We start from the raw sequence: 57671 nt of genomic DNA on the forward strand, positions 1-57671 counted from the left end.
TGTCCCAGGGAACTATTCTCTTAGTGGGTCTCTTCGTAGCCTTATCAATTGTCATTCCAACATTTCAAGCAGGCGATTTAGTTCAACTTTTAGGCATTAGTGGAGTAGCAATTGGTTTTGCTTTCCGCGATATCTTACAAAACTTTTTGGCTGGTATCTTAATACTTTTAACAGAACCATTTCAAATTGATGACCAAATTGTTTTCAAAGACTTTGAGGGAACAGTCGAAAATATTCAGACACGCGCCACAACTATCCGCACTTACGATGGTCGCCGTATAGTTATTCCCAATGCGGAACTGTTCACAAATTCCATCACTGTCAATACCGCCTTTGATAACCGTCGCTTGGAGTATGATGTTGGCATTGGTTACGGTGACAACATCGAACGGGCAAAGGAATTGATGCTCGAAGCAATGTACAGTGTGGATGCAGTCTTGAAAAATCCATCTCCTGACGTACTGGTTATGGAACTTGATGAAAGTACGGTTAATATTCGTGTTCGGTGGTGGATTTCTCCACCCCGTCGGGCAGATAGTCTTGATTCACGGGATAAAGTTCTGACTGCTATCAAAAATAAGCTCACAGCCAATGGAATAGACTTACCCTTCCCCACCACACAAATACTATTCCACGACCAAACAGAGGAAACAGATGGCGATCGCACTCGTCAACGTGAAGGATGGCCTGCAGGAAAGGGTCAAGTGCCAAAACCGCGCAGAATTAGCGATGCTTTAAAACTGCTAGCTCAAATGCAATTGCAAAATGATGGCACTCAAGCAGATGGCAATGGTGGTGCGGGAAAATTTGATAAGCTACATTAACACTACTTCTGAGTGAAAAAAGACTAGCGATCGCAATATTCCCGTGAAGTACTGCCTTAACGCCACGTTTTGGTGGCGCTTGTATTAATTTTACTTATCACTTTAGCAAAAATGCCGTTATCATCAAAAAACTTTTTCTGAATTGCAGCCCAACCGCCATAGTCATTAGTTGTTGCCAAACTTTTTAGCCGAGGGTATTGATTAACAACCTCTTTTTTTTGTGCTGCGTTCGACTCTATCGAGCGATAACCAGTTTGGGTAAATACCTTCTGAGCTTCCGCAGTATACAAATACTTGATGAATGCTTCTGCTACTTCACGAGTACCGTGCTTGTCTACATTTTTATCAACAATAGCAACTGGGTTATCAATTGAGAAATTGACATCAGGAATAAAGTACGAAGGTTTCTCACCTTTAAGAGCTTTCAAAATTACTTCATTTTCATAAGTAATTAGAGCATCCCCTTCACCTCCCTTGAAAAAGGCGTCCGTTGCATTACGAGCGCTTTCTGGCAAATTTGGAGCATTTTTATAAACATTGCTAACAAAGTCTAATGTCTTAGACTCATCTTTTCCGGCTTTAATCGCTGCATTCCAAAGTGCTAAAAAGTTCCAACGTGCGCTACCCGATGTTATGGGATTGGGTGTTATCACACTAATTCCCTTGTTTGCTAAGTCTGTCCATGTTTTGATGCCTTTCGGATTACCCTGACGAGTGACAATTGCGACAACCGACTTGCTAACAATACCGCCGTTCGGAAACTCTTTTTCCCAACCTGGTTGGATTAATCCTGCTCGTTCAATCTTCTGAATATCGGGAGCAAGTGATAGATGAACCACATCAGCTTCCAATCCTCCCTCAATCGTTGCAAGAGCTTGAGCACTAGAAGCACCATAACTCTGCTGAAAGGTAATATTTTGATTCCGCTCTTTTTTCCACTTTTCAACAAATCGGGGAATAATCTTATCATGTGCGGCTTGGGTAACAGAGAAGGAAACAAGGTTAAGTTTAATATTCTTCTGTTGAGCAATAAGATTGTTACTGTTTCCAGAATGAATCTCTCCTGAAGAATTGCCAATACTTGCAGTGGAAGCAGCAACTACTACGCTCAAGGTAGTTCCTACTAAAACAAGACTCAAAAAGGCTCCAAGAGAATGTCTGTTTAACCAACCTCTTCCTGCTTTACGGCTCCATTGTCCGATAGCTTGTAAAGCTTTAACAACATACCTCTGAAATTGCCCTATCCATTCAGTCCTTAGTTTTTTTGTCTGTTGCCACTTGCTCATCAAATTGCCCCTACATAACCCGGTATTTGTATTTAAATACCGTATTTTTGTGGTATTATAAGTCGATAAGTCAGTTTTTTTAACCAAAAGTTAATTTTTCTTCAATATAAACAAATGCTATGTCTGCTGGAAAGACGCTCAATTGGACAAATCATCTTTACGATTACCTTCTATCTGTCTCACTCCGGGAACCAGAGATCCTCTTTAAAACTTGAAGAATATTTTCCCCCCTTTTTAAGGGGGGCTAGGGGGGATCGTAATTCAACAGTAGGGTTTACAAACATTCTCTAAAGCAATAGGACTTATTCCACCTCAACACTATTTCGAGGCTTTCGGACGTTATCGCTCACCTCCTTAAAAAGAGAAGCTATGCGTAAGCCCTAAGTCAATGTGAATTTTATCTACTCAACCTACTGATTGATAGAAGTTAGTTGAGGATTGGGAAGATCTAACAGGTAAGAAATGACTTCGCTGCGCCAATCATCGTATACTGATTCTATCCCTTTGATATTAGCCCCATTAAAGTTTTCCGCATCCAGCCAGCGCTGTTTGATGTAAGCAGCACGTCGTTGCTGAATTTCTTCGTCCAGTTCTAACAATTTTGCTGCAAGTTCAGCCCGTTCGTTAGGTGAAGCTTGTTCAAACTTTTTGCGCCACCAATTGGCGATTGTGACGCGGTGAATTGCTTCATCATCGGTGAATCGTTCGCTACTTTGTTTAGCCAAAACAGCATCTCCAATTTTTGATGTTAGTTTATTGAACCAAACTTGGGGCAAAATATGATGTTCGTAGTGCAGCTCCCAAGCAATAAATCCAAGCCAGTTGCGATAGGGGACATCTTCTAAAAATTCCCAGTGACGTTCGGCTTCTTTGCGGATATCATCAATAGGATCGCGTCCGGTTAAAGCAATGACTCGTTGTCGAAAAGCGATCGCGTGCGTACCATCATCGCCAATTTGTCTGCTCAAAATCAAATGCAAGTCAGGGTCTGAAATCAACGAAATTGCTTTGCTAGCAGCTTGCACAATAGACAAGTCATGTCCACCTGTAGCAGCCCAATACTGGTAAAAATTGTCTTTTTCCTCTTCTGTTAGTGGGGGACGACTGGCCTGTTCGCGAGTTAAGGGAACGTGAGGTGCATACTTGCCGATGAGTTTATTTAGAGTTTCGTTCTCAAATTCTACATTCCAAGCTCGAGTTAAAGTTGCAGTCATATAAATGCCTTTTAAGTATTGAATACTAAAGATGTTTCATCGTTAATACTGACGAGTTTTGGGAGCTGTGTCTCAGGGAGATTAAAGAAATAAGCAAGTACTTCTCGCCGCCAAGCATCATAAATTAAATCCGAACCTTCAACTTCAATACCAAGGGCGCGACGGGTAATTTGACCGTGTTCTTTAAGGTAAGTATTTCGTCGTCGTTGACCTTCTTCATCAACTGCCAATACCTGTTCTACTAGCTCGGCTTTTTCTGCAGGCGAAGCTTTGTCAAATTTACGCTGCCACCATTCCACCACTCCCACACGATGGAATGCTTCGTCTGGGATAATTCTCTCTGTTGCAAAGTTTGCTGATGCTGGATCGTACAACCGTGACAAGCGACGATTTAATATGGCAGTGACAACAATATGATGTTCGTAATGTAACTCAAAGGCTAAAAAACCCAACCAATTACGAATCGGTAAGTCCCCCATAAAATCCCAGTGCTTTTGCACTTGCTTTTGAATATCTTCAATGGGGTCATGACCAAATAATGCCTCTACACGCCTGCGGGTATTTTCAGCGTGTGCGCCATCATCGCCCAATTGACGGCTTAAAAATAACTGCAATTCAGGATCGGGTATTTGGTTAACGATCTTCGCACAAACTTGAACAATAAATAGGTCGTGGGCTGCACCACCAATCCGAAATTGGTAAAAATTTTCCAGTTCTTCTTTTGTCTGAATGGGTTTTGCTTCGTGCAACCGCTTTTTAGGAATCTGGGGAGCGTGTTTATCAATTAATCTATCGATAGTTTCTGTTTCAAATTCAACTGTCCAAGGCCGACGAGTTAAGGTTGCTGTCATAGGTTACTCCGCGAGTTGTGAGTTGTATAGCTTAATTTGTGTTTTTTTTGTTAATGCTTCTTTCTCTGGTATTTCCCAGACATCTTGTCTTCCCTGTTGTTGCTCTACAAGTAACTGAAGCTGGATTGGGAATTTTGGCTGATGCCTAAATGACCAAGGTTCCCCATCTGACAATTCTCTTTCTATCTCATGAAACATAGGTGTACCATTGTTAGAAGTTAACTGTAACTGTTGGACACTATTTTTTAGTGCAGTTTATTGAAAAACCATTAACTGAGTCCCAAGCATGAACTGCATATACCAAAGCAAATGAAAATCTTCTTCCCTCCAAGTTCTACGCCTCGCTCTCTCTTCCAAGCCAGTAATTTGAGTTTTAATAACCCACTGTTTTATCTACAACATTGCGTAAAGGTTGATCGCTACGATAGCGTGCTAAATTATCAAGAAATAATGCTACAATACGCTGACGCAATTGTGGAGTTAGTGCCGAACAATGAGGAGTAATAAATACATTGGATAAAGACCAAAAAGGGCTTTCTGGTGGTAATGGTTCTGTTTCAAAGGTGTCTAATCCAGCACCTGCAATCCAACCTTCTCCCAGAGCAGTGAGCAATGCTGATTCATCTACAATTGCACCCCGAGCAATATTAATTAAATAAGCACTCGGACGCATTAACCGTAATGCTTCTGCATCTATTAATCCTTTGGTTTTTGGAGTAAGAGGTGTCGCAACAACTACATAATCTGCCTGTGGAAGAAGCGATCGCCACTCATTGACACCAACTATTTTGTCAAAATTTGGTAATGGTTCGGGATGTCGGCGGCTACCCCAAATTCTCATTCCAAAAGCTTTGGCACGCAGGGCAATTTCTTGACCAATATTTCCCGTACCAATAATTAACAGAGTTTTGTTGTACAATTCTTCCAGTTCCAACCACTTATACCAGTAGTGGTTCATCTGTAACTCTTGCAATTTTTGAACTTTTTTTGCGTAAAAAAGCATGAAGTTCAGCACAAATTCTGCCATAGGAATGGCATGAACTCCCGAACCATTTGTAAGAACTATATCATGTTTTAAAAAAGTAGGCGTGAGGATATGATTCACGCCAGAACTTGGTGTATGCTGCCAGCGAATTCCAGGCGCTGCTGCCAGTACTTTATGGAGGGTCGTATTTTTCAACTGAAACCCATTGAGATAAACTTCAGCTTCCCGTGGATCGCCTTCAAAGTTACCATCACTGTCTATATGCACATATGTAATGTCTGAGGGTAACAGTGGCTCGATATCAGCAGCTAGTTCTATGGGTAGAACGATCTTCACAACACATCCCCTTGCGATCGCATTACACAACAAAATCTGTAAAATTAGACAGGTTCGGTATAAAAAACGGTTTTGTTGTTTTCTCCTCCTGCCTGCACCAATTCCTATTTTTTGCTTTCTAACCGTAAATGAAAAAGTAAATAGTCATGCTAAAAGCAACGATTATGACAACTCTCCGAATCATTTGGGGGTCTAGTTGACGTGCGTAATGAGCGCTGACATAACCTCCCAACGAACCGCCTACAGCCATTAAAATTGCTTGCTGCCAAGCAATGACACCTGCAAAAATAAATGGGACAATCGCAATGCCGTTTACACAACTCCCCAAAAACGTTTTAAAGGCATTCATAGTATGAATACTTTTGATACCTAAAAACGATAAGGTAGCTAGCATTAAAATCCCCAACCCCGCACCGAAGAAACCCCCATAGATAGCGATCGCTAGTTGAGCCAACACTAAATTTCGTAAAGGTACGGATTCAGGAGATGACTTCTGGCTTTGAATCTGAAGCCATTTCCTGAAAAAATCACCAAAAGTAAATACTAGTGTTGCTAACAGTAATAAATAAGGGATCAGTTTTTTAAAAAAATCAGCCGAAGTATACAACAAAGCTAAGGAGCCGATAACACCGCCAACCAGGCTTATGCCACATAAGAGCAAAAAAACTTGCCGTTTGATTCCTAAATCTTTCCGGTAAGCTCCAGCACTTGCTAAAGCAGCTACCCATATAGCAGCATTATTTGTAGCATTTGCTACAACTGGCGGTACACCCGTAAAAATGAGGGCTGGAAAGGTAATAAAGCTACCACCACCCGCTACAGCATTTAATCCGCCTGCAATGAAAGCAGTGCTAAAAAGAAGTAAAGTATGAGGAAGAGTTAAGAGTTGGGGAGCGATGGTACTTAGCATTGTTAAGTGACGCATCCGCAGCTATGCGGGATAAAAAACGAATGTTCGCAGTTCGATACTTTCCCGTGGTGGAGCATCTGGTGGGCTTGTCGGATCGTTAAAGGCTGTATGACCTGCAAAACGTGCGCGTCCATCTTCTGCAGAGTCGAAACACTTAATGAAGAGTGCCTCATTTCTGTGCATTTGTGGGAAGTAGAACCACTGATGTCTCGGATTGTGTAAGAGCGCATAAGTTTCACCAACGCGATCGCGATAAACAAGGTCAGTAGCCACAAGATCTGTTGTTGCAATACTTTGCGCGTCACATACTGCTAATGGTGACTCTTGGATTGGAGAAGCGATCGCCCGCCAAACATTGATGATGGCGAAGCGTTGTTGCAATAGCTCGTCAATATTATCAATCCCTCTTGCTGCTAATTCCAAGCGTGCGCGAGTATAGCCGGATTTGGCAGTAAAATCGTTGTGTACGCGTTTGGCAGGTTCTTTAATATTATTCTCTCCTGGCTTCATCCTTTGGACGTTACGAAGAGTATGGTCGAAGATCGCTACCCGTGTTGCACCCGTTACTTCTTTCAATAATTGCTCTGCTTCTGGGTAGTAAACGTGGCGTACCTCATCTTCGTCATAAAAGTTCCGCACGCTAGTATTATGCTCTTTCAAGCCAAAGCCTTCTCGATCCAGAGTTATGTTCTCTGAGATGGAACGAGCATTGTAAATTGGAAATTTGTGTGTCTGATAAGTTCCATTATGCCTGGGAATCCCTGATGGCGGTTCGTAAGTGTAATTGACAGGTCTTTCTGCCATAGGGACTAAGTAATTGAGGTTTGCCTCTACAAAGGGCAAGCCTTTGGAAATCGGTCTGTCTAAAACTTGATTGCTTGAACTCATAGTTTGCCTCCTATCTTTGTTGAATCACACTGCAACTAATTGCTTGCTTGCAACTGCCGGTTCGGGTTTGACCCAAATTGTGTCTACTCCTCCACTTAACAGCCGATACTGCTGGTTTGGGTCTTGCTGGGGATAATCCATCCGTTTGTGCATTCCTCTAGTTTCTTGACGTTGCAAACCACTGTTGTACATCCAACGAGCCGTGGCGACCATTGCTGCAGCTTCTCGCATGCGGATGACTTTGTTATCGGTAGGAGTTTGGCTGTTGCGGAGATATTGCCAGAGGTCATTAAGTTTGTCTAGAGATGCACTTAAGCCTGAGTCAGTACGGAATAAATTGCGATCGTAAGGAAAAACTTCGGCTTGAACGGCTGAAATCGCTTCATCCGGAGATAAAGTATGGTTGCCCTCACTTTGCAATCCAACTTCACCCACGCCTCGTACTTTGCGCTGCGTTGCTTTCTCTCCCAAACTCAAAGCATAGGTAGCTGCTGACTGACCGGACCAGTACCCAGATGACATTGCCCAAGCTGCATTGTGGCTACCTCCACCCGTAAATCCACCACATATTAGCTCTCTCGTTGCAGCATCTCCCGCAGCGTAAAGCCCGCTGACTGAAGTGGCGCAGGTGTCATCTACAATCCGAATTCCTCCCGTACCGCGTACAGTTCCTTCTAAGCGTAAAGTGATGGGGAAGCGTTGGGTAAAGGGGTCAATTCCAGCGCGATCGAAGACAACAAAAAAGTTAGGCTGAGACGCCCGCATCCATGCTTTGGTTTCTTCATCGACACCTTGGTCGAGGCGGGCATAAACTGGCTGAGTCAGCAAAGTTTTGGCAATGACAGAGCGACCGCGCTTGGAGCCTGCACCTTCTATGACCGTGCCATCTTCGTAGGTAAAGGATGCCCAGTCATAGTAACGAGTTTTGGTGACAGAGGAAAAGCTAGGAGAAATAGCATAAGCATTAGAAAATTCCATACCAGAGAAATCTGCACCAACCTCTGCTGCCATTAACAGACCATCTCCAGTCAGCACATTACAACCGAGAGCCTTACTTAAGAAAGCACAACCTCCTGTCGCAATAACAACTGCCCCTGCTCGGATTTTCCAACGTTCTCCAGATTGGCGGTTAATACCCGATGCGCCTGCAACAGTATTTTCTGCATCTACAAGCAGCTCTAAAGCTGGACTGTTGTCTAAAATTTTCACTCCTGCTTGCTTAATCTTTTTCCGCATGAAGCGCATGTAATCCGGACCTTGCAAAGAGCGACGGATGGCCATTCCGTTATTATCAACTCGAAAGGGATAACCCCAATCTGCCAGTGAATTAATATTGTCGTAAGTTCGATCTAAAACGCGAGTCATCCAATGGCGGTTGGCAAGAAATCCTCCCATTGCTTCCCGACTTGCCATTGCTGATTCGCGTTGTTCGACCTCTGGTGGAATGTACCACACACCATTTCCTGATGCTGCGGCTGCACCACTTGTACCGCAGTAACCCTTATCTACCAAAACGACTTTTGCACCACTGGTTGCTGCACTCCAAGCTGCCCAAGTACCTGCAGGACCACCACCAATCACCAAGACATCCGTCTCTAAATTTTGAGCGGAGTTAGTAGTAGATAGCTGTTTGTGGGCTAATTGATTTACGCTCACGAGCTTCACCCCTTAATTTTCAAAATTTGTTTTTACCAGCCATTAAGACAAAAAACATGAATCTATAGCTATCAAACTCTACATAAGCTTTTGGACAAAGGCAAAGACAATGATTTGTCTGTAGAATGCTGGTTTTACAAAAATGCACTTTATCGATAAACTAACCGTATTTTAATTTTATAGCTTCTCATGAAGTATAGGGAAATTCAAGCTCCTTAACAATAAGATATATATTTAGCTTTTGTAAAGCTAATAATTAGTTTATCAAAGTTTTTTACTCAGGAGGTTGAACCAACCTCCTGAGTAAGCAGTGACCGATTGTTTTGCCAACAAAGACGTTCTCATTCTTTTAGGTAGCGATCGCTTGTGGGTTAGCGATGGCTGCTTGCTGCCAGCAGAGGTGAAGCTTTTCCCCACTCTCCAAAAAACACCAACTGCTTCAAAGGCTTGCGGATGCGAGGTGCTAGTTCTCGTTCGCGTAGCTCATTGGAAAGGCTTTGGGGATCGCCAGGATAACCGACTGCAAGTGCTGTAGTAGGCTCATAGCCTTCAGGAATCTTATATTGTTTTCTAGCGCTCTCCACATTGAATCCTGCTATCTGATGGACCGATAAACCAAAAGCGGTGGCTTGAATCACTAAATTTTCTAATGCAAGTCCGACATCATGTAGCGCATGACGATTTACTCTTCCATCATCAAAATACAGTTTAGCAACGGCGAGTATTAACACGGGAGCATTTTTTGCCCAACCTTGATTCAATTCAGCTAAAGTACTGAGTAAACGCTTGTGCTCCGTTGGGTCATCTTTGGTAGCAACGATAAAACTCCAGGGCTGATGGTTGTAGGAAGAAGGTGCCCAACGAGCTGCTTCTAACAGGGTAAGTAGTTTTTCCTGCTCAACAGGACGGTCGGCAAATGCTCTGGGGCTCCAGCGACGGCGAATCAAGTCATGAATGGGATATTCTGTTGCTGCGAGTTTGTGTGTCATATGAATATCTCTTTGTTGTGCTCGGTTTAGGTTTAAGCTGTTCAAAAGGTTCGGTGGGGAGTAGAAAATAATCAATTTCTTATTCCCGATACCTAAATTACTGAATTTGCAAACTAGTTTTTTTGTTTAAAGTTCAAAATTAAGGTATCAATTTCTATGAAAAACAGGCAAAATACTTAAATCTGAAACCATGTCAGGTTTTAATAGATGTAGCCAATTTTGTGTCGATCGCCTGACTCCAATCTGGCTCCTGTTTGATAAGTCCCAAACGAGCCAGTAGTTTTGACTGATTTACAAGGTCGGTGCGATACTCTTGATTGGGCGGCTGCAACAGTATGTTACGACGCGACAGTGTTAAAGCAGCGGCTTCCGGCGCAAGTTTATTTTCTCTAACTAAGATCTCTACTGCTTTCTGACGGTTTTGTTTGACCCAGTTTACTGCTTGTTGATAGGCTTTAAGAAACCGTCGCACAGTCTCTGGATTCTGTTCTATATACTCTGTGCGTCCAAACAGCGCCACATAGTTCAAAACATATTGAGTCCCGTCTGCGATCGCAATTGCCTCTTTCGCGACTTGTACGCTGGCATAAAAGGGGTCCCAGGTTGCCCAAACATCGATCGCTCCCGATAGCAATGCTGCACGACCTACATCATTTTCTAACTGAACCCACTTTACGTCAGTATCTTTTAGTCCAATGCTTTCTAGTACTCGCACTACCAATAAATGGCTTCGTCCGGTAGGCGTCCCTATTTTCTTATCCTTCAAATCCTTAATACTTTTGATAGGCGAGTTAGGTCGAACTAGTAAGGCATGGGTTTTCGGGCTGCGCTCAACGAGGGCAATAACACGAATAGGTAAGCCTGCTGCGATGGCGGGGATTGGCGTACCACCTAAACCCAGATCTAAAGCTCCGGCTGCTAATGCTTCGGTAACTGGCTTCAGCGACAGCATTCGGCGGTATTCAAAACTAGTTGGCTGTCCCGCAAATGCCTTCTCCAATAGTTTTTGCTCTCGCATTGCAAACACTGTCACATAAGGTGGCTGAAAGCCGAGACGCAATTTTGACGCATTCTTGCTCGTGTTGGTTGAGCCTGGATTTGCTTGAGCTAAATCTACTGCATAAGATGTTGCTTCGCGTGTGGAAGCGAGGGACTTATAAGCGAATGAAGCAACTGTTGAAAGGCTCAGACTTAGTACGTGACGGCGTTTAATAGAAGTCATGCGCGATCGTTCTCCTTATAGATGTGTATCAACAGCTATGCTGCTTGCTGCTGTGACTAACTGCAACCGAAATAAAACTTTTTGGGCAAGCAATGTAAAGCTCAGATAGCTTCCCTGGCATCAGGTCAAAATTATAGAAGAGCGAGAAACACATCTTTCAAATCATTCATACCAACACAACTGTCTGCGATTTTCGCTCTTACTAGGACTCTCAGAAGTTGTAAGTTAGACTAAATCTAATAATATACGGTTAATTGATTAAAATTTAGTAATATTAATATTGGCACGGTTACAGGTAAAAAGCAAGATACTCTCCTACTCGCTGTATTTTAATGCAAAAGATTGGCAAAAGACAAATTTATTTTTTAATATTCATCCTCTGGATTGTACTCCACAATATCAGGTTGTAAATGCGGTTGTGCGGCAATAAATGCGGGATGAGTCATACATATTTCATAAATTCGGCGAATATGAGGATATGGCTCTAAAGGGTATTTAAATCGCTCGGCATTATAAACCTGAGGTACGAGAAATACATCCGCGATTGTTGGAGTATCACCATAACAAAAATTGCTGCAAAATCTACTGTTATCTAGAATATTTTCAAGTGCGTTTAGACCTTCCCCCAGCCAGTGATGATACCAATTCATTTTTTCAGCTTGATTTAAACCTATCGGTTCAGTCAAGTATTTACGAACTCTCATGATGTTTAAGGGATGGATATCGCAAGCTATCAAAAGGGCAATTTGTCTTGTATAAGCTCGTGCAAAAATGTCTGATGGTAAAAGTGCAGGTTGCGGATAACATTCTTCTAGATATTCAACAATTGCTAATGACTGGGTAATAACAGCTTCACCATCAATAAGGGTAGGAACCAATTTTTGAGGATTAATTTTTTGGTATTTTATTGTAAACTCTGGTTTACCTTTTCTTAATTCAGAAACACTTTTATACAAATAAGGAATTTTCTTTAACTCTAGTGCAATCCTGACTCTATATGAAGCTGTTGAACGATAGTAGCTATAAAGTTCTAACACGTAGATTCCAATGTATTTAGTAAGGTCAATAGTTTTTATGGTAATCTCAAGAGCCTTCCGTCAATAGCGGCTAATCCTGTAAAAATGAGTGACATACCTGCAAAAGTATTCCAATCCAACCTTTCTCCAAGGACAAATACACCAAGTAAGAGCGCACTGATTGGAATCAAAAACGTTACCAACGAGGCGTTAGTTGCACCTGCAACAGCAAGTATACGGAAATAAATTAAGTTAGCGATCGCAGCAAAGCTAACACGACCTAATACTACCGTAAACGGTTGGAGTTCCACAAGAACAATTTTAATAAAAAAGTAAGAACCGCCCCATAATAAAGACAGAATGAAGAGGAGCATCCATTCTTTAGCTCTTATAGTTGGGTTCTTGACAAATTGGGTTTTCATCTTACCTAACAGTTACGTTATCAACCTCTTGTCCTAAATCCAACTCCAACCTATAAGGTTCAGTAGCACGTTTAAACAACACCATTTTCCCTGACTCGTCTTTTTCAAATTCACGTGGCAAAACCATTCATCGTTATTCTTCTTGTGAAAAATTAAAATGATAATGCTAAAATTTAACTACCCTGCCAAACAATTTCCTTGACAGAAACTTGTTTTGGCAAGAGCTTGATTTTGTAGAAAGCATCAGCTACTTGCTGTTGTCCAGCGATAACTTCTTTTGTCATCGGTAGTACTCCATATTTGCGCCGCCTTTCAGCGATCTCCAAGACAGCAGCATCAATACCCAATTCTGGCGAGAGAAATTTCGCGACATCTGTGGGATTCTTTTGCGCCCAGTCACTGATTTTTTTCACTTGAGCCAGAACTGTTTTTAACGCTGATGGTTGCTTCTGGACAAAAGATTTGGCTGCAAGATAATAACCGCGATTCGATACAAGTCCCGTTCCATCAGTCAGAGTGCGTGCGCCTGTCGCAGCGACAGCAGCAGCTAAATACGGGTCCCAAATAGCCCACGCATCCACATTGTTACCTTCAAATGCTGCACGAGCATCGGGAGGTGTGAGAAAAGCTGGCTTAATATCGCTGTACTTTAATCCTGCTTTTTCTAAAGCTTTTACCACTAGATAGTTAGTATTTGAGCCTTTTGCAAAAGCCACTCTTTTGCCTTTAAGATCCGCTACAGTTTTGATGGGTGAATTTTTCGGTACGATGATAGCCTCTGCTTTTGGGCTCCAAGGATCGTAAGCAACATAAACCAAGGGAGTACCAGCTGCTTGGGCAAATATAGGCGGTGATTCACCTGTGTACCCAAAATCAATACTTCCAGCATTGATTGCCTCTAACATTGGCGGACCTGCTGGAAATTCTGTCCATGTCACTTTAGAACCAGCAGGCAAAGCTTTCTCTAAGTCTTTTTTTGTCTTCAAAGCGTTAAGAACAGTTGCTGCTTTTTGGTAGCCAATGCGAATCACAACGCTTTGATTTGCCCGATTCTGTGCTAGCGTTAGCCCAGAGTGACTTGTATTGCTGAAAGAAAAAACAGAGACAGCCGGACTCAAGATTAGTCCTACTGTAAAGAATAGAGCCAATATACGAATTCTAGATAGTCTCTGTAATAAGCTACTGAAAATTCCCCGAAATCTGACTGATAAGAGTTTTTTCGACATATATTGTGCTTTTACGCTTAATCTTAAAATTTATAATACGGTAAATAATGTAGGTTATCGTATTTATAGTATTGAAATTCTGACTTTGCTTGCAAATAACATAACGCAGGTTCTACAAACCTCACCCTCCCAACCTTTTTCTCCTAACATCAAACTTATGTAACCCTAAGAGGACGTTTTGAAAGTAGTGGCTGAGGTATCCAAAACTTTAGCTCCCCCCTAGCCCCCCTTAAAAAGGGGGGAAATTTTTCTTCAAGTCCCCCTTATTAAAGAGGATCTTGATACAACGATAGACTTTACAAACATCTGCTAAACCATTAGTTAAGCATTTTGGAGCCCAATGTTACCAGCACAGGACCAGATTTGGGCGATCGCAGTTATGAGGTTAGTTAGAGCATAAGTTTGCTACGGAGCAGCAGGGGAAGCAAGAATTGATTGGTATTTCCTGCAGGCTTAATTTTGAATGAATTTTTATAATACTATGCCTTCATTGTAAAATACTTTTAATCGATAGATTTATTGTAGTTTACCGAAGTACAGCGTGCTTGTCACTCTGCAAAGCCACATTTTGCAAGAAATTGGAATCACCCCTTATGCCAAAAGATTGGTTGGAATGGCACGATCTCTATAATACGGAACCAAAATTACAACAGCGTCTGGAAATCGTGCGGGAATACATATCCTACAGCTTGGATGCATCTCCAGCAGGAAGAATCCGCGTAGTGAGTGTTTGTGCTGGTGATGGACGGGATTTATTAGGAACCCTAGCAAATCACCCCCGCGCTCAAGAGGTTTATGCAAGACTCGTTGAACTCAACCCGAATCTAGTTGAACGTGGAAAAGCAACTATAGAATCATTAGGTTTAGCAAAGCAAATTGAATTTATCAATGGTGATGCAACTATCTCCGCTAACTATGTAGGAGCAGTACCAGCAGACATCGTTATTGTGTGTGGTGTCTTCGGCAATTTAGCCGATGAAGCCGAGCTCAAACGGTTGCTAGACAATTTGAGGTTTCTAAGCAAACAAGGTGCTTTTGCTATCTGGACTCGGGGACACTCTAACGGAATTCCCTACTCCGAGAATGTGCGGAAATTTTTGCAAGCGTTTGAATTTGAAGAAGTGAAGTTCAAACTTACCGCTACGGGAGACATGGGTGTAGGTATTAACCGTTACATTGGTGAAAATTTACCCGCACCTAAAGAGCAACAGTTATTTGTATTTTCTGGCATTCCCAATAAAGCGAGGTAATACGATATAGTGCAACGCGATCGCTTTACTGCGTGCTTCGGTAACAGTAAAGCGATCGCGCTTCCGAAAAATACAGCTATCTGCTAGCTAAAGCAAGATTGGCTTCAAAGACACTCAGGGGATCGGTCAATAGTGCTTCAGAAACATTAATACTCTTGGGCAGCAAACCAAAACGATAGAAAACATCAGCTGCGTATTGTTGTTCGGCAATAAACTCTTGCGAAGGTGGGACAAGACCCCAAGGTCTTTTTCTTAGAGACTGTTCCCAGCCTCGGGCATCAATGCCGTTGTTAATTTCTTTGGCTAGTAGTTCGGCTGCTTCAGTAAAATGAGTGGCAATCCAGCGATCGACTCGTTCTAGTGCTCGGATAAAAGCTGACAAGACATCTGGGTGTTGCTCGGCAAAAGTGCGATGGGTAAAGTAAACAGAGCGATTGCTAAATAGCTCAGAACTGTAAAGCAGTACTCTCACTTGATGGGTTTTCTGAACTTGTGCCAAATGTAGATCTGATGTTATCCAAGCATCTATTTCACCATTGAGAAAGGCTTGGAGTGAATCAGCCGTGTGGGGGATGGTTTTGACATTTTGATAGGTAAGCCCTACTTTATCTAGAGCGATCGCTAGTAAATGTTGTTGGTAAGACCCTTCACTTAAACTGACAGTCTTGTCTTTCAAATCGCTCACACTTTGAATGGGCGAATTTTCCAGGACAACAATTGCTCCCTGAACTGGGCGAGGTTGAGATGTAGCCAAATAAACGATTGGTACTCCCTGAGCCTGTGCCAAAATTGGTGGAGTTGTACCTGTTGCACCAATATCAATTTCTGCTGTTTTTAAGAGCTTTACTGTTTGATGCCCACCTGTTTCTGGGAGCCACTGTGCTGATACTCCCGTTGGCTCAAGCAAATCTTTTAATAACTCAGGTTTTCTGCTGAGTGTAAATACTGAGAGGTTATTGACATGGACACCGATGCGAATTGAATGAGTCATAATGTTCCTCCTTGTTTTCACAATAAACCGAGTGAATTAGCTGAAATAATGCCGATTGCAGAGTAAAAAAGCACGTTATTGCTCGTTTATATCTTGGTGACATCAACTACAAAGTTTTCTATAGTGGGCTTTTTGGGAATAATGCCCAGCTTAAAAAACCAGTCACTGACACGATTCATCTTTTCTATTTCTGCTGCACCGACGGGTGTTGGTATTCCCTCTACCCTTTCACTCATAAACTTTTGTACGCTCTCAGAAAGCTTAAATTCCTTACCATAGACTTGCATTGCCTGGGCTGCATTTGATAACACCCATTTACTTTCTTGTACCAGGACATCATAAACAGCTTTCACTATATCCGGATGCTTCTCCAAGAATGCATTGTGAACAATATAAATGCCATCATTCTCCGAATCAATCTCTCCCGCTGTAGCTAAAATCCTAGCACTATCTTTAACTGCTGCATTAGCAAAAAAAGTTCCCCACACCGCCCACGCACTTGCTTTTCCTGAAGCAAAGACAGGAGCAGCATCTGCCGGACCAAGATAAATTCGCTGCACTTGGTCTATAGAAACTCCTGCTTTTTCCAAACCTTTTGCTAGCAGATACTCGCCAGTACCTCCACGATTTACAATCACCTTTTTACCGACTAGATCTTTTACCGTCGCAATCGAAGAGTTTTTCGGGACCAAAATCCCCGATCCATCTTTACCACTGACTTGGTACCCAAAAATCTTGAACGGTGAATTTCCTGCCATAGCCGAGATAGCAGCTGTAGTACTACCACCTGTAAAGTCAATACTACCAGCATTCAAACCTTCAACAGCAGGTGCAAAAGCTGGAAATGGACCTAACCACTGTACCCCAAATTTTTTAGCTTCTAAGTATTGATTCAGAGTGCCTTTGACCTTAGCCAAGTAATAAGGTCCGGGTCCCCTAATAATGCCTATTCGAGCTTTCGTACCTTGAATGCTGGTATCTGCCACATTTGAAAGAGCAGAGCTATTCGCTACGGAAGACTGGGAAGTGGAATTGCTGGTTGTGGTAGTATCGCGATTACAGGCAACTGTTATGGCAGATGTTAGGAAAAATAATGTTGTGGGTAAACTACGACGTTTGATGCGGTAGTTAAGGAATTCAGTCTCGAATATATTTCGATCTTTCATTATACTGTAAAATTGAAGGCGAATTTCTCAAATCAACCCAGTTCTTTGGCAGATTCAGCAATGTCTTTAGCAGAGGAAATAGCCCCTACAGTTTCTCTGATACTGCTCCAGGTAGGAACATGAACATTGATAGGAGTTTGGTTATCGCCCGGTCGAGAAATTGGCAGGAGTGGCAACAATAAATCGGCAACTCGATAAGCTTCTTCAATCAGAGGAATACCCGAGATGATGAAAGTTTCAATACCAATATCGGCGTATTCTTGGAGGCGAGCAGCAACAGTCTTAGGATCGCCCACTACGGCAGTACCGGGACCGGGACGCACCAAACCCAAACCCGCCCAGAGGTTGGGGTAAATTTCTAAGTCTTTAACGTTCTGAGGAATCTGACCGCTATGAAACTTTAACATTCGTTGTTGCCCGACTGAGTCACCGCTATTCAGCATTTTTTGTATATTCATCACTGATTCTCGATCCATATGCTGAAGTAACCAGTCAGCAGCCTTCCAAGCTTCCTCCTCAGTTTCTCGAACAATTACATAGAGGCGAATTCCAAATCGCAAAGTGCGACCGTATTTCGCTGCGAGCGATCGCATTGTTGCGACTCGTTCAGCAATTTGGGGTGGAGTTTCACCCCAAGTTAAGTAAGTATCTATATGTTTGGCTGCAACTTCCAAGGCTGCATCAGACGAACCACCAAACCATAAGGGAGGATAGGGCGATTGTACTGTAGGTATTCCTATCTTAGCTTGCTTGACGTTAATATACTTTCCTTCAAAGTCTACAGTTTCCCCAGCCATTAGCCTGCGCCAAACTGTAAGGTATTCATCACAGTGGCTGTAGCGCTCATCGTGGGAAAGATGCAAGCCATAAGCAGCCATTGTATTGGATGTACCGTTGATAATATTGATTAATAACCGACCCTTAGAAAACTGGTCGAAAGTCGCCGCCATCTTAGCAAACAAAGTAGGCGATAACAAACCAGGATGTACGGCAACCAGAAAGCGCATCCGTTCCGTAAACGGAATCAGTGAGGAACCTAATACCCAGGTATCGTGTACGCCCGTTGCTAGGAGTGCGCCAGAGTAACCCAGGTGGTCAATTCCCCGCGCTAACTGCTGCATATATGCATAATCAATTTTGCGTGCTCCCTTTTTATTCCAAGGATATGGACCATCTGGTGCAGTTAAATACCAAAGAACTTCCATAATTTTTACCTTCCAATATGATAAGTTTTAGTTCAAAAGCACTTAAGGAAGCGGTTTGCTTTTTGTGATTGGGGCTTCTATTCTGAATTTTCAAGCACGTTTTTCGTTAACGACAAACTCATACCAAGTTGCGTTCGTACATCTTACTTTCTCCCGTGTCTCCTTTGTCCCATCAACACGTAATATCTTTGAACGCAACTCCGTATCATCAGAATTTTCTTTACAGAAGCCTCAAACTTAATAATTAGGCAAAAACAGGTTCCGGGAGATTCAAGGCTAATTTCTCAGCTTCGAGCAAGGGCTCTCGAACAATCCAAGCATCAAGATCGAAATCTGCTGGGATAAATCCCCACTTCAAAAGAAAGTCTTTATGTAACTTAAGTCCGGCAATCCATTCCTCTGATAAACTTGGTTGCAAGCGTTGATGCAACCTGGCTCCATAGGCTTTCCGAACTGCTTCTTCACCGCCCCCTGTTTCCTGTGAGACAATTCTAACCACCTCTTGAGCATGAGTTTCCGCCCATTTTGAGGTTTGCAAAAGACACACTAAGTACTGAACCACCAAATCTGGATGCTGTTCTACAAGATCCGCATTAACTGCGATCGTTCTGGGAGTACCGTTGTTCACGCGCACCAGAGGATCGGGATGATCTCCTAAATTGAAGACAACTTGAAAACCATGTTCGACAGTTAAATCCACACCAGGAGCACCTTTAGCATAGATAGCATCTACCTCACCTCGCAGTAAGGCTGTAACTTCTGCAGAATAAAAATTACTCCGCTCTACGTTAGTACTTCCCAGTTCTCGTAAGTCTGTTTGCTGGGCGTTGATATCTACAAATTGAACATCAGTTTCATTTAAATCAGCTAGCGACAGAGTGCTCAAGAAACCCCGCAAAGCCATTGCTCTGGAGAAGTCTATTTGACTTTCAATCCGATGTGGTAATCCCAACCTCCGCCCCCGCAAATCTGCTGGCTGAGCTATTTCTGAATTTGGTAGAGTGAGGATTGCTTGGTATTCATCTACCCAGGTTAAGCCAATAACGCGGGTATCCTTCCCAGTAGCCCGAGCCCAAATCGCCGGAATATTACCGCCCTCGCGAAACAACCCTTTGAGTTTGTGATCGTAATGAGACTCGCGAACAGAACGCTCTTCAGCAGCCCGTAAGGACTTGAAGGAAATACCATTTTTAGCAAAAGTCCGATCTAACCATCCTAAATCCAAAGCCACCCCGGAAATAGTAGGAACCGGACACCGGGTGTACCATAATTCACTAATTGCCAATTTTTCAGTTTTGCTGCTAGTTGACATAGGTTTAAGCTAAGCAAATAAGGAAAAGTTTTTACTGGATTTCATCTTGCTCTCGGGCACGAGCAAGTGTTTCGTAATTGTGCGTGCCCCAAGTGATAGGGCGGCTTTCTGCCTTACCCAACGTAGCGAGCGGGTTTTCTGGTGCTTTCAATGAATTGAGCACGACAGGAGGAAAGACACTGCACTGGGTTAATTTAATAATACGGTAATTTTATCAATTTATCGTATAATATATTTTTAGAGCTACGATCTAGAGTGTCAATGTTGTTTTGAGGAGTTCGGAGTTGTGCTTTAGCGAAGACAGCGCAACTCCGAACTTAAATGAGCAGCCCTCAATTTAAACTTGACAGAGTAGATTGCTACCTTTGATATCTTCCTTGCACTCGATCGCAACACAAAGGAAGTGAACGAGTGCGAACACCGTCCTATGGGTAAAACTTTGGATAATTCACATGAGCTACAACCATATTGAAGTCAAACAAGTAGCTGGTTTCATCGGTGCCGAGATCGGCGGGGTGGATCTTTCGCGTCCCCTGCATGATGATGCAGTTAAAGAAATTCGTCAAGCATTGTTAAAGTGGAAAGTCGTGTTCTTTCGCGGTCAGAACATCGATCGCGCCGCACAAATTGCGTTCACGGCTCGTTTCGGCGAAGTAACTTACGCACATCCACATGAGGATGAGCCGATTGAAGGCTTTGAACAAATACTACCCATTGACCGCAGCCGCTATGAGCGACGCAACGGTTTGCGCCGTTCCAGTTACGAGAACCGCTGGCACACGGATGTGACAGCAGTTGTTAACCCGCCTGCTGCGTCAATTTTGCGTGCAGTTGACGTTCCTAGCTTTGGTGGTGATACACAGTGGACTAATCTAGTTGCGGCTTATGAGGGTTTATCAGCACCTCTGCGGGCGCTAGCAGACACATTGAAGGCAGAACATCGCTTCAATGCACGTTTGCGACTATCCAGCAACAGCAAACTTGTTCAGCGCATTGCAGCCAATCCCCAGGTTTCCATTCACCCGGTGGTGCGAGTTCATCCGGAGACAGGGGAACGCGCACTGTTCGTGAACCCTGGCTTCACCTCGCACATTCTTGACGTGTCACCACAGGAGAGCGATCTCCTGCTCGAGTTATTCTTTAACCAGATTACTAAGCCCGCTTACACTACCCGCTTCCGTTGGAATAACGGTGATATTGCATTCTGGGACAACCGCGCCACCGCGCATTTAGCTCCCCAAGATATAGACCATATAGAAGTTGAGCGGGTACTCCATCGCACCACAATCACTGGTGATATTCCAGTTGGTCCCGATGGTTTCCGCTCGCAGGTGGTTGAAGGTGAGCCCTTCACTAGTGAATTACCAACTGTTTTGAAGAAGAATAACAAGAAGGTAGAAGCAACAGTGCATTCTTGATACCCTCGCTTGGAAGACCCCACGGGGGATTCCTAGAATTACTTTAGTAGGAGCTGAGAATTATGGTACAAACTTCTCTCGTCCGCAATGGTAGCTTGACAAAGCCACCAACCTTTACCTCTGTGGAAGCAGAGCGTCGCCATCGCCAAGAACGTTTAGCTGCTGCTTTGCGAATCTTTGCCCGCTTCGATTTTGCTCTCGGGCTAGCAGGACACATCACAGCTCGCGACCCCGAACTCACTGACCATTTTTGGGTAAACCCCTTTGGGATTCATTTCAGCCGGGTTCGTGTCTCCGACTTGATCTTGGTAAATCCTCAAGGTGAAGTTGTTCGAGGTAATGGCGCACTCAATCAAGCAGCTTTTGCTATTCACTCACAAATCCACGAAGCCCGCCCAGATATTATCGCTGCGGCTCATGCTCATTCCTTCTATGGCAAAACGTGGTCATCGCTGGGTCGATTGCTCGACCCCATTACCCAAGATTCTGCTGCCTTTTACCAAGATCATGCCTTATTTGATGATTTCAAAGGTATTGTGCTAGAGACAAGTGAAGGAAAACGCATTGCTCAAGCACTAGGCGATCGCAAAGCTGCGATTCTCCGCAATCATGGATTGTTAACCGTAGGACGCAGTGTAGACGAAGCTGCTTGGTGGTTCATCCGTCTAGAAGATGCAGCTAAATCTCAATTGCTAGCAGAAGCTGTCGGTAAACCCATTCTCATTGACCGCGACCTCGCCTTAGAGATTCAAAAACGTAACGGAACTCATGAAGCAGGTTGGCGCGGATTCCAGTATTTATGGGATGAAATTACTCATGACCAACCCGATTTATTGGATTGATGGAAATTGATGATTAATAGAATGAGCGAACGGGTGGATTGAGAAAGCTTTGCCAAGATTTAATTTTAACTCAACCATCTGTTGCATTCTTTTTTCAATTTGGTATAAAAACTTTGTTTAACCATCTGTACGCACAATTTGAACGATGACCCTTAGCCACTGCCCCGGTTCGATTGTCGGTTGGGATCGCTTTGCAGCCCCGACAGACTATCCCCTGAGCCCCCTCTCTCAAGCATTGCAGCAGCCTGTATTACTGGGGTTATTTCTGCCAATTCAGGCAGGTGGTTGGAGTGCTTCTAAATTACCACGCACGACTGACTGGAGCTTTGAATATAATAAGGCTCTAGTATTACACGCTGAGGCTTTGGGCTTTGACTTGGTATTTGCACTTTCACAGTGGCTACCCAAAGGTGGCTATGGTGGTGTGTTCAACGGCCAAGCTCTGGACTCTTTTATGACGACAGCAGCCCTAACAAGTTTGACACAGAAGATCCTGCTGATATCAACCATTCACGTGTTGTACGGACCAATCCATCCATTGCATTTAGCTAAGTATGGTGCAACGCTCGATCATATATCAGGGGGTCGCTGGGGCATCAATGTGGTGACCGGACACCGTGCTATCGAACATGAGATGTTTGGTTGGGATCGTATCGAGCACGATCGCCGCTATGAACTGGCAGCTGAGTTCATCGAAGTGCTGCAACGCTTGTGGGGTGACGACGAGAATTTCTCATTTGAGGGGAAGTCTTCGTGGAAACTTAACGGTGCTTTCGTTACACCGAAACCGAAATACGGTCGTCCAGTGCTTGTTAACGCTACAGGTTCAGACGCAGGCATATCCTTCGCTGCACGTTATTCTGACATTGTGTTTATCACTAGCCCAGGAGGTTCGGACTTCGCCAGTGCTATTGAGGCTCTACCCGCACACACACAAAGAGTCAAGCAAGCAGCACGCGATATTGGACGCGAAGTTTTAACGCTCCTCAATCCTATGGTAATCAGTCGGGAAACTGAACGCGAAACCTGGGCCTATCACGATGCTATAGTCGCCCACGCTGACTCAGATGCACCTTTAGGTTTTAGCAGATTTGACAGCGACGCCCATGCTTGGAAGGGTCGCCGGGGTATAGACGCACCGAAACGTCGGGCTATTGGTGGGAACATTGAGGTGATCGGTACGCCCGAGCAGGTGGTCGAGCAGTTCGTACAGTTGAAAAAAGCTGGAGTAAACGGCTTGCAATTGAGCTTTTTTGACTTTAAGGAAGACCTAGAATTTTTTGGCGATCGCATCCTACCCCTGATGAAACAAGCGGGTATCCGGTTATAGATTATACTCAATCTTTGTTTCTAACCCCTTCTAGCCTAGCAATTGGAAATTGTCTGAACTTTTGAACGAAGGATATAACCAATGAGCACAGATAGTCGTTTTTTCCTTGACCTCCCCTACAGCCAGATGAAGCACTATTTATTAAGTGTTTTGACTCCGCAGAGGATGGAAGGGCAAAGTTTGCTGCTCATACCGGATTTAACGCTCCCACAAGCCCTCTGGATACCCCACCACGTCAGAGTATTGAATTGCGAACAATAGTTTTTTATGAATAATTGAGCGAGCCAAAACTACCCTCAAATGTTTGATAAAATCACGTTCCAACTCAACTAGACGACCTCACCCAACGCATAGATACTCATGTAATTTGGGATAAGTTAGTCTTAAAAGAACAACAAATGCAAATCCTGCTTTAACAGGGTAACTCATGTACGCCAACGCTTGAAAGTTTATTCTGAGTGGGGCTTTGCTAGTAATAGTGGACGTGGTTTGGGTATCAGCGCCCTTCTGACGAAAACAACGTTGTAGTGCTAGGCTACAACGTTAGAGCATAAATAACATTCGCTGATTTATTAAGTTTAAGTGTGACAATTTCAAAAAAAATCAACAAGTAAAGACTTGAAGCACCAATCCAGCAGAAAACTAAGCAATTGTGAAGATGTTATGTTTAATTTGACACATTTATTTAGAACATGATTTAACTCTACAGAAGGATGAATTTTGACTAGAGCTATTATAGATTGTTGGTACTAATTTTTGTCACGAGAATAATACGTCTGTTCTATGAAAACTAGAAAAGAGCACCATCATCTTTGGCTATCGGACCTATGAATCGGGCGAGTGCTCCATCAATTGCAGGTAAGTAGTTCTACTCACCAGTCGTCCTAATTTTTCTAGGTTTTTACCTAACCCTCGGCTTAGCCCAAAAGGTCAAACTGCCTTCTAAGGCATAATCATCATGGATTGATTCATAACTCTAAAGTTGAAACGAAAACAGCCTCATTGTTTACAGTGCGACACTTTATAAGGAGTCTTCATGAAGCCGTTGGTTACTGTTGAGCGCCTCTGTCTCCTTGCTCACATTTTGTCACTGGTGTTTGGATTGGCAGGACTGCTGTTTGTATTGCCCAATCCTGCTTTGATTGCGACCTTACCGCCCATTGGTCAAATAGTGTTTGGCTGGAGCATGGTGGTCGGTGGCGTTGTCTACATTCTGTTGGGAGCCGCCACTGTTGCGATTTATGCTTGCCGAGTACTGGGCTGGCGAAATTGGCTGGGGTTTATGCTGCCAAGCGTGCTTTTGTCACTATGTAGTGAACTGCTGGGAACCAGCACAGGCTTTCCGTTTGGTCATTATCACTATTTGAGCGGTTTAGGTTACAAAATTGCCGGATTGGTACCATTCACTGTTCCGTTGTCCTGGTTTTATTTGGGGATGTCTGCCTATCTACTGGCGAGAGTTGGGCTGGAGGCTATGGGGGTTAATGGTTGGGTCAAGCAGTTGGGGGCGATCGCCCTGGGTGCCATTCTCCTTACCGCTTGGGACTTGGTCTTAGACCCTGCCATGAGCCAGACCCCTTACCCCTTCTGGGAATTTCTTGAGCTGGGACAGTTCTTTGGTATGCCCTACCGCAACTTGCTCGGCTGGTTAGGAACCGGAGCGCTTTTCATGTCCGTAGCAACGCTTTTCTGGCGTGACACTTTGACTAGACTGAGCCGTACTCAACTGTGGGTTCCGCTCTCGATCTACCTGGTTAACTTTGCCTTCGGAGCCATCATCACAATTAGTCAACTCGACAGCCAGTTCTGGATTCCCACAATAATGAGTGTTTTGTTGGGTGTGGTTCCCGCTGTTGCGCTATGGTGGGCTGCCGAGCCTACTGTTCCCCTATCCTCCTCACCCACTGTTGGTGTCCGAGCGGAGGTTTAGCGAAGAGATGCTGGTCTTATCTCTACAAGATTAAACCAGCATGACAGTTTACGGTAACTAGCAAACGCCATCTGATTGAGGAGCCATCCAAGCCTGAGATGTTTTGCTGTCCTCAACACCTACTGTTCCTGACAAGCATTGGTTCAAGCTCTCTTAGTACAGAGACGGATAGTGGATCGTAGCCTAGCTGTTGAGTCATCCGTTCTCTGGCTAAAATTCGGTACTCCCAAAAATGCTCTCCCGCAATACATAGCGCCAAATACATATTAAGAACTTGGGGCTTTCTCAGCAGAAGCGTCCATAGTTGTCGCCAAAACTGCCCTCGAATGTCAGGTCGTCGTAAGCCCTGATGCCAGACTAACTGGGCAATAAGCCGCAACTCCTTACCCAAGGGTAGTTGCATGGTTTGTGTTCGCCTTGCCGGAGGAACAATATTGAGGCACTGCTGAAAACATCGCCTCAGATAGTTCGCGGGTTCGTACAATGTCCAGAAGCCTTCAACATACTCTCTAGCAATTTCGGCAATGGGGCGGCTGGGAACAAAATTCATGAGGGTATTCTGGTCTCCCGTAGCCGTGACGCCGACGCCCTCAATTAAACGCTGTTCTGTTTGGAGTCGGTTCCAGAGGGCAGTGTTGGGCAAGGCTTGAAGGATACCTAGCATCGGTTGAGGAATACTAGTTTGTTCAACAAAGGCTTGAATCCGTTCACCCGCACCGGAGCGTTCTCCATCAAAGCCGAGGATAAACCCTGCATAAATTAGCAGTCCCGCAACGTTGATCTTGCGGCAGGCTTCTACTAGCGGGTTACGTGTATTTTGCATTTTGCGCGTCACAACGAGACTGTCTTGGTCGGGAGTTTCAATGCCGAGAAAGACAGCATAGAATCCTGCTTCTACCATCAGCTCTAGCAGTTCATCATCTTCTGCTAAATTCACAGAGGCTTCGGTCATGAAGGTGAAAGGATAGTTGTGTTGTTTCATCCAAGGAATCAATTCTCGTAAGAGGCGTTTGACATTGCGCTGATTCCCAATAAAGTTGTCATCGACAATGAAGAGTGACCCCCGCCAGCCTAAGTCATAGAGGGTTTGCAACTCTGCTAAGGTTTGAAGAGGTTCTTTAGTGCGCGGTTTGCGACCGTAGAGGGAAATGATGTCACAAAATTCGCAATTGAAGGGACAACCGCGAGAAAACTGAATCGCCATCATAAAGTAGGCATCGCGCTCAAGCAGGTCAAAGCGGGGTATGGGGCTAGTCGTGACATCTGGTTTCTGGGTGGAGCGGAAGATTCCTTGGGCATGCCCAAGAGAGATCGCTTCGAGGAACTGCGGAACCGTTATCTCTCCTTCATCCAGGATCAGGTAATGCGCCCCAGAGTCAAGAGCATCTTGCGGCACAGACGTGGGGTAAGGTCCACCTACTGCCACCTTCTTGCCTAACCGCACTGCTTTTTGAATTAGGGCGTGGAAATCCGGTTTCTGCACCAGCATAGCAGAGAGAATAACCAGGTCACACCACTCCCAATCTGCCTCTGTCTCTAGGCTGACATTGCGGTCATAAAATCTGATTTCCCAATCTTCTCTTAGGAGTGCTGCAACAGTAATAATTCCCAAGGGCGGAATGGCTGCTTTGAGTCCTGCCATTTCCATCGCGCGATCGTAAGACCAAAAGGACTGGGGAAATTGGGGGTAGAGCAACAGTGTTTTCATACGCTCCTTCTTTTTAAGATTCTAAGTGCAGTTTTGGTCGATTGTGGTACAAGCGGATGCGTAAAACTTTTTACAAAAGTCGGATTATGCGACGCAAAAATCGACCATTCAAATCCAAATCCAGCATTTACGAAAGAGGTCTTATGACCGAACTAACGAGGTTGTATAGTAACTCTCTATACATCTCAATCAAATCATTATGAAGTTTTAATAAATTTGTCTTATCGTGTAAGTCAAAAATTATGAGTTGTTCATAAGTTAATTCCTCAAAACACTAACTATTTTCTATTTCCTTCAACATCTACTTAAAGAATGAATTCATAGAAACTTTTTGTAGAACTATGGCTATATTTTAAGACTTAATATTTCAGCTACTCCCTTCCCGCCAGAAGATTACCTACAATTATTTGTCCCTCTTGAGTTAGTGAAAACAACAGAAAAATCGGGCTATGGTTGAATGATATCTACTGTATGTAGTACGTTACTGCTGTCCCAGTTAAAGCTAACTTTTTTCCGCTCGCACTTCTACCCCCCGAACAGTTAGGTTATTTAAGACAGCGTTTTGCAACTAAAGCGAAGAAAGTTTCAGGAGACAATGAACAAACCAATCCTTGAAAAAATAGGCACTCTTTCTGAGTTTGGGACTCATACACCGTGGTATGTGGCGGTGCATCCCCATCCTCTACTTAAAAAAAAATACTCCTACGTGATTGCCATTCATTACGTATTAGAACGCAACCCAGTCCCCATTGCCGACTTTGATTCGTGCCTGTTCGGTTGCTACAGTACACCAGACCAAGCGCTGAATGCCGGAGTAGAGCAAGCCCAAAGTGAGTAATTCTGTGCTATGATAGTAAATGAGAAAAAATTAGGTGGCAGCGTTTGTTTTTAGTATTGACAGGCTTTTACCTTTTGGTCAAGACAAGTTTCTCTCCGAAACCTCTTATCTCAACACCCTGCGATTTCGGATACAATTTATGTCAATTTATCTAAATAATCTATCCTACAAGGTTTCACAACAGATCTGACATATTTTGTTAGTACAACAGTCTACCGTAAATCAGCTTAATCGCAATACGCTCGAGCATTGATGCCTGTGTTCAAGTACTGGAACTGAGGGCTTTTCGTTGTATTCGTGAATACAGACTTGCTAAAAATCAAGTTCTCCCATTGAGTAAAGGTGGCTTGAATATAGTGGCATCTATGATGAAGAGAATGGCAAATAAAATTTAAGGAATGATTTATGACAATACAATCAACTGTCTCTGAGAGTAAGGATCGCCTTGCTATCAGTTGGATAAGTGTTGCCTTTTTTGGTGCAATTCACGCCGTAGCTCTATCGGCTCCCTGGTTTTTTTCTTGGTCAGCTTTGGGAGTCATGCTATTTCTGCACTGGTTACTGGGTAGCATTGGTATCTGTTTGGGGTATCACCGACTTTTAACTCATCGGAGTTTTCAGGTGCCGAAGTGGTTGGAATACATTATTACTACTATTGGTGCGCTTGCCCTTCAAGGAGGACCTATTTTTTGGGTAGCAACGCACCGTTTGCATCACGCCCATACTGAAGATGAAGAGAAAGATCCTTATTCAGCAGCACGGGGTTTTTGGTGGAGCCATATGCTATGGCTTTTGTACCCACGCTCCGAGTTTTTCAACTACTCAAGTTATAAAAAATTTGCACCAGACCTTGAGCGTGACCTCTATTACCGTTGGTTAAATCGCAACTTCTTGCTCCTTCAAATTCCTCTAGGGCTGCTGTTGCATGTTTTGGGTGGATGGAATTTTGTGCTCTATGGCATATTTGTCAGGTCGGTATTGCTTTGGCATAGTACTTGGTTGATTAACTCAGCAACTCACTGCTTTGGATATCGTAATTTCTCTATTGATGATGGCTCTCGTAATCTTTGGTGGGCAGCGCTTTTAACTTATGGAGAAGGTTGGCATAACAACCACCACGCTCACCCAAATGTGGCTTCTTCGGGAGTGCATTGGTGGGAAATTGATGTCACTTGGTGGGCGATTAAAACTTTAAATACTGTGGGTTTAGCTAAAAAAGTTGTGTTTAGGTAGAACTGCGGCCCAATCGTTACTTGCACTATCGCGGCTACAAGAGCCGGCATTGCGGCAGTTTGGGCTTGCTCTACTCTGGCATTCAGTGCTTAGTTTCCCAGCACTTTGCCCAGATTTCCCAATAAAAATTGCACGTTTGTCTCTTGAGAACTGTGCCTAAATTGGCAAACAGACAGACGCTGCCTAGCCCCAATAAAATATACGTGGGAGCCATAACTACTCCCATCATAAACCAAGCAAATACATGCAGTATCATCAATAAAGCAAAGATACTGGCAATGAGAGCCGTTTGCCAGATATGAATAGCCGGACGATCCAACAGTGTAAAAATTATTGTTGATGAGGTAGCAAGCAGGTTCACTGGAATTAAAAAGGCACAAATGCCAATGCAGTAAGTGCTTGAGAATTCAGTTAAGGTGTTAAAGTCAAACATTAGTTTTCTCGCTCAGTTACCAAATTTCATATGGATGTTTGTCTTGAAACTCATGCAGAGGAGCAGAACTAGCGGAGCTAGTTCTGCACTTAGATATGTCCCAAACTGGCATTGTTTGATAACAATGGCTACAACGCCAGTAAATATCACCATGACTTATATGACGGAGTAACCCGTATGAACAGCAAGGACAACTATGATGACTCCACATAGATTGCCAGGTATATGTAGTTGTATTTTCTTGGCTGTTATCAGTGATACTATGAGTTAGTAATTCGCTCGATTTATTTAAGAAATCTGGCATTTTTTATCTCCTTTGTATTGTTGTCCGATACAGATTTTACAAAAGACAGTGGGACTCACTTATCGTTAAATTTACACGAATTTATGAAATGGTGTACTCAGTTTTAGCTCTATTAACCTTGAGGTAGCGTCCCATCCACTGAGTACCTCTTAGCTCCCGAATTGCTGCTGCTTCTTCAGCACCCGTTTCCATTTCAACAACGACAAATCCTTTCTTTACGCTAGTTTTCTGGTTTATATATACTTGAATTTTCTTAACAAACCCATGTTCGGAAAATATCTGCCTGAGGTCATTTTCTTCAAAATTAGAAGATAGATTACTCACATAAATTGACATAAAAAATCTCCAGAATCAAAGGATATAGAAATTCCGATTCGGAGAGGAGTTTATTAATAAGTCCAATCACATAGCCGGAAAGAATTTCTGATAACTTAATTATAGTCTAATACCCAAATATTTGTTGTAAAAATATCTCCTGGGGAAAATGGGGAAGCACATTAAGCAATCAGAAGAAAGGCTGACTAAGTAAGAGGCAAAACAAGAGGAGTTATTAGAGGGGATTTATAAAGGAGCACCGCTCATCTGAAGTCGTTCGTCTCCACTCAAACTTGGGGAGGTTATTTTTTATTTGTCTACCCAAAAGTAGGAGGCAAGCGGTACCAAAATTTGGAAAAAGTTCATGGGTAGAATTGGTTAGTCGCTCGATTTTACAAGCGTAATTAAATATTCCATGCTATGATACAACTAAAGAGAAATACTTTCGGCTAAGTGACTACGCCATAGACACATTGCCATAGACGCCTTCCCGGATCTAAATCTCTACACCCTATTAGGTTCGAGAGGTATTGTATGTCAGTTTATGTAGGTAATCATCAGAGGGAAATTTTATGCGGAAGAAAAACACCATCCAAAGCCTAGAACTGTAGCAAATAATCACCCAGTCTAAAGCTTTGCTCAACAAGCCTAAGTTGTTGGAGCCACAGCAACCGATTATCAGACTGAATACCGTTGACTAGCTGATGTGACAGACCATTACTAAACTTATTGACAAAATCTTTTAACGAAATTTAAGGAAACAAAAGATATGGATACTCAGGAACTTTTGAGACGATACGCATTAGGAGAACGGGACTTTAGCAACGTAAACATGGTTCATGTGTGCTTGACTAATGCAAATTTGGTTGGGGCACACCTGATAGGAGCACACTTGATTCACGCAGACTTAAGAGGGGCAGACCTAACTGCTGCACATTTAAGTCAGGCAAAACTGAATGAAGCTTCCTTAGCTGATGCAAGAATGATTGACGTGTGCCTGGTAAGTGCAGAATTGGTTAATGCAGATTTGAGTGGGGCAAACTTGAAGCACGCAAATTTCAGTGGAGCAGACTTAAGCTGCGCCAAGCTAGGTGGAGCCAACTTAGAGGGAGCAGACTTAAGTAACGCGGACCTCAGGGGAGCAGATCTCAGAGGAGTAGATTTGAGTGAAGCCAACTTAAAGGGGGCAAAGCTAGATGGGGCAGACTTAGATGGGGCATATCTAGATAACGCAGACCTAAGCGAAGCAGAAATTGCAGGGGCAAATATGAGGGGTACAGGATTGAGTGGAGCAAAGATGCCCGACGGAACAGTTCACTACTAAGGGATAAAGTTGCTGTAGCGCTCTAAACCTAGCATCTGAGCGCTTAGGCTTGAGATAAAGAAGGGGAGAACGTAGTCCTGCTACCCGACTACAGTCTTGCCTAGTGGCCTGTCACATCAACTTTGCGCTCTTGGAGCAATCTTTAAATTCTTCTTTTTTTCTCTTCCTTCGTGCTCTTCGTGTCTATGTCCTATGTCCTTACGGACACGCTACGCGAACGTACACGCTTTGCAAACGTGGTTTTTTCACTCGTCAATTTTGAGTTGACAGAGTACTAGTACAGCGCGGCGTAAATAAGGCAACCATTAGTAACAGATAAAAAGCTTATAAGAAAAGCTTTTGCGAAGATAAAATCATTGCAGAAAATTATGTATTCTGACAATTCCACAATTTTAATAGTAGAAGACAGTCCATCTGATGCATTCTTTATTCAACTTGCTTTTGAGAAGGTGAATTTAACTCATTCTGTTCGGATTGTCCATGATGGTGATGCCGCAGTCAGCTATCTTAGCGCTGCGGGTGAATACGCAAACCGCCAACAGTATCCAATGCCTTCTTTAATGCTGTTAGATATTAACTTGCCTCAGCGTTCAGGTCTTGAAGTCCTCGAATGGATACAGCAACAGGCACATTTAAAACACTTGTTGGTCGTCATGCTAACTTCTTCCGAACTCGATAGCGATATCAACTCTTCTTACGAATTAGGAGCTAACTCTTACCTAATTAAGCCTATAGGAATATATACCCTAGAGCAGATGGTGAAGACCTTTAGCCAGTACTGGCTTCTTCTCAACAAAATGCCAACAGAAAGCAAGGCGGCATCGCCGCTCAATGGCTATGGTTGCACTCAGGCTGATTGGCACTAGTTCGCCGTTGCTTAGGTCGGCCTTAGCCCAAATTCGCACCCGATTGTTGGGCAACAACTTTAACTCGATGGCGTCAAAAGAAACCAACTCATTGGTAGATATGTCGGATAAGGCAGGCAAGAAGAGGTTCACCAGACGCTTTTTCACCCTTGTCCATTAATGGTCGATAAATAAAACAAATCTTTAAAATTCAGGGTTCTTGCGTACTTAACGTGCTAAAATGTTAAGATCATTATCTCTATTCTCAGAAAAATCAGTTATGAAAAGAGTCTTGACCGAACTATTAAATTTGCATGAAAAAGAAAGCTGAACCATATTATCAAAAAAGTGTACAGACAATTCAACGGTGGTTTGGAGAAATCGTCAGATATTTTGACCGAGGGACTACCAGTGGAGTAGTAGAAGGAATCAATAATAAATTGAAGTTAATCAAGAGAAGTGGATTTGGATTTAAAAATTTTCGTAATTTTGAGATTAGAGCTTTATTAGCTTGGCATTATCCTATCAATTTAGCACGTTAAGTACGCAAGAGCCGACTTTTTAGACCCTATATAGCACTTGCTAAAGGCAAGTGCTAATTCTTGTTCTATGCTGCTTGATTTTTACAAGACTATATGACATCATACTTAATATACCAAAAACCAGTATTCCGATAGATTTACTGGTCTTTAAATTTGAGTTACTAGCAATTTCTAACATTGCTCGCTATTCATCAGGTTGGTTTCATCAAACAATTGTCCTCACCTAGTGTTACATTTGCGAAACACAACCCATGATGAATTTTCTTTCTGCTGGCTTAATTTCCCCTTGAGCAAATATCCGTCTGCACCAGTTCATAGCCTAATTACACTCATTCGTTTACCTTAATTTGTGAATTTGGAGAATTTTATATGCCATCTATAACGTTGAGCGTATCTACTGTTAAGCCTCTGGGCGATCGGGTTTTTATCAAAGTCAGTGAGTCCGAAGAGAAAACAGCGGGCGGCATTCTTCTGCCTGATAGTGCTAAGGAAAAGCCGCAGGTGGGTGAAATTGTTGCAGTTGGTCTTGGCAAGCGCAACGATGACGGTACCCGTCAGACAATTGATATTGCAGTTGGCGATAAGGTTCTCTACGCCAAGTACGCTGGAACCGATGTCAAACTAGGTACGGAAGAGTATGTCCTGTTATCTGAGAAGGATATTCTGGCAGTTGTTTCATAGTCAACAGTCATGAGTTATTGGCGATTCTGTATTCCACAAGCCAAATAGCGAATGACGGACAACCGACGACAGTTGCAATCGATTGATTTACAAACTATAGAGAGAACTTGAATTACTATGGCAAAGCGCATCATTTACAACGAAAATGCTCGTCGTGCTTTAGAAAAAGGAATTGACATTCTAGCTGAAGCAGTTGCTGTGACTCTCGGTCCTAAAGGTCGTAACGTGGTTTTGGAGAAGAAGTTTGGTGCTCCTCAAATTGTTAATGACGGAGTCACTATAGCTAAAGAAATTGAACTGGAAGATCATGTTGAAAACACTGGTGTGTCATTAATCCGCCAAGCCGCTTCCAAAACCAATGATGCAGCTGGAGATGGCACTACAACTGCAACTGTTTTGGCTCACGCCATTGTCAAAGAAGGATTGCGAAACGTTGCAGCTGGTGCAAACGCCATTCAACTCAAGCGTGGTATCGATAAAGCCACAGGTTTTTTGGTAGATAAGATCAAAGAACATGCACGTCCCGTTGAAGACTCCAAAGCCATTGCCCAAGTTGCTGCTATTTCTGCCGGAAACGATGAAGTCGTAGGCGCTCTCGTTGCCGAAGCATTAGATAAGGTTGGCCGTGAAGGGGTGATTTCTTTAGAAGAAGGCAAATCAGTCACCACCGAATTAGAAGTGACAGAAGGGTTAAACTTTGACAAGGGCTATATTTCTCCCTACTTTGCAACGGATGCTGAGAGATTGGAAGCAGTACTGGATGAGCCTTTCCTTCTGTTAACCGATAAGAAAATCGCTTTGGTACAAGATTTAGTACCAATTCTCGAACAAGTGGCGCGTCAAGGCAGACCCCTGGTGATTATTGCTGAAGATATTGAAAAAGAAGCTTTGGCAACTTTGGTTGTTAACCGCTTGCGTGGGGTGCTGAATGTAGCTGCTGTCAAAGCACCTGGATTTGGCGATCGCCGTAAAGCTATCTTAGAGGACATTGCCATTCTTACGGGAGGACAATTGATTACGGAAGATGCTGGTTTGAGGTTGGATGCCACCAAACTTGAGCAACTCGGTAAAGCTCGTCGGGTTACTATCACCAAAGATAGCACCACCATTGTTGCCGAAGGTAACGAGCAAGGTGTGAAAGCTCGAGTAGAGCAAATCCGTCGGCAAATTGAAGAAACCGAGTCTTCCTATGACAAAGAGAAGTTGCAAGAACGTTTGGCGAAACTCGCAGGTGGCGTTGCAGTTATTAAGGTAGGCGCTGCTACTGAAACCGAACTCAAAGATCGCAAACTGCGTCTGGAAGATGCCATTAACGCTACCAAAGCTGCTGTTGAAGAAGGTATTGTTCCTGGTGGTGGCACGACGCTGGCACATCTGGCTCCTGGTTTGGAAGAATGGGCAAAGTCTACCCTAGTGGGTGAAGAATTAACGGGGGCGTTAATTGTATCTCGGGCACTGGCTGCTCCTTTGAAACGGATTGCAGAAAATGCAGGTCAAAACGGTGCAGTCATTGCGGAGCGGGTAAAAGAAAAGGACTTCAATGTGGGTTACGACGCAACAACGGGCGAGTTTGTAGATTTGTTTGACGCTGGGATTGTTGACCCCGCCAAAGTAACTCGTTCCGCCGTGCAGAATGCAGCATCAATTGCAGGCATGGTGCTCACCACCGAAGCAATTGTAGTTGACAAACCAGAACCGAAGGATAATGTTCCAACCGCACCAGGTGCTGGCGGCTTGGGTAACGACTTTGATTATTAATCGTTATCTCAACTAGTCAATTCCTCATTTAACATTCCCCGATCTCTCTTTCCCAGTCTCCGCTGGGAATGCAGAGACCGAAGCTCTGCCTCACCGTAGACGAGGCGGAGCTCGGAAATACCTTCAAATCGCCAGGGAATGAAGTGAGGGATCGAAGCCACCATTGACCAACAGTATCCTTGCAGGCGAGCGGTTGAGGATCGAGTCTGTTTCGATATCCAGCTCGCATTATATTATCTCGTTTCTCCTTTGAATCCACCTTTCTCCACTTAGCAACGCGATCCCCAAGGTGACGACACCAATTCCAACACTCTGAATCAAGTTTAAAGTTTCGCCAATGATTGCCCATGCAACTAAAGCCGTTAATGCTGGGCTGCTAGAGCCGATAATAGAAGCAGTATTTGCACCGATCGTGCGAATCCCTAAATTGTTGAGAGTGTGTCCGATAAAGCTAATCAAACCCGAAAAAATACTGCCAATCCAGATAGGTGTCCAGTCAAGCTGGGTTACAGAAGGTGGAAAGAACAATAAGCTAACACCGGAGAGCAGCAAAGTTAAGGCAAAACTAATCCATGTGAAGGGAGCAGGATGAAATTTTTCCAAACATATTTGGGCGATAACGTTATAAAAGGCGTAAATTACCCCAGCCATAATGCTTGCAAAAATTCCAATAGCAATGCTGTGACTGCTGTAAGTTGCTCGATCTTGAGGAATGGTGAGAACTCCACCCACCAAAATAATACCCATCACTAGCCAACGGAAAAGTGTAGGGCGATCGCCAAAAAACCGCCACGACAGTAGTGCTGTAAATACAGGATAGGAGAAGAAGAGGGTGAGTGCAATTCCAGTAGGAATCAAGCCAATCGCGATGTAAAGAGAGGCAATATATAAAAACATAAGTACTCCACAGCCAAAGGCTTGGAGCATAACGTCTAAGCGTTCTCGCCTGAATAAGCTTTGGAATTCTTGAGGAGCAGATGGATAGAGTTTAAATGCTACAGCCGCCATAAGTGGAACCACTAATAGCATTCGCATAAACATCAGTAAAAATGAATTCTGCAGATCGGGTTTAACGTATCCGCCAAGCAAAAAGAAACTCAGAACGAGATGTTCTGAAAACAAAACTCGGACAGTAACGTTGTGAAATGACAAGAACAAGGAGGATAAAAGAACTGTCAGGATGCCCAACAAAGCCAGAAGTTTCCTTAGTAGCAACTCTTGTGCTTTACCACAGCCACGGCATCCCCGACAACAGTACCCGATAGTGTCTCAATCACACTACTCCGGTTATCAGTCATTCATTAACAACGATCGCACTTCAAACGCCTGGAGTCTGCCCTCCATCAACAAGAATCTCTGCGCCTGTAATCGAAGCAGCGAGATCGGACACTAAAAAGAGTGTTAATGCAGCAATTTCTTCTGGCTGAGCAATTCTCTTGAGAGGAATTCCTTGTAGGGTTTCTGCTTTTGCCTGTTCAACTGTAATTCCACGCGCTTGGGCGTTTTGTTCTGCCAAGCGTTCAGCCCGTTCTGTAGCAGTAGCTCCGGGCGAAATGGCATTAATCCGAATGTTGTACTCGGCTAATTCTTTAGAGATTCCTCGTGTGAAGTTAAGCAAAGCAGCGTTCGTGGTACCACCAGGTAGGAATCCAGGACGGGGTGTCCGACCTGCACCACCAATGATATTGACAATCCGTCCATCGCGCCGATTTTTTTGGTGCGGAACAACGGCTTTCACCAGGCGAATGTAGCCCAATAATTTTAAGTTCCAAGCATCTAGAAATACATCATCGCTCAGGTCAAGGAAAGACCCCGCACGAGCAGAGCCTGCATTATTGACTAAGATATCAATTTGTCCAAACTGTTCCAGTGTGGTTGAGACGACTTTATCAACACTTTCTGCTTGCGTGAGATCGGCAGCGATCGCAATGACTTTCGCCCCTGGTGTTGGTAGAGACTGGATAGCACTGACTGCATTTTCCAATCGCTCTGGGTTTCGCGCTGCAATAACAACATTCACACCTTCACTGTAGAGGGCTTTGGCAATGGCTAAACCAATGCCTGCACTACCACCCGTGACAATTGCCGTTTTACCTGATAGTTGTAGTTCCAAGCTCATGAGATCGATTCCTATATTTGGTGGTCTAACTTTGTACTGTCTGCAACTGACTCTCTGCTGTCAAAGTTTCTTGGGAAAGAGTTGTAATGATATCTTCGAGCGCTCGATTGCTATCCCTTTCTTCTGGTGTTTCTTTACCCAGAGACGTTTCTTTGACCAGGCGGTAAACCTCAGCCGCTCCTTGGAAAATTCGCTCTGTCAATTCTAACCCTTCAAAGGTTTCTGCTATTTCTTCCATTTCCCCGATCCACCGATGTGCTTTTGGTGTCATGGATGGAATGGAACGAGAGAGTATTTTGGCTAGTTCTGGTTGGCTATTCGATACTTCATCCCAGAGTTGTTCGTCCAAATCAAGGCGATGGGCTGCAATGAGTAATTCTGTGCCAATTGCTGTCAGTCCTTTTGTTAGAGCTGCGTAGCATATCTTCAAACCAGAAGCACGACCAATTTCATTTCCGATCGCTCGTATATCTAATCCATACTCGCGCAATTGTTGGAATTTAACTGCCTCTTTTCCGGATGCATAGATACGGGTGCGGTTAGGCACTCGTGGAGGCGGACCAATAATTGATGCATCGACAAATTGTCCGCCCTTGGATTCAATAATGCGGGCAATACTTTTGACTTTCTGGGGTGATATAGCGTTACAGTCAACGTATAAAATGCTTTTACCAAGACTGCTGATAACCTCAGCAACTTGTTCTGCTGCTTGAGTTGCGGCGGCGGGTACTAAAATGGATAGCACTACATCTGATTCAATCACCAGTTTCTCAAGAGAACCAACATCCCGGACCTTGGCAGAGGCGGCTAATTGTCGAGTGCGATCGCTCCGTTCGTTCAAAGCAGCAATCGTCTCCAGTCCGTTTTGATTGAGTACAGCTGCTACTGCCTGTCCCATGTCACCCGGACTTAAAATACCAACAGTTTGAATTTGCATGGAAAGCTTGATTCCAAAATGCTAGTCAAAGAGTACTACCGTGCTTTGTTGGACTCAGCTCCGTGTACTGGTATTCAGCATGGGTTTGGAGCTAGAGTTATAAACTATAATACGGTAAACTAATAAATAAACTGTATTTTTGATTAACAAGAACTTACCACAAATCTATTTTAGGAAGCAAGCCACTCAATGACTCAAAAAGCAGAAGTATTTCGCTTGACTGCTTACAGCAAATTTCAACCTGGTGAGGTACAAAAATTACCCCCCTCTGTCCCCCCTTACCAAGGGGGGATGAAAGGGGGGTGTACCTCATGAGACTGAGAAAGGCTATATAAAAGTCAAGGCATATATGTGTAAACGTCGGATCGCGTAGCGTGTCCGTTGGACATAGGAGATACCTGGAGGGTAGGGTTTTATTCTCCGTTGGCAAAAGATACACGGAAGATAGAGTATGACTTATTACTTTAAATACTTATTCCTCCCTTCTGCGCTCTGTCTTTCCCAAATAATTTAGTGGATAAAAACTAAAATATGTCAGAAATTACCGATTTTTCTGCTTCTCAACTCTTATCCCTCTATCGAGAGCGCCAACTGTCACCACTAGAAGCAACCAAAGCTGCTCTAGAACAGATTCATACTTACAATCGCTCAGTGAATGCTTTTGCGATCGTAGATGAAAAGACTGCCCTTGCCGAAGCCCGTGCCTCAGAAGTGCGTTGGCTAAATGGAAATCCGCTTGGCTTGGTAGATGGCATACCCTTTACTGCCAAAGATTTACTGTTAACGAAGGGATTACCAACGCGCCGGGGAAGTCAAGCGATTACCGCCAATCAACCTTGGGACGAAGATGCACCTGCTGTAGCTCGTTTGCGCGAACAAGGAGCAGTATTACTGGGAAAAACCACAACTTCGGAATTTGGTTGGAAAGGTGTTACCGACAGTCCCCTCACTGGTATCACCCGCAATCCTTGGAATACAGATCTGACTCCCGGAGGTAGTAGCGGCGGGGCGGCTGTTGCTGCTGCGTTAGGAATGGGAACGCTCCATTTAGGTACCGATGGTGGAGGATCGTCAAGAACACCCGCAGCGTTAACGGGGGTGTTTGGTTTCAAACCAACTTTTGGATATGTAGCTGGATATCCATCAGCCCATACAAGAACTTTGTTTCATATAGGGGTTCTTGTTCGCACTGTGATTGATGCAGCAGTCACCTTAAATGTCATTGCCCATCCTGATGTCCGCGATTGGTATGCTTTACCAGATAATCGACAGGACTACACTTTTGATTTAGATCGAGGTGTGGCGGGATTGCGAATTGCTTACAGTCCCAACTTTGGCTACGCCGATGTTGAGCCGGAAGTCGCCACCCTCGTGAAAGCCGCAGTTGATGTTTTTGCTAAACTAGGTGCTGCGATTGAAGAAGTCGATCCGGGTTTTGCTAATCCCCGTGGTATTTTTCAAACCTTATGGCAGGCGGGTGCTGCTAAGTTACTGCGTGGTTTTAGCCCAGCACAACAAGCTGTGATTGAAGAAGGCTTGCAAGGTATTGCTAAAGAAGGCGATCGCATAACTCTAGCAGAATATCTCAGCGCCCAAGATGCTCGCGAAGCTCTAGGAAGGCATTTGCAGCGCTTTCACGAAAACTATGATTTACTGATTACTCCCACCTTACCTATAGTTGCCTTTCCTGTCGGACAAAATAGACCCCAGTCGTATATTGACAAGCCGCAACGAGATTGGTCTCCGTTTACATATCCTTTTAATCTCACGCAACAACCTGCTGCCTCTGTACCTTGTGGCTTTACTAAAAACGGGTTACCTGTCGGTATACAAATTGTCGCTGCTAAATACCGAGATATACTAGTCTTGCAAGCAGCTAGAGCTTACGAAACTGTTTTTCCTTTCATCATGCCTTCAAAATTGAATACAAATTTATTTCAGTAATTTTATCTAACAACGATTAACGTTACCTCAAACTATCGTCTTACCAATCCAAATTATTTTGCAATAATTAATGTTTGATATACTAATAATTCGTGTATCATACAATTATGTTTCGCAGTACATATTTTGTGTGTGTGTTGTGTAAGAAAAAAACATAAAGATTATTACCCCTCTTCCCTTCTTTAGATAACAAGGACACACCCACGGTCTTTCACCCAGAGAGAGCAACATGACAACAACGACTGACCACGATTTTGGCGCTCGCGAGGCACTACGCTTACTGGGTCCCGATCCAGAAAACTGGGTGAGCGATCGCCCAGGCATCGACCACAACGTCACAATAGTAGGTGGTAGCGGCAGTGGGAGCACCTTCGCATTTGCGCTACGGCGTGCAGGCATCGGTCGCGTGACAACGATTGACGCAGCTGAGGACGAAACCCAAGCAGGAGTGTGGCTCACACGAGCGCGGATGAAAAAGCTACGCACGCCAAAGAACCTACCCGGTCCCGAACTGGGTATCCCGGAACTATCCTTCCAATCCTGGTATGAGGCGCGACATGGTGCTGAAGCTTATGCAGCGCTGGATCGCATTCCACGAGTAAAGTGGGCTGAGTACCTCAATTGGTATCGGCAGTTCCTGGGCATTTCAGTTCGGTACCGGACAAAGCTAGTGCGGGTTGAGCCAGCAGAAGGCTTCTTTCGCCTGCACCTTGAGGTGAACGGTACCCGGCAGGTGGAGACTACACGTAAGATTATCTTCGCCAACGGCGTAGCAGGTACTGGCGGTCCTTACATACCACCCGTACTCGCTAATTTACCACGCACGCTGTACGCACATACTGCTGATGCAATCGACTTCGACGCACTGCGAGGTAAGACTGTGGCAGTGCTAGGTGCTGCAGCCTCAGCTTTTGACGCAGCAGGAGTAGCGCTAGAATCAGGAGCAAAGGCAGTACATCTGTTTGCACGGCGCTCGACCATTGCATCCCTGCCAGTAATTCGGGTGCGGGGTTACCCCGGTGCTTACTACAACTATCCACAACTGCCAGATGCAGCTCGCTGGTTCCAAGCTTGGCGCTTTCGACAAGCAGGCTCTACACCTCCACCTGATGCGATTGAGCGTGCGATCGCGTTTTCTAACTTCCACCTCCATCTGTCTGCACCTTGGAAAACGGCGCAGGAAAAGGGCGGTCGTATTGTCGCTCAGGTAAACGACGATACTTTCGAGTTTGATTTTGCCATCGCCGGCACTGGTTACTTTGTCGATCCGACAAAGCGTCCCGAGCTAGCCGACTTTGCCCATCACATCGCTCTCTGGCGCGATCGCTACGAGCCCCCATCCGACCAGCGCAACGACGATTTAGGGACGCATCCCTACCTCGGTAGCGCTCACGAGTTCTTAGAAAAAATACCTGGTACCGCGCCCTACCTCAAAGACATTCATGTCTTTAACCCGGCAGGCTTCGTGAGCTTCGGTTTGCCTATCGGTGACGTACCTAGCATCCGGCGTGACGTACCAGCAATAGTAGGGCGTATCAGTCATGACTTGTTTTTTACCGACTGGGAGCAGCACGAAGCACGCATTACCAGCGACAACATCGCGCCGGACTTTCAAGATTCACTGTATGCCAAAGCAGTGTGGAAACAGCCAACAACAGTGGCAGTTAGTTAGTAGAGAGGACTGGAGACAAGGGAGACAAGGGGGACAAGGGGAAAATAGCAATCCCCAATCCCCAGTCTAAAATTTCCAACTTTAAGGAGTTACGACTATGCCAGTAGAAAAACGCTCATATGAGAGTAGCAATGGTTCTTTGCCTTATCTTTTTTCGTCGGTTGCTGACAATGCCAGTCAACCCGCGCCTCTGGTACTTTTTCTGCATGGAGCCAGAGATCGCGGTGACGATCTCAATGTGCTGCTGAAATGGGGTCTACCTCGTTTTGTAGATGTGTCAGGTCCATTACCCTATATTTTCGCAGCGCCTCAACTTCCTGAAGGACAGACTTGGGTGGAGCGAGAGTCAGATGTCATTGCTTTGCTCGATAATCTCATCGCCTCTCATCCCATCGATCCGTCTCGTATAATCTTGTCTGGGTTCAGCTTAGGTACGGCTGGAGCTTGGCATATCGCCGCTTCCCATCCCGGACGCTTTGCTGGGTTGGTAGCAGTATCGGGTCGCGTACCCAAGACATTAGAAGAAACTCAATTAGCTGCACTTAAAGAAATTCCCATCCAGATATTCCAAGGTGGAAAAGACGAAAAACTACCAATTGAGGATACAGAGTCTATTGTCGCTACTCTACGCGGGTTGGGTGGAACAGTAGATTTTACTCTACTCCGTGATGGCGATCATTTTATTGCCGATGAAGTATACGGCGATCCAAAGTTACAAGAGTGGCTGGTTTCACAAAGCCGTCACAACACTGCCTTAGTTGTCTGATACATTATGTCTTACGCTCAATCCGACTTCTGGAACCAAGCCTTCGCTAAATGGAAGGATGCTGGCACCGATCTAGATTGGGGAACTCAATGGACGAATGTTCATCTTCCGTTCCTTAAGTCTGCCAATGTTAAAACCGTACTTGACCTTGGTTGCGGGTCGGGTAATGACGTGTTACGTCTTGTACAACAAGGTTTTACAGTCATTGGTATGGATTTTTCAGATGAGGCAGTGCGACAAGGACGCGAGAAAGCAAAAAAGCTAGGACTAAACGCACAGTTTGTCATTGCAGACATGGCAAAACCTTTGTCATTTCAGAGTGCAAGCTTTGATGGCAATACAGCCTAACTAACTTGCGATCGCAATCTTTACTGAAGAAACTCATAGCATTTTGGATTTTAGATTTCAGATTTTGAATTGAGAAAGTCTTTTCTAGACTGCATTTCAATGAACTATCTGTCGTATTCTTTTTTCAAATTGGTATCAGTTTCTAAATTCTGCTGTTTTCAATCAACAACAATTAAGATCGCCATGACATTACCAACTACAAATCTCGGTAAAACAGGATTGACTGTTTCGCGCCTTACTCTTGGTACCATGACCTTTGGATTGCAAACTGACGAAGAAACTTCTAGGGTCATCCTCGACACAGCCGCCGATGCTGGTATTAATTTTTTGGATACAGCGGATGTTTATCCCCTTGGTGGTGGAATTGCTACTGCGGGACGTACCGAAGAAATTATTGGGCGCTGGCTCAAAGGCAAACGCGAACATTTCATCCTAGCGACTAAAGCTGTGGGCAAGGTTGGTCCTGCGCCTTGGGATCAAGGTGCTTCGCGCAAACATCTTTTAGATGCGATTGATGCTTCCCTCAAACGACTGCAAACCGATTATGTGGATCTGTATCAATTGCACTCTGATGATGCATCAACCCCCTTGGATGAGACTCTAGAGGCTTTGGATACTATAGTTCGGTCTGGTAAAGCACGTTATATTGGGGTTTCTAACTTCTTAGCTTACCGACTCAGCCGCGCTTTAGGTCGTGCTGATGTTCGCAATCTCACTCGCTTCGTTTCGATTCAACCCCGTTACAATCTGTTGTTCCGCGAAATTGAGCGAGAACTGTTGCCCCTAGCACAAGAAGAAGAGCTTGGTGTAATTCCTTACAATCCCTTAGCCGGAGGTCTACTCACTGGTAAACACAATCTTGCTCAAGGTCCCACTGAGGGAACTCGTTTCACCTTAGGTGCGGCTGCTGAACGCTATCAAGAACGCTATTGGCACGATCGCGAGTTTAAGACTGTTGAGGAATTACGCACAGTAGCAGATTTGGCTGGATTGTCACTGACTACCCTAGCAGTGGCTTGGGTTCTGGCTAATCCGATTATTACTGCTCCCATAATTGGTGCTAGCCGTCCGGAACAGCTTGCTGACAGTCTCAAAGCAGTGGAAGTCAAACTTGATGACAGTTTAAAACAAAAGCTAGACGACATAACCGCTGAATATCGTAGGGGAGATGCTGTGCGCTAAGATTCCTAACTCAGCGATTTTATAGAGCGATATGCTAAAAATTAGCCAAGCAAAATTGCATGATGCTGAAAACATTAAAGCTTTTTACAATCGGTGTGGTTATGGAGGCGATCTCAGTGAGGAAGCCTTAATATTCATTGCTCAATGGGAGGAGAGAATTGTTGGTGCAGTACGTTTGTGTCCAAATATTAAGTTCTTTGTGCTTCGGGGTATGCAGGTATTAGCTCCGTTTCAGCGTCAGGGTGTTGGCACGCAGCTACTTCAAGTCTGTACCGAGCAACTCGCCGAGCGAGTTTGTTACTGTATTCCGTGGCAGCATTTGAAATCGTTCTATCAACAAGTAGGGTTTCAAGAAGTTTCACCGATTGAGGTTCCAGACTTATTGCGTAAGCGATTTAGTAACTACATTTTCAGAGGAATGAATGTTATTCTAATGCGTCGGTTACCAATCGAACAACAAGCCCATCGTATTGAGTGATTCAATCAATGGTGAAATCAGTTCTTTTCGATTTAGATGGAACATTGCTGGATCGCGATACCTCGATTCAGGAATTTATCACAGCACAGTACGATAGGTTGATTGCCCACTTAAATCACATTCCTAAAGCGACTTACATCACTCGCTTCCTCGAGCTAGATTGCCACGGTTATATTTGGAAAGATAGGGTTTATCAAGATTTGGTCTCAGAATTTGCAATTATGGGGATCGGTTGGCAAGAATTACTTGAAGACTACGAAACCCAGTTTCAGTTTCATTGCGTTTCATTTCATTTCCTTAAGGAGACGCTGAGTGGGTTGAAACAGCACGGCTATTTGTTAGGGATCGTCACTAATGGATTGGGGCATTTTCAAGCTCGTGCGATTGATGGATTGGGAATTCGAGACTACTTTGATGTCATCTTGATTTCGGAAGTCGAAGGAGTCAGAAAACCCCAACCTGAAATTTTTCGGAGAGCCACAAATCGATTAGGAGTGACAGCCCAGGATAGCGTTTTTATTGGAGATCATCCTGAAGCGGACATCATCGGGGCAAAGAATGCTGGGATGATGGCGATTTGGAAACGGAGTCCACACTGGATGGAGGCAAAAGAAGCAGATGCAATTATCAATGAACTGAATGAAATTCCCTATATTCTTCAAGTCAATCGTAGATGAAAAGTATCAATCTTGAAATGGATGCGATCGCCCCAAAAAAATCTGAATGCTTGGGATCTAGCTCGATCGATATTGTGTCAAGTTGAAGGATACTTCTCAAAGAATGGAACGTATTAGCAAACTCACTGAAATCAGTGAAATACTAGCAGATTGTAATGATGATGTTAGGGAGAAACTGAAGTGATACGACGCGATGGCCGTTTTTTTATCAAAAGACCACGTTCACCTCAACCGTTCCAACGTGCTGCCGGTGCGCCACCTCTGCCATCAACACCCTTCAGGTTCATTTGCTATTTTGTTAACCAGTTCCGTTGGTGGTATGTGGCAATGGTAATTTTGGAGGTGATACACGCGACTTGTGGTATCATGCTACCTTATGCCATTGGCGAGATTATCCGAAGCGTAACGCGATCTACGGGCGACACCAGACCCATTTTTGATGCAGTGAGACAACCTCTGATATTGTTCACCGCTTTGAGTATAGGTGAAGTGGTATTCGGGCGATCGGCTGGTCTTGTGCAGACTCTCCTCCACCCGATCCACCGACAGCAAATCGTCCGCTCCCTATATGCATACTTGCAGCAACATTCGCATCGCTATCTGAGCAGTAGTTTTGCTGGGGCATTGGCACATCGTATTAGCGAAACCTCTCTGGGTGTGACGCAAACGATGCAAATGATGATTACTGAATTCATGCCAGTCATCATTGTATATACTGTCTCAGTAATATTACTCTATCGCGCCTATCCTCCTCTTGCTGCACTTGTGGGGATATGGGCAGTTCTTTTCATCAGCATTTCGTTTTGGTTAGCAACTCGTTGCCGAATTCACTCTCGAAGAGCTGCCGCTGCAAGAAGTGACACAACTGGCATTATCGTAGATTCTGTAACAAATCTCACAAGTAGCCGCCTGTTTGCTCGTTTGGGTTTTGAACGACGCTATTTGAATGAGCGATTAAAGTACGAACTCAAAGAGGTAAGAAAGTCAAACTGGTACTCGGAGCGAATCCGCTGGTTTCAGTTTATTTCAGCAGCTATTCTAAAAATCGGCACTCTGTATTACTCGCTCTACCTCTGGAGTCAAGGCAAAATTGCTGCTGCTGACTTCGTAGTAGCCACTAGTTTGTCGCTGTTGATCATCAGTGAAGCTCGTAATTTAAGTAAACGATTTCTAGAATTCTTTGAACATATTGGTAATATTGCTAATGGTGTCTGCACTATTGTTCAACCTCACGAGTTGGTCGATCGCGAGAACGCCATTGCCCATTCAATTACTCAGGGACGTATTGAATTTCGGCGAGTCAATTTTAACTATTCAACTGAGAAAAAAGTATTCCACAACCTTTCTGTGATCGTTGAACCCGGTCAACGTGTGGGACTAGTGGGCTACTCAGGCTCTGGTAAATCTACTTTTGTCAATTTGATTTTGCGGTTGTTCGACCCCCAATCCGGACAAATTCTCATAGATGGAGTCGATATTCGAGATATGACTCAGGATGCCCTCCACTCGCAGATCAGCTTAATTCCTCAAGATCCATCTCTGTTTCATCGCACGTTACTAGAAAATATTCGTTATGGGCGACTCGAAGCAAGAGATGAAGAAGTTTTTGAAGCAGCATCTAAGGCTTATGCTCACGATTTTATCGTGCCAATGGCAGAGGGTTATTATTCTATGGTGGGAGAACGCGGTGTTAAACTATCAGGAGGACAGAGACAGCGTATTGCGATCGCTCGGGTCATTCTCAAAGATGCACCAATCCTGATTTTAGATGAAGCCACCTCTAGCCTCGACTCGATTACCGAAAAAGCAATCCAAGATACCCTAGATTCAGTGATGCACAATAAAACAACCATTGTAGTGGCTCATCGCTTGTCTACTATCGCCCATCTAGACCGCATTTTGGTGTTCGATGCCGGTCGCATTGTCGAAGATGGTACCCACGCCGAACTTTTGGCACGCGGCGGTGCTTACTATAGGTTATGGAAAATGCAAGCAGGTGGATTTCTTCCTGTAAAAGCAGTTTAACAGTTAGTCAAATAATTAGATATACTTAAACAAGGAATTTCTACGGATGAAAATAAGTAAACTGTAGGAAACTTTAGAAGAGGTATAAACATGAAAACAGAACACGAAAGACAAGAAATAATAAAAGCTATCAACATACTGCTAAATCAAGCTTACGATAGTACTTTAGATGAAATTTACGCATTCCTACAAAAAATCGAAGCAGAAGAGGAGGAGAACGATTTAAGAGCCTATAATGCTGTTAAAAGTGATATAGAAAATAATAGTCTTATCGCATGGGATGAAATTAAAAAGGAAATTGCTGCTGAAAGAAAAAAGGACGTAGCGTGATTTACGAAATTAAATTCACAAAAGCTGCGCGAAAAATGTTTAGAAAACTATCTCAAGAATTGCAAGATCGCATACAAATCAAAATAGATGACTTAGCAATAGAACCACGTCCTAACGGAGTTAAAAAGTTACAAGGTAAAGAAAATTCTTATCGAATTAGAGTAGGTGACTATCGCATTATATACGATATTTTTGATAATGTTCTATTGATAAGCATTGTGGAAATCGGACATCGTAGCCAGGTATATAAAGACAACACTTAACAATCAAGAAAGCTTTGATGGGCAATGCCCACCTGATTCTATCAAAGTAATCGTTTATACTAAAAAGTTATAAGGGTTCAGCCTCGCATCTATAATCCAGTTCCTTTGCTAATTTGTTGCTGGGCAGACTGCCGAAGCTACATCTATCCGCTTGGGAATTACTTTTTGTTCCACCATCCAATCAGCAACTTCTTGAATATCAGCAATGACTTTCGATTCTAAAGGCAGTACTTTTTCAGGAGGTCGGTTGGCAACCACTCGTTTGATGACAGCCGGAGATAGCCCCATGGCTTTTTCTAAAATGGTGGCAGATTGTTGGGGATTTTCCGTTGCCCAATCTCCTTCTTTTTTGAAGATATCTAAAATAGCTTTCACGGCTTGAGGATGTTCGGCTAATACCGGGCGACGAACTACATAAACTCCATAGCTGGGAGCAGGATTGTTCTGTAGAATTCGACGTGCTCCATACTTTTCTTCCGCCGTTGAAAGTCCTGGGTCCCAAATTGACCAAGCATCTACATGTCCTTGCAGCAAAGCAGGTAGAGCATCAGTTGGCCCCAGATAAACTCGCTCAACTTTGTTTTCTGATATCTTTGCCTGCTTCAATGCTTGCAGAAGTAGAAGTTCACCGCCACCTCCCTTATTCACTGCAACTTTTTTACCTATTAGATCGGTAACCTGGCGAACAGGAGAATTTTTGGGCACAATAATGGTTTGTGACTTGACATCTGGAGGACGATATGCAAGCAAGCAAATATCTGCACCACCTGCCAATCCTGTAATTACCGGGATACTTCCGCCAGAAGCAATATCTGTACTCCGTGCGTTTAATGTTTCTAAAAGTGGCGCAAAATTAGGGAAAGGACCTACCCAACCGATCTGAATATTTTGAGAAGCTAGTTCTTTTTCTAACGTACCGCGTTCTCTAACAATGGGGAGCAATGCCCACTTGACGTAAGCAATCTTGATAGTGGTTTGATTTCCATTTTTGGCAGACTGATTGACTAGTGCAGTTTGAGGTTGATTTCCAGCAGATGCAGTAGTGGATTGATTATTGTTACCTGTATCGCATGCCGTTGCCAGAAAGCCCGAACCAAAGACAACGGTAAAAAATAAAACAAGTTTTTTCCAAGAAGAAACACGGCAACGTAAAGAAGGGGGGACGCGGAGAATCCTTTCCCCGCCCTCTGGTGTTCCCTTATCACGTTCATTAGTCATTTTCCTACCTCAGCTAATGGTCTCACGATTGGCAATAGTGTTTCACCCACATCTGTCGATCGCAGGTGGTCTCGCCAATAAATGGTGTAATAGCAGGTAAAATCTTGCACTCATCGGGAAATGCTAGCGCATCGGCAAAAAACACCATATCGAACTTGCCACGCTCCAGAGTTTGGGCAATTGTTTGATAAAATTCTGGTCCCAAAAAACCCAGTTCGGTCTGGGGATGTCGCCATATACCGTGGCTGAGAACTACATGGGACGAGTGCATAAAGCCGACAAGGTGCATTTGTTTCATAATGTGTCTCACGCGCATCCTGATACGTCAAGTAACTATGCAGTTAGATGTTGTGCCCTTAGAAAAATCCTCTCTGTGGCAGTGGCGTGCCGTTGATTTCGTAGTCTCCGATCGCACGAGCTTTAAAATGAGAAGGGTTGTGCGATGCTAGAGTACGTGCGTTTCGCCAATGGCGATCGAAGTTGTAGCTTTGTTTTGTTGTTGAAGCTCCACCCACTTCAAATAACAGGGTGGCTGAGCGTAGCGATAGATCGTCAACAATCAATTTGGCTTTAGCTGCACTGAGAGAAGCTGCTAGTGCCACTGCTGTCTCAAATTCCTCTCCCTCGGAACGAGCACCGTCTAGGCGATCGAGAGCATCGGCTGCTTGTAGCACGATCGCTTCGGCTGCAAAGGCGTTGGCTGCAATTTGACCGACAGTCTGCTGCAAGAGTGGATCGTCAACTGCTTGCTCGGCTACAGCATGGTAGAAAGTCCGAGGTCGGGTATGGACGAGCTTTTTTGCATCCTCCAAAACACTGCGAATAATGCCAGCGTTAATTGCTGTCAGAAACAATTGTGGGACAATGTTGTAAGGTGAGTTATCTTTGTCTGTATCTGTCTCAAAAAATACTTCATCTGCTTCCACGCGAACATTGGTGAATGTCGTAGTCCCCGTACCCGTTAGCCTTTGTCCGAAGCCGTCCCAATCATCCACAAGCTCAATTCCTTCGCGTTTGGTAGGCAGAAGTGCGATCGCTATGGTATCGTCAGGTGCTAGTACTCGCACGAAAATTAAGTCTGCATAAAGGCTACCAGTACTGTAATACTTCGTCCCGTTTAGACGATAACCGTCGTTATCGGGTGTTAATTTCGTATTCGCCACCGCGCCACCGCCAGCTCGTTTAACTTCTAGTTCGGTTGAAGCAAGTCCAATAATCGCCCCATCAACAACCGCCTTCAGCCATCGACGATTCCTCTCACTGCGCTCGGAACGCAAAATACGCTCCGTCACGGAGAAATGATTCCGCACAATGTGAGCAACGTTTGGGTCAGCTTCTCCCAATCGAATGACGACTTCAAACAGTTCCCGTGCTGAGCTACCGCCACCACCTTCGGAAACAGGAATTCGCAATGCACCCAGCCGCGAACGACGAATCAGTTCGACAACATCGAAAGGAAGGATGCGATTGCGATCGCGATCGGCAGCCCCCAAAGCGATAAAGTCGAAAAGCTGCTGGAGTTCCGGCGAGTTTGCTGTCAGAGGAGTCGAAAACTGAATTGTGGTATTTGAAACTTTTTCTAGACTCTTAATCATTGTTTCTATCTCCAATATGTAAAGTTTGCAACTTGTGAAGCAGTCCGATTTCGGTGCTTTTCTCAAATACGATCTAGGCTGGAACAGCTTGACGGTTTTCACGAGCATATCGGCTCTGCGGGCGTTCCAACCCATAATGCTCCCGCAGGGTGCGCCCTTTATACTCAGTGCGGAAAATACCCCGGCGGCGCAGTTCCGGTACTACAAAATCGACGAATACTTCTAGCCCTGAAGCGATTGCGTCTGGCACCACATTGAAGCCACCAACTGCACCTGACAAGAACCATTCTTCAATGGAATCTGCCACCTGTTCTGGAGTGCCAACGACAATGCGATGCATTGTACCACCACCGCCTAGAGCTTTAATCAACTCGCGCACGGTGAGATTGCCACGCCTAGCAACGTCAACTGCAACTTTGAACATAGTTTGATTGCTATTCACAGGTAGTGGCAAATTTTCAGGCAAACGCTCGTCTAACTTTAAAACCTCTGGCTCGACTTGAAGTATATTAGCTAACCTACCCAGACCGTATTCTATCGGTACTAATTCCCAAAGTTCTTGTTCGCGGCGCTTTGCTTCAGCTTCCGTGCTACCAATGACGGTGACAAGACCGGGTAAGATAACAATGGCATCTGGCGATCGCCCAAATTTGCGGGCACGGTTGCGTAAATCATTACTATAGGCAACTGCCTGTGGTAACGATTGAGCTGCAGTAAAAACGACTTCGGCATATTTCGCTGCCAAGTCTCGACCATCATCCGAACCACCCGCTTGAACCAAAACTGGCCGACCCTGTGGCGATCGCGGTACATTCAACGGCCCTTGTACTGAAAAATACTTACCTTTATGATTGATTGGATGGACGCGAGAGGGATCGATAAAGCGTGCAGATGCCTTATCACCTATAAATGCGTCATCCTCCCAACTATCCCAGAGGGCTTGTACAACCTCGGTAAATTCTCCTGCTCTCTCGTAGCGCGTATCATGGGAAATGACATCAGTCTGACCGAAGTTATATGCGGCTTCAGGGTTGGCTGTTGTAACAACATTCCAGCCGACACGCCCACCACTTACACGATCTAACGTCGCAAAGCGACGGGCAATATTGTAGGGTTCATTGTATGTAGTCGATGCGGTGGCGATTAAACCGATGCGCTCGGTAGCAGATGCCACTGCTGCTAGAGCGATGGTTGGTTCTAGCGATTGAAATGGACGGTACTCAGAATATTCGCCAAGGGCAGGATGATCGGCTAAAAAAATCGCATCGAAAGTGCCGCGCTCGCACAGCTGTGCTGTACGCACATAATATTGAATGTCTGCAAAAGCTCCGGGATCGCTATCAGGCCATCGCCAAGCCGAGCTGTAGTTACCAGCATTATTAAACAGCAGATTCAGGTGTAGTTGGTGACGATCTGTCATTGTCTTGATTCCTTTGAGATAGTCGGAACGACTAAAAAACTACCTGCTAAGCTATAGGAGAAAATATTCCATACCGTAAATACCGATCGGTAATTTCAGGCTGATAATGTCGTTGCCGAATTGAACTTTCGGCTGTGATGTACATTCACATTGATTTTTTTAGGAATTTCTCCCGCTTGAAACAACCTATCAGCAAGACCTTGCTGACGTTTGACAATATCATCATCAATTGGAATGAATGCTGCAAAATCTTGTGCTGCGAAATATTTTGCTAATTTAAGCTTCTGCTTCCGTTTTTCAACGTAAATCTTCTCGACGACATCGAGATTTTTGGCATACCAGTCATAGTGTTTGCGGACTCGCTCGAAGAAATCAGCCAGCGCCTTGCTTTTATCTGGATCGCGAATGACATCGCTACGGGCTGTGAAAGCACCAGCAGCAAGCATTCCTAAATCCTCTGCATGAAGCAAAATACGGGCTTCACCACTGTCTAGAGCTTCCTTAATCGTGCCAATACTTCCCGAAAACACGTCAGCACGCCCTGCTTTGAATGCAGCACCAGCCGCAGATCCGTCAACAAGTTCTATGTAATTGATATCGGTGACCTTTAGCCCCGCTTTAATACGCGACAAGACATACATGAAATAATTGATACCACCAAAATTCGAGACCCATTTCTTGCCTCGCAAATCTGCTAGTGTCTTAATATTGGCACTGTTGCGTACAGCCGTGATGGTTGCTCGGTATTCCGGACCGGGATTCTTCCTGTAAGCCACGTTTTGAAGGGGAGCGGTTTCCTCCGTCCATTCAATTTTTGCACGCCCTTGCTCTACAATCAGTGAAGTATCACCCACCAAACCAACATCAATGGCTTTAGAATAGAGTGCAGCCAACTGAGCGGCAGGACCGGGAATAACTGCCCATTGCAGATCGAAGGTTAATCCCTCCAACACCCCAGATGCGGCTACAGTTTCTTGTAAGGCATTATCCTGTTGTCCGACAATTAGTTTGACTCGACCTGAGTTGGAACTTACAGAACTTGCTATGGATGAATTGACACGGTTATCGCTCTGGCGGAGGTCGCGGCAGCTAACGATCGCTCCCGCAGTGATTGCGCCAAGGGATAAAAAAACTTCTCGTCGGCTAAATCTCACGATCGGATCTCCAGTTTGATATGACTGCGTTTTGGATCGGTTCAGTGGGTGGTTTGGCGTGGTTTGGAGCAACGCCAAGTTCTGCAAGCAGACGGACGCGGAGCGCTGCAAAGGCGGGATCTGCGCGATCGCGAGGTTTGTCCGTGTCAATTGTTAGATCGAGATTAACAGACCCATTTGCCAGTACCAGAATGCGATCCGCCAGCAGAATTGCTTCATCAACATCATGGGTGACAAGAACAACAGCAGGATGGTGGCGTTCCCAGAGTTGGGCCACGAGTTCGTACATTTTGATGCGGGTTAGAGCATCGAGGCTAGCAAATGGCTCATCGAGAAGCAACAAACTCGGCTGTCTTACCAAAGCTCGGGCAAGAGCCACCCGTTGAGCTTCTCCACCAGAGAGGGTTTTGGGCCATGCATCAGCATGGTTGCGAAGACCTACTTCTTCCAAAGCTTGCAGTGCATCCCGCCGTGCAGCACGTCCTTGGCTTCCCAGGACTACGTTTTCCCAGACTCGCTTGGCAAGAACCAACCGAGGTTCTTGGAAAACAACTGAGCGGTTTGCGGCTACTCGCACCGAGCCGCTATCGGTGCGATCGAGACCGGATAGCAGACGCAGCAATGTAGTTTTACCAGTACCAGAGGGACCAAGCACTGCCACAAATTCTGCTTGATGAATTGTCAGATTGATGCCATTGAGGACAGCCCGCTTGCCAAAGACACGACGAACGTCGGTAAGTTCAACGGCATGTAAGGTGCTAATCTTAGCTGGTGCGTGCGTGTAATTAGTTAAGGACAATGTTTGGCCTCCAAGGTAGTGCAAGCCGCTCGAGCAGACGCATCACGATATCATTGGCGATCCCAAGTGCTGCATAAACAATGATGCCAGCAATTATGATGTCGGAGCGTTGGTTTGCATTGGCATTGTTGAGGATATAGCCGATACCCGATCGCGCATTGATTTGCTCGGCTACAACCAGCGCCAGTAAGGATGTTCCCGCAGAAAAGCGTAAACCGACCAGAATAGAAGGTAATGCGGTTGGGAGGATGACATACCGCACTGCCTGCCGGCGAGAGAGCCCAAAGACGGTGGCAGCTTCTAAGAGTTTGGGATCGACACCCCGAACACCGGCGTAAGTATTTAAGTAGATAGGAAAGATAGTGGCAACAGTAATGACAATAATTTTAGCTGTCTCGTCAATGCCAAACCAAGTGATGAAGAGCGGCACGAGGGCGATAAATGGGATCGTCCGCAACATCTGAAGTGGCGCATCGAAAATTTCTTCCCCAACACGCCACAAACCAGCGAACAATCCGAGCACCAGACCAATGCTTCCACCGATCGCCAGCCCTGTCAGAGAACGAGATAACGAAGTCGGTAGTGCATCTTGTAGCTCGCCGAGCCCGATCAACTCTCCAAAAGCCGCTAAAATATCTGTCGGCGACGGGAGGATCTCAGATGGAATGATGCCAAACATAGAGACTGTCTGCCAAAGAATGGTAATCAATACTGGGCTTGCCACTCTCAGCAGTCGCCCACGCCATAAATCCCATACTTCACGCCAAGGCGATCGCTTTATTCTGGCACTGAGATCGACGAGGACTAGAGATTGACTGGATAATTCTGCCTGCGGTTGAACCTTACTGGAATTGAAAGCACTCACGGTAAGAATCCGAATTCTGTATTATGGTGACTTAAGATAATGTGATAATAATTTAATTTCCCAGAAAGACTTTTCCGGTCGAGCGACAGCTGAAATGACTGGGTAATTTATGTGATAGCAGTATCTAAAGGAAGCGAGATTTAGAGCTTCCTTCGCTTCTCTGAATTCAACCCGAGTCAATGGAGCTTCTGCCTTAAAAAAATGCGGCTGTTGGCAGAGGTGTGCCATTAATTTCGTAGTTGCCGATTGCGCGAGCTTTGAGGGAAGCAGGGTTGTGTGAGGACAAGGTGCGGGCATTGCGCCAGTGACGGTCGAAATTGTAAGCCTTTTTCGTTGTGGAAGCTCCACCCACTTCAAATAACAAAGTAGTTGAGCGCAGTGTCAGTTCATCAACAACCAATTTTGCCTTGCTTGCCCGCAGAGAAGCCTCAAGAGAAGCGGCTGATTCATCCTTGCCTTTGGCTCGTGCGGTAATGATGTCATCGAGACCGTCAGCGGCGCATAGGACGATCGCTTCGGCGGCAAAGGCATTAGCAGCAATTTGACCGACTGTCTGCTGTATGAGCGGGTCATCTGCTGCTCGCTCGGCTGTAGAATGGTAAAAAGTTCTGGGTCGTTTGTGGACGAGGTTAATTGCGTCGCGGAGAACATTGCGAATAATACCAGCGTTAATTGCAGTGAGGAACAACTGCGGGACGGTAGCATTGTAGGTTAGGAGACTGTTATCTGGGTCAGTATCAAACACCACTTCATCAGCCTCTACGCGTACATTTGTGAATACAGTTGTTCCAGTCCCCGTCAGCCTTTGTCCGAAGCCATCCCAGTCGTCTACAAGCTCAACCCCCTCTCGTTTGGTTGGTACAATGGCAGTTGCTGAAGTCCCATCAGGTACTAACAAACGCACAGCTACGAAGTCTGCATAAAGGCTGCCAGTGCTGTAATACTTCGCTCCATTCAAACGATAGCCACCGTCATCAGGTGTCAATTTTGTATTCACCACTGTGCCGCTCCCGGCTCGCTTGACTTCCAGTTCGCTCCCAGCAAATCCAAAAAATGCTCCATCAACGACTGCCTTTAACCACCGACGATTTCTTTCGCTGCGCTCGGAACGCAAAATCCGCTCGATGACAGTGAAGTGATTCCGCAGAATGTGAGCAACGTTTGGATCGGCGTCTCCCAATCGAATCGCGACCTCGAACAGATCCCGCACGGTACTACCACCACCTCCTTCAGCAATAGGGATTCGCAATGCACCCAGTCGCGAACGACGGAGCAGTTCGATAACGTCGAAAGGAAGGATGCGATCGCGATCCCGCTCGGCAGCCCCCAAAGCGATAAAATCGAAAAGCTGTTGGAGTTCCGGCGAGTTTGCCGTGACAGGAGCAGAGAACTCAACTGTGGTTTCTAGAACTTTTTGGGCAATCTTGTTCATTGTTGTTCTCTTTATCTATGGTTGCTGACAATTCAGATGAAAACGCGGGTGCGATCGTCTCAAGACAGGTGTTGATACAATCCTTTAACTTGGAGCAACAAGCAATTTATGAGTTTTGGATATTGGGAGCGTTAAAATATCTTCAGTAGTCGTATTTCGAGATCCTACTTTGAGTGATGCTGTCTTCACTGAGTAGGTAATTAAATGGCTAACTGAGCGATCGAACGATGAATTCTGACTGGAGGTACAGGTGGTAGAAGTTGATTGCTTACACTCCTCTATATTATACGATATTTTTGTAAAAACTACTGTAATTCTATCAATTTATAGTAATATATTATTGAATATCTAAAAAAAAGGTTTTCTTAAGAAAATTAAATTGTTAGATACCCCAAGCGATTAACAACGCTTTTACCTATCTTTACAAATACCTCACCAGTTCCTCACTTTTTATTTGTAGTCTTAAGAAGACTACAGATAATTGATATGGAATATAGGAAATAGACATATAGCAATCCTAAATCATTTGTAAAAAATTTGGATTGCTAATTGCTAATGGTCAATAGGCAATTAGCCATTAACAGTCTTCACTCTTATTCTTATATTTCATTTAGGACTGCTATATTGAACCGAGCAAAGCAATTGATTCTAATATATCTGGATGGAAAATAGATTGGAATTCATATAAACATTTTTTTGTCAATCTATAAGTTGTAGTTCATATAATTCGCGACTAAACATAAGGGAAAACTTTTATTATGGCAATGCAGCTAACTAACAAATTTAAATATTCAATACTAGCTTTATTAGCACTGACAAAAAATCATGGCAGCAGCGAACCATTGCAAACGCACGAGATAGAAGCACTACAAGGTTTAGGCAATCGCAATTTGGAATCACTGTTAACAACTTTAAAACGTGGTGGTTTAATCAAAAGCATACGTGGCTCGCAGGGCGGCTATTTTTTAGCGCGAGAACCTGAAGATATTACAATTTTGGATGTTTTTAATTGTATTGAAGAATCAAAAACTCTTGTACCACCAAAATCTACTTCATCTAAAACAATAGAGAAAATTTTGATACAAAATTTACGGGTTGAAATGTATCAAGCTGCTTTTTCGACTTTTCAGAAGTATACACTCTCAGACCTGTATCACCGACAAGAAATTCTGAGAAGAGTGCCCATGTACTATATTT

58 protein-coding genes and 1 pseudogene (2 of these 59 cut by a window edge) are annotated in these 57671 nt (G+C 44.4%); 26 read left to right on the forward strand and 33 right to left on the reverse strand.

The window, feature by feature from the left end; translation table 11 throughout:
* On the forward strand, positions 1-824 hold the 3' portion of the coding sequence (locus AB0756_RS20630; RefSeq protein WP_038074240.1) for a mechanosensitive ion channel family protein. The gene continues 205 nt to the left of window position 1, outside the view; the window shows 824 of its 1029 coding nt (coding positions 206-1029); its start codon lies beyond the left edge, outside the window; it ends in the stop codon at positions 822-824.
* A gap of 56 nt (positions 825-880) precedes the next feature.
* Here AB0756_RS20630 and AB0756_RS20635 read toward each other — a convergent pair whose 3' ends face one another.
* The 14 genes from AB0756_RS20635 to AB0756_RS20700 all read right to left on the reverse strand — a co-directional run bounded on the left by AB0756_RS20635 (position 881) and on the right by AB0756_RS20700 (position 13825).
* Entirely contained in the window at positions 881-2110 is a 1230-nt protein-coding gene (locus tag AB0756_RS20635; RefSeq protein WP_063779561.1) for a sulfate ABC transporter substrate-binding protein, read from the reverse strand.
* Positions 2111-2520: 410 nt separating this feature from the next.
* Positions 2521-3324 carry a hypothetical protein gene (locus tag AB0756_RS20640; RefSeq protein WP_038074243.1) on the reverse strand — a complete coding sequence of 268 codons (804 nt, stop codon included), beginning with the start codon at positions 3322-3324 and terminating at the stop codon, positions 2521-2523.
* Between the two features lie 11 nt (positions 3325-3335).
* Complete coding sequence (locus AB0756_RS20645) at positions 3336-4175, reverse strand: hypothetical protein (protein WP_038074246.1); 840 nt, start codon at positions 4173-4175, stop codon at positions 3336-3338.
* Positions 4176-4178: 3 nt separating this feature from the next.
* Positions 4179-4373: a hypothetical protein gene (locus AB0756_RS20650; protein ID WP_038074250.1), complete on the reverse strand. Its 195-nt coding sequence runs from the start codon at positions 4371-4373 to the stop codon at positions 4179-4181.
* A gap of 175 nt (positions 4374-4548) precedes the next feature.
* Positions 4549-5496: a D-2-hydroxyacid dehydrogenase gene (locus tag AB0756_RS20655; RefSeq protein WP_038074252.1), complete on the reverse strand. Its 948-nt coding sequence runs from the start codon at positions 5494-5496 to the stop codon at positions 4549-4551.
* A 118-nt stretch (positions 5497-5614) separates the two neighbouring features.
* Positions 5615-6421, reverse strand: a complete 807-nt coding sequence (locus AB0756_RS20660) for a sulfite exporter TauE/SafE family protein (protein ID WP_050046615.1) — start codon at positions 6419-6421, stop codon at positions 5615-5617.
* A gap of 6 nt (positions 6422-6427) precedes the next feature.
* Positions 6428-7294 carry a CmcJ/NvfI family oxidoreductase gene (locus AB0756_RS20665; protein WP_038074253.1) on the reverse strand — a complete coding sequence of 289 codons (867 nt, stop codon included), beginning with the start codon at positions 7292-7294 and terminating at the stop codon, positions 6428-6430.
* Between the two features lie 24 nt (positions 7295-7318).
* Entirely contained in the window at positions 7319-8950 is a 1632-nt protein-coding gene (locus AB0756_RS20670; RefSeq protein ID WP_038074412.1) for an FAD-dependent oxidoreductase, read from the reverse strand.
* A 371-nt stretch (positions 8951-9321) separates the two neighbouring features.
* Entirely contained in the window at positions 9322-9939 is a 618-nt protein-coding gene (locus tag AB0756_RS20675; protein ID WP_038074258.1) for a nitroreductase family protein, read from the reverse strand.
* A 193-nt stretch (positions 9940-10132) separates the two neighbouring features.
* The gene (locus AB0756_RS20680; RefSeq protein WP_038074260.1) at positions 10133-11161 is read right to left on the reverse strand and encodes an ABC transporter substrate-binding protein; all 1029 of its coding nucleotides are present in this window, start codon (positions 11159-11161) and stop codon (positions 10133-10135) included.
* A 365-nt stretch (positions 11162-11526) separates the two neighbouring features.
* Positions 11527-12198, reverse strand: coding sequence for a maleylacetoacetate isomerase (maiA, locus tag AB0756_RS20685; protein ID WP_038074263.1), 672 nt, complete (start codon positions 12196-12198; stop codon positions 11527-11529).
* Between the two features lie 35 nt (positions 12199-12233).
* Positions 12234-12599 carry an EamA family transporter gene (locus AB0756_RS20690; protein WP_038074266.1) on the reverse strand — a complete coding sequence of 122 codons (366 nt, stop codon included), beginning with the start codon at positions 12597-12599 and terminating at the stop codon, positions 12234-12236.
* A 1-nt stretch (position 12600) separates the two neighbouring features.
* Positions 12601-12726 carry a hypothetical protein gene (locus AB0756_RS20695; protein WP_272899983.1) on the reverse strand — a complete coding sequence of 42 codons (126 nt, stop codon included), beginning with the start codon at positions 12724-12726 and terminating at the stop codon, positions 12601-12603.
* Between the two features lie 46 nt (positions 12727-12772).
* Positions 12773-13825, reverse strand: a complete 1053-nt coding sequence (locus AB0756_RS20700) for a sulfonate ABC transporter substrate-binding protein (RefSeq protein WP_038074269.1) — start codon at positions 13823-13825, stop codon at positions 12773-12775.
* A gap of 593 nt (positions 13826-14418) precedes the next feature.
* On the opposite strand from AB0756_RS20700, the gene AB0756_RS20705 reads away from it, so the two are divergent.
* Positions 14419-15075, forward strand: a complete 657-nt coding sequence (locus AB0756_RS20705) for a class I SAM-dependent methyltransferase family protein (RefSeq protein ID WP_038074271.1) — start codon at positions 14419-14421, stop codon at positions 15073-15075.
* A 76-nt stretch (positions 15076-15151) separates the two neighbouring features.
* Here AB0756_RS20705 and AB0756_RS20710 read toward each other — a convergent pair whose 3' ends face one another.
* From AB0756_RS20710 to AB0756_RS20725, 4 genes are all read right to left on the reverse strand, one after another.
* Positions 15152-16066, reverse strand: a complete 915-nt coding sequence (locus tag AB0756_RS20710) for an aliphatic sulfonate ABC transporter substrate-binding protein (protein ID WP_038074274.1) — start codon at positions 16064-16066, stop codon at positions 15152-15154.
* 86 nt (positions 16067-16152) lie between these two features.
* Positions 16153-17232 carry an aliphatic sulfonate ABC transporter substrate-binding protein gene (locus AB0756_RS20715; protein ID WP_050046616.1) on the reverse strand — a complete coding sequence of 360 codons (1080 nt, stop codon included), beginning with the start codon at positions 17230-17232 and terminating at the stop codon, positions 16153-16155.
* A 32-nt stretch (positions 17233-17264) separates the two neighbouring features.
* Positions 17265-18437: an LLM class flavin-dependent oxidoreductase gene (locus AB0756_RS20720; protein ID WP_038074277.1), complete on the reverse strand. Its 1173-nt coding sequence runs from the start codon at positions 18435-18437 to the stop codon at positions 17265-17267.
* A 244-nt stretch (positions 18438-18681) separates the two neighbouring features.
* Positions 18682-19749: an ABC transporter substrate-binding protein gene (locus AB0756_RS20725; RefSeq protein WP_063779562.1), complete on the reverse strand. Its 1068-nt coding sequence runs from the start codon at positions 19747-19749 to the stop codon at positions 18682-18684.
* Positions 19750-20201: 452 nt separating this feature from the next.
* Here AB0756_RS20725 and AB0756_RS20730 point away from each other — a divergent pair, with 452 nt between their 5' ends.
* The 5 genes from AB0756_RS20730 (at position 20202) to cruF (ending at position 25269) form a co-directional block, all read left to right on the forward strand.
* Positions 20202-21167, forward strand: coding sequence for a TauD/TfdA dioxygenase family protein (locus AB0756_RS20730; protein WP_038074280.1), 966 nt, complete (start codon positions 20202-20204; stop codon positions 21165-21167).
* 62 nt (positions 21168-21229) lie between these two features.
* Positions 21230-22009, forward strand: a complete 780-nt coding sequence (locus AB0756_RS20735; RefSeq protein ID WP_038074282.1) for a class II aldolase/adducin family protein — start codon at positions 21230-21232, stop codon at positions 22007-22009.
* A 145-nt stretch (positions 22010-22154) separates the two neighbouring features.
* Entirely contained in the window at positions 22155-23339 is a 1185-nt protein-coding gene (locus AB0756_RS20740; RefSeq protein WP_038074285.1) for an LLM class flavin-dependent oxidoreductase, read from the forward strand.
* Between the two features lie 81 nt (positions 23340-23420).
* Positions 23421-23600: a hypothetical protein gene (locus AB0756_RS20745; RefSeq protein WP_153021427.1), complete on the forward strand. Its 180-nt coding sequence runs from the start codon at positions 23421-23423 to the stop codon at positions 23598-23600.
* 775 nt (positions 23601-24375) lie between these two features.
* On the forward strand, positions 24376-25269 hold the full coding sequence (gene cruF / locus AB0756_RS20750; RefSeq protein ID WP_038074288.1) for a gamma-carotene 1'-hydroxylase CruF: 894 nt from the start codon (positions 24376-24378) through the stop codon (positions 25267-25269).
* Between the two features lie 112 nt (positions 25270-25381).
* On the opposite strand, the gene AB0756_RS20755 is transcribed toward cruF, so the two are convergent.
* Positions 25382-26977: a B12-binding domain-containing radical SAM protein gene (locus tag AB0756_RS20755; RefSeq protein ID WP_408019755.1), complete on the reverse strand. Its 1596-nt coding sequence runs from the start codon at positions 26975-26977 to the stop codon at positions 25382-25384.
* A 595-nt stretch (positions 26978-27572) separates the two neighbouring features.
* On the opposite strand from AB0756_RS20755, the gene AB0756_RS20760 reads away from it, so the two are divergent.
* Together AB0756_RS20760 and AB0756_RS20765 are read left to right on the forward strand one after the other, a co-directional pair.
* The gene (locus AB0756_RS20760) at positions 27573-27815 is read left to right on the forward strand and encodes a hypothetical protein (RefSeq protein ID WP_038074294.1); all 243 of its coding nucleotides are present in this window, start codon (positions 27573-27575) and stop codon (positions 27813-27815) included.
* 405 nt (positions 27816-28220) lie between these two features.
* A complete protein-coding gene (locus AB0756_RS20765) occupies positions 28221-29048 on the forward strand; it encodes an acyl-CoA desaturase (protein ID WP_038074297.1) in 828 nt (275 codons plus the stop codon).
* 82 nt (positions 29049-29130) lie between these two features.
* Here AB0756_RS20765 and AB0756_RS20770 read toward each other — a convergent pair whose 3' ends face one another.
* The 3 genes from AB0756_RS20770 to AB0756_RS20780 all read right to left on the reverse strand — a co-directional run bounded on the left by AB0756_RS20770 (position 29131) and on the right by AB0756_RS20780 (position 30121).
* Positions 29131-29481 carry a hypothetical protein gene (locus tag AB0756_RS20770; RefSeq protein WP_050046618.1) on the reverse strand — a complete coding sequence of 117 codons (351 nt, stop codon included), beginning with the start codon at positions 29479-29481 and terminating at the stop codon, positions 29131-29133.
* Positions 29482-29497: 16 nt separating this feature from the next.
* Complete coding sequence (locus AB0756_RS20775) at positions 29498-29785, reverse strand: hypothetical protein (protein ID WP_202048676.1); 288 nt, start codon at positions 29783-29785, stop codon at positions 29498-29500.
* Positions 29786-29866: 81 nt separating this feature from the next.
* On the reverse strand, positions 29867-30121 hold the full coding sequence (locus tag AB0756_RS20780; RefSeq protein WP_038074300.1) for an RNA recognition motif domain-containing protein: 255 nt from the start codon (positions 30119-30121) through the stop codon (positions 29867-29869).
* A gap of 748 nt (positions 30122-30869) precedes the next feature.
* Here AB0756_RS20780 and AB0756_RS20785 point away from each other — a divergent pair.
* From AB0756_RS20785 to groL, 5 genes and pseudogenes are all read left to right on the forward strand, one after another.
* A complete protein-coding gene (locus tag AB0756_RS20785; protein ID WP_408104004.1) occupies positions 30870-31424 on the forward strand; it encodes a pentapeptide repeat-containing protein in 555 nt (184 codons plus the stop codon).
* 368 nt (positions 31425-31792) lie between these two features.
* Positions 31793-32290, forward strand: coding sequence for a response regulator (locus tag AB0756_RS20790; protein WP_050046619.1), 498 nt, complete (start codon positions 31793-31795; stop codon positions 32288-32290).
* A gap of 314 nt (positions 32291-32604) precedes the next feature.
* A pseudogene (locus tag AB0756_RS20795) lies at positions 32605-32811 on the forward strand (transposase); the annotation flags it as partial.
* Between the two features lie 369 nt (positions 32812-33180).
* Positions 33181-33492, forward strand: coding sequence for a co-chaperone GroES (gene groES, locus AB0756_RS20800; protein WP_038074307.1), 312 nt, complete (start codon positions 33181-33183; stop codon positions 33490-33492).
* Between the two features lie 117 nt (positions 33493-33609).
* Positions 33610-35250 (forward strand): chaperonin GroEL, encoded by a 1641-nt coding sequence (gene groL, locus AB0756_RS20805; protein ID WP_038074309.1) that lies wholly within the window; start codon positions 33610-33612, stop codon positions 35248-35250.
* A gap of 228 nt (positions 35251-35478) precedes the next feature.
* Here groL and AB0756_RS20810 read toward each other — a convergent pair whose 3' ends face one another.
* From AB0756_RS20810 to AB0756_RS20820, 3 genes are all read right to left on the reverse strand, one after another.
* The gene (locus AB0756_RS20810) at positions 35479-36465 is read right to left on the reverse strand and encodes a DMT family transporter (protein WP_456341413.1); all 987 of its coding nucleotides are present in this window, start codon (positions 36463-36465) and stop codon (positions 35479-35481) included.
* A 103-nt stretch (positions 36466-36568) separates the two neighbouring features.
* Positions 36569-37369: an SDR family oxidoreductase gene (locus tag AB0756_RS20815; protein ID WP_038074312.1), complete on the reverse strand. Its 801-nt coding sequence runs from the start codon at positions 37367-37369 to the stop codon at positions 36569-36571.
* A gap of 25 nt (positions 37370-37394) precedes the next feature.
* Positions 37395-38306 carry an NAD(P)-dependent oxidoreductase gene (locus tag AB0756_RS20820; RefSeq protein WP_038074314.1) on the reverse strand — a complete coding sequence of 304 codons (912 nt, stop codon included), beginning with the start codon at positions 38304-38306 and terminating at the stop codon, positions 37395-37397.
* Positions 38307-38837: 531 nt separating this feature from the next.
* Here AB0756_RS20820 and AB0756_RS20825 point away from each other — a divergent pair.
* From AB0756_RS20825 to AB0756_RS20870, 10 genes are all read left to right on the forward strand, one after another.
* Positions 38838-40250: an amidase gene (locus AB0756_RS20825; protein WP_038074316.1), complete on the forward strand. Its 1413-nt coding sequence runs from the start codon at positions 38838-38840 to the stop codon at positions 40248-40250.
* A 229-nt stretch (positions 40251-40479) separates the two neighbouring features.
* A complete protein-coding gene (locus AB0756_RS20830) occupies positions 40480-41922 on the forward strand; it encodes an NAD(P)-binding domain-containing protein (RefSeq protein WP_038074317.1) in 1443 nt (480 codons plus the stop codon).
* A gap of 97 nt (positions 41923-42019) precedes the next feature.
* Entirely contained in the window at positions 42020-42688 is a 669-nt protein-coding gene (locus AB0756_RS20835) for a carboxylesterase family protein (RefSeq protein WP_038074320.1), read from the forward strand.
* Positions 42689-42694: 6 nt separating this feature from the next.
* Positions 42695-43036 carry a class I SAM-dependent methyltransferase gene (locus tag AB0756_RS20840; RefSeq protein WP_038074323.1) on the forward strand — a complete coding sequence of 114 codons (342 nt, stop codon included), beginning with the start codon at positions 42695-42697 and terminating at the stop codon, positions 43034-43036.
* Positions 43037-43219: 183 nt separating this feature from the next.
* A complete protein-coding gene (locus tag AB0756_RS20845) occupies positions 43220-44218 on the forward strand; it encodes an aldo/keto reductase (protein ID WP_038074326.1) in 999 nt (332 codons plus the stop codon).
* Positions 44219-44249: 31 nt separating this feature from the next.
* Positions 44250-44696 carry a GNAT family N-acetyltransferase gene (locus AB0756_RS20850; RefSeq protein ID WP_038074329.1) on the forward strand — a complete coding sequence of 149 codons (447 nt, stop codon included), beginning with the start codon at positions 44250-44252 and terminating at the stop codon, positions 44694-44696.
* A gap of 8 nt (positions 44697-44704) precedes the next feature.
* The gene (locus AB0756_RS20855; protein WP_038074332.1) at positions 44705-45373 is read left to right on the forward strand and encodes an HAD family hydrolase; all 669 of its coding nucleotides are present in this window, start codon (positions 44705-44707) and stop codon (positions 45371-45373) included.
* Positions 45374-45553: 180 nt separating this feature from the next.
* Complete coding sequence (locus tag AB0756_RS20860) at positions 45554-47398, forward strand: ABC transporter ATP-binding protein (RefSeq protein WP_237265987.1); 1845 nt, start codon at positions 45554-45556, stop codon at positions 47396-47398.
* Between the two features lie 90 nt (positions 47399-47488).
* Positions 47489-47728: a hypothetical protein gene (locus tag AB0756_RS20865; RefSeq protein ID WP_038074335.1), complete on the forward strand. Its 240-nt coding sequence runs from the start codon at positions 47489-47491 to the stop codon at positions 47726-47728.
* Positions 47725-47991, forward strand: a complete 267-nt coding sequence (locus AB0756_RS20870) for a type II toxin-antitoxin system RelE family toxin (RefSeq protein WP_038074337.1) — start codon at positions 47725-47727, stop codon at positions 47989-47991. Before AB0756_RS20865 ends, AB0756_RS20870 begins: the two co-directional genes overlap by 4 nt.
* A gap of 108 nt (positions 47992-48099) precedes the next feature.
* Here AB0756_RS20870 and AB0756_RS20875 read toward each other — a convergent pair whose 3' ends face one another.
* The 8 genes from AB0756_RS20875 to AB0756_RS20910 form a co-directional block, all read right to left on the reverse strand.
* The gene (locus AB0756_RS20875) at positions 48100-49209 is read right to left on the reverse strand and encodes an aliphatic sulfonate ABC transporter substrate-binding protein (RefSeq protein ID WP_050046620.1); all 1110 of its coding nucleotides are present in this window, start codon (positions 49207-49209) and stop codon (positions 48100-48102) included.
* Between the two features lie 22 nt (positions 49210-49231).
* Positions 49232-49507, reverse strand: coding sequence for a hypothetical protein (locus tag AB0756_RS20880; RefSeq protein WP_202048675.1), 276 nt, complete (start codon positions 49505-49507; stop codon positions 49232-49234).
* 58 nt (positions 49508-49565) lie between these two features.
* The gene (locus tag AB0756_RS20885) at positions 49566-50804 is read right to left on the reverse strand and encodes an acyl-CoA dehydrogenase family protein (RefSeq protein ID WP_038074343.1); all 1239 of its coding nucleotides are present in this window, start codon (positions 50802-50804) and stop codon (positions 49566-49568) included.
* 73 nt (positions 50805-50877) lie between these two features.
* Positions 50878-52224: an LLM class flavin-dependent oxidoreductase gene (locus AB0756_RS20890; protein WP_038074347.1), complete on the reverse strand. Its 1347-nt coding sequence runs from the start codon at positions 52222-52224 to the stop codon at positions 50878-50880.
* Between the two features lie 95 nt (positions 52225-52319).
* On the reverse strand, positions 52320-53378 hold the full coding sequence (locus AB0756_RS20895; protein WP_050046622.1) for a type 2 periplasmic-binding domain-containing protein: 1059 nt from the start codon (positions 53376-53378) through the stop codon (positions 52320-52322).
* Complete coding sequence (locus AB0756_RS20900) at positions 53368-54177, reverse strand: ABC transporter ATP-binding protein (protein ID WP_050046623.1); 810 nt, start codon at positions 54175-54177, stop codon at positions 53368-53370. The genes AB0756_RS20895 and AB0756_RS20900 overlap by 11 nt, the downstream gene beginning before the upstream one ends.
* Positions 54164-54856, reverse strand: coding sequence for an ABC transporter permease (locus AB0756_RS20905; RefSeq protein WP_082051928.1), 693 nt, complete (start codon positions 54854-54856; stop codon positions 54164-54166). Before AB0756_RS20905 ends, AB0756_RS20900 begins: the two co-directional genes overlap by 14 nt.
* A 379-nt stretch (positions 54857-55235) precedes the next feature.
* Positions 55236-56474 (reverse strand): acyl-CoA dehydrogenase family protein, encoded by a 1239-nt coding sequence (locus tag AB0756_RS20910; RefSeq protein ID WP_038074350.1) that lies wholly within the window; start codon positions 56472-56474, stop codon positions 55236-55238.
* Between the two features lie 17 nt (positions 56475-56491).
* On the opposite strand from AB0756_RS20910, the gene AB0756_RS20915 reads away from it, so the two are divergent.
* On the forward strand, positions 56492-56623 hold the full coding sequence (locus AB0756_RS20915) for a hypothetical protein (RefSeq protein WP_272899976.1): 132 nt from the start codon (positions 56492-56494) through the stop codon (positions 56621-56623).
* A gap of 609 nt (positions 56624-57232) precedes the next feature.
* Positions 57233-57671 carry the 5' portion of an RrF2 family transcriptional regulator gene (locus tag AB0756_RS20920; protein WP_237265985.1) on the forward strand. 2 nt of this gene lie beyond the right edge of the window, so the window shows 439 of its 441 coding nt (coding positions 1-439); its start codon is at positions 57233-57235; its stop codon straddles the right edge of the window (only 1 of its three bases is visible, at position 57671).

Source organism: Tolypothrix campylonemoides VB511288_2, assembly GCF_045999855.1.
Lineage (GTDB): Bacteria > Cyanobacteriota > Cyanobacteriia > Cyanobacteriales > Nostocaceae > Scytonema > Scytonema bouteillei_A.

Bases quoted from the DNA above. Each gene is read 5' to 3' on its own strand.
- AB0756_RS20635 (WP_063779561.1), bottom strand. From the start codon at position 2,110: ATGAGCAAGTGGCAACAGACAAAAAAACTAAGGACTGAATGGATAGGG.
- AB0756_RS20640 (WP_038074243.1), bottom strand. From the start codon at position 3,324: ATGACTGCAACTTTAACTCGAGCTTGGAATGTAGAATTTGAGAACGAA.
- AB0756_RS20645 (WP_038074246.1), bottom strand. From the start codon at position 4,175: ATGACAGCAACCTTAACTCGTCGGCCTTGGACAGTTGAATTTGAAACA.
- AB0756_RS20650 (WP_038074250.1), bottom strand. From the start codon at position 4,373: ATGTTTCATGAGATAGAAAGAGAATTGTCAGATGGGGAACCTTGGTCA.
- AB0756_RS20660 (WP_050046615.1), bottom strand. From the start codon at position 6,421: ATGCGTCACTTAACAATGCTAAGTACCATCGCTCCCCAACTCTTAACT.
- AB0756_RS20665 (WP_038074253.1), bottom strand. From the start codon at position 7,294: ATGAGTTCAAGCAATCAAGTTTTAGACAGACCGATTTCCAAAGGCTTG.
- AB0756_RS20675 (WP_038074258.1), bottom strand. From the start codon at position 9,939: ATGACACACAAACTCGCAGCAACAGAATATCCCATTCATGACTTGATT.
- AB0756_RS20680 (WP_038074260.1), bottom strand. From the start codon at position 11,161: ATGACTTCTATTAAACGCCGTCACGTACTAAGTCTGAGCCTTTCAACA.
- AB0756_RS20690 (WP_038074266.1), bottom strand. From the start codon at position 12,599: ATGAAAACCCAATTTGTCAAGAACCCAACTATAAGAGCTAAAGAATGG.
- AB0756_RS20695 (WP_272899983.1), bottom strand. From the start codon at position 12,726: ATGGTTTTGCCACGTGAATTTGAAAAAGACGAGTCAGGGAAAATGGTG.
- AB0756_RS20700 (WP_038074269.1), bottom strand. From the start codon at position 13,825: ATGTCGAAAAAACTCTTATCAGTCAGATTTCGGGGAATTTTCAGTAGC.
- AB0756_RS20705 (WP_038074271.1), top strand. From the start codon at position 14,419: ATGCCAAAAGATTGGTTGGAATGGCACGATCTCTATAATACGGAACCA.
- AB0756_RS20710 (WP_038074274.1), bottom strand. From the start codon at position 16,066: ATGACTCATTCAATTCGCATCGGTGTCCATGTCAATAACCTCTCAGTA.
- AB0756_RS20715 (WP_050046616.1), bottom strand. From the start codon at position 17,232: ATGAAAGATCGAAATATATTCGAGACTGAATTCCTTAACTACCGCATC.
- AB0756_RS20720 (WP_038074277.1), bottom strand. From the start codon at position 18,437: ATGGAAGTTCTTTGGTATTTAACTGCACCAGATGGTCCATATCCTTGG.
- AB0756_RS20725 (WP_063779562.1), bottom strand. From the start codon at position 19,749: ATGTCAACTAGCAGCAAAACTGAAAAATTGGCAATTAGTGAATTATGG.
- AB0756_RS20730 (WP_038074280.1), top strand. From the start codon at position 20,202: ATGAGCTACAACCATATTGAAGTCAAACAAGTAGCTGGTTTCATCGGT.
- AB0756_RS20735 (WP_038074282.1), top strand. From the start codon at position 21,230: ATGGTACAAACTTCTCTCGTCCGCAATGGTAGCTTGACAAAGCCACCA.
- AB0756_RS20740 (WP_038074285.1), top strand. From the start codon at position 22,155: ATGACCCTTAGCCACTGCCCCGGTTCGATTGTCGGTTGGGATCGCTTT.
- AB0756_RS20745 (WP_153021427.1), top strand. From the start codon at position 23,421: ATGAGCACAGATAGTCGTTTTTTCCTTGACCTCCCCTACAGCCAGATG.
- cruF (WP_038074288.1), top strand. From the start codon at position 24,376: ATGAAGCCGTTGGTTACTGTTGAGCGCCTCTGTCTCCTTGCTCACATT.
- AB0756_RS20755 (WP_408019755.1), bottom strand. From the start codon at position 26,977: ATGAAAACACTGTTGCTCTACCCCCAATTTCCCCAGTCCTTTTGGTCT.
- AB0756_RS20760 (WP_038074294.1), top strand. From the start codon at position 27,573: ATGAACAAACCAATCCTTGAAAAAATAGGCACTCTTTCTGAGTTTGGG.
- AB0756_RS20765 (WP_038074297.1), top strand. From the start codon at position 28,221: ATGACAATACAATCAACTGTCTCTGAGAGTAAGGATCGCCTTGCTATC.
- AB0756_RS20770 (WP_050046618.1), bottom strand. From the start codon at position 29,481: ATGTTTGACTTTAACACCTTAACTGAATTCTCAAGCACTTACTGCATT.
- AB0756_RS20775 (WP_202048676.1), bottom strand. From the start codon at position 29,785: ATGCCAGATTTCTTAAATAAATCGAGCGAATTACTAACTCATAGTATC.
- AB0756_RS20780 (WP_038074300.1), bottom strand. From the start codon at position 30,121: ATGTCAATTTATGTGAGTAATCTATCTTCTAATTTTGAAGAAAATGAC.
- AB0756_RS20785 (WP_408104004.1), top strand. From the start codon at position 30,870: ATGGATACTCAGGAACTTTTGAGACGATACGCATTAGGAGAACGGGAC.
- AB0756_RS20790 (WP_050046619.1), top strand. From the start codon at position 31,793: ATGTATTCTGACAATTCCACAATTTTAATAGTAGAAGACAGTCCATCT.
- groES (WP_038074307.1), top strand. From the start codon at position 33,181: ATGCCATCTATAACGTTGAGCGTATCTACTGTTAAGCCTCTGGGCGAT.
- groL (WP_038074309.1), top strand. From the start codon at position 33,610: ATGGCAAAGCGCATCATTTACAACGAAAATGCTCGTCGTGCTTTAGAA.
- AB0756_RS20815 (WP_038074312.1), bottom strand. From the start codon at position 37,369: ATGAGCTTGGAACTACAACTATCAGGTAAAACGGCAATTGTCACGGGT.
- AB0756_RS20820 (WP_038074314.1), bottom strand. From the start codon at position 38,306: ATGCAAATTCAAACTGTTGGTATTTTAAGTCCGGGTGACATGGGACAG.
- AB0756_RS20825 (WP_038074316.1), top strand. From the start codon at position 38,838: ATGTCAGAAATTACCGATTTTTCTGCTTCTCAACTCTTATCCCTCTAT.
- AB0756_RS20830 (WP_038074317.1), top strand. From the start codon at position 40,480: ATGACAACAACGACTGACCACGATTTTGGCGCTCGCGAGGCACTACGC.
- AB0756_RS20835 (WP_038074320.1), top strand. From the start codon at position 42,020: ATGCCAGTAGAAAAACGCTCATATGAGAGTAGCAATGGTTCTTTGCCT.
- AB0756_RS20840 (WP_038074323.1), top strand. From the start codon at position 42,695: ATGTCTTACGCTCAATCCGACTTCTGGAACCAAGCCTTCGCTAAATGG.
- AB0756_RS20845 (WP_038074326.1), top strand. From the start codon at position 43,220: ATGACATTACCAACTACAAATCTCGGTAAAACAGGATTGACTGTTTCG.
- AB0756_RS20850 (WP_038074329.1), top strand. From the start codon at position 44,250: ATGCTAAAAATTAGCCAAGCAAAATTGCATGATGCTGAAAACATTAAA.
- AB0756_RS20855 (WP_038074332.1), top strand. From the start codon at position 44,705: ATGGTGAAATCAGTTCTTTTCGATTTAGATGGAACATTGCTGGATCGC.
- AB0756_RS20865 (WP_038074335.1), top strand. From the start codon at position 47,489: ATGAAAACAGAACACGAAAGACAAGAAATAATAAAAGCTATCAACATA.
- AB0756_RS20875 (WP_050046620.1), bottom strand. From the start codon at position 49,209: ATGACTAATGAACGTGATAAGGGAACACCAGAGGGCGGGGAAAGGATT.
- AB0756_RS20880 (WP_202048675.1), bottom strand. From the start codon at position 49,507: ATGAAACAAATGCACCTTGTCGGCTTTATGCACTCGTCCCATGTAGTT.
- AB0756_RS20885 (WP_038074343.1), bottom strand. From the start codon at position 50,804: ATGATTAAGAGTCTAGAAAAAGTTTCAAATACCACAATTCAGTTTTCG.
- AB0756_RS20890 (WP_038074347.1), bottom strand. From the start codon at position 52,224: ATGACAGATCGTCACCAACTACACCTGAATCTGCTGTTTAATAATGCT.
- AB0756_RS20905 (WP_082051928.1), bottom strand. From the start codon at position 54,856: ATGTTTGGCATCATTCCATCTGAGATCCTCCCGTCGCCGACAGATATT.
- AB0756_RS20910 (WP_038074350.1), bottom strand. From the start codon at position 56,474: ATGAACAAGATTGCCCAAAAAGTTCTAGAAACCACAGTTGAGTTCTCT.
- AB0756_RS20915 (WP_272899976.1), top strand. From the start codon at position 56,492: ATGGTTGCTGACAATTCAGATGAAAACGCGGGTGCGATCGTCTCAAGA.